Annotated in this window: 35 protein-coding genes and 1 other RNA gene; 17 read left to right on the top strand and 19 right to left on the bottom strand. The window is 40.1% G+C overall.

Annotated features, from left to right (window positions below; all coding sequences use genetic code 11):
- From HYW21_07695 to HYW21_07680, 4 genes are all read right to left on the bottom strand, one after another.
- Positions 1–1715 (bottom strand): S8 family serine peptidase (locus HYW21_07695; protein ID MBI2549205.1); only part of this gene is annotated, 1715 nt, incomplete at its 3' end.
- A gap of 24 nt (positions 1716–1739) precedes the next feature.
- Complete coding sequence (locus tag HYW21_07690; protein MBI2549204.1) at positions 1740–2270, bottom strand: hypothetical protein; 531 nt, start codon at positions 2268–2270, stop codon at positions 1740–1742.
- Positions 2267–2824 (bottom strand): hypothetical protein, encoded by a 558-nt coding sequence (locus tag HYW21_07685; protein MBI2549203.1) that lies wholly within the window; start codon positions 2822–2824, stop codon positions 2267–2269. The genes HYW21_07690 and HYW21_07685 overlap by 4 nt, the downstream gene beginning before the upstream one ends.
- A gap of 107 nt (positions 2825–2931) precedes the next feature.
- On the bottom strand, positions 2932–3387 hold the full coding sequence (locus tag HYW21_07680; GenBank protein ID MBI2549202.1) for an Lrp/AsnC family transcriptional regulator: 456 nt from the start codon (positions 3385–3387) through the stop codon (positions 2932–2934).
- A 157-nt stretch (positions 3388–3544) separates the two neighbouring features.
- On the opposite strand from HYW21_07680, the gene HYW21_07675 reads away from it, so the two are divergent.
- The 4 genes from HYW21_07675 to HYW21_07660 all read left to right on the top strand — a co-directional run bounded on the left by HYW21_07675 (position 3545) and on the right by HYW21_07660 (position 11183).
- Complete coding sequence (locus HYW21_07675) at positions 3545–5044, top strand: FIST C-terminal domain-containing protein (protein ID MBI2549201.1); 1500 nt, start codon at positions 3545–3547, stop codon at positions 5042–5044.
- A 329-nt stretch (positions 5045–5373) separates the two neighbouring features.
- Positions 5374–7956, top strand: coding sequence for a HAMP domain-containing histidine kinase (locus tag HYW21_07670; GenBank protein MBI2549200.1), 2583 nt, complete (start codon positions 5374–5376; stop codon positions 7954–7956).
- Between the two features lie 69 nt (positions 7957–8025).
- Complete coding sequence (locus HYW21_07665; protein MBI2549199.1) at positions 8026–9528, top strand: response regulator; 1503 nt, start codon at positions 8026–8028, stop codon at positions 9526–9528.
- Positions 9529–9569: 41 nt separating this feature from the next.
- Complete coding sequence (locus HYW21_07660) at positions 9570–11183, top strand: FAD-binding oxidoreductase (GenBank protein ID MBI2549198.1); 1614 nt, start codon at positions 9570–9572, stop codon at positions 11181–11183.
- Between the two features lies 1 nt (position 11184).
- On the opposite strand, the gene HYW21_07655 is transcribed toward HYW21_07660, so the two are convergent.
- The 5 genes from HYW21_07655 to HYW21_07635 form a co-directional block, all read right to left on the bottom strand.
- On the bottom strand, positions 11185–11847 hold the full coding sequence (locus HYW21_07655) for a hypothetical protein (protein ID MBI2549197.1): 663 nt from the start codon (positions 11845–11847) through the stop codon (positions 11185–11187).
- 10 nt (positions 11848–11857) lie between these two features.
- Entirely contained in the window at positions 11858–12610 is a 753-nt protein-coding gene (locus HYW21_07650) for an AAA family ATPase (protein MBI2549196.1), read from the bottom strand.
- A 23-nt stretch (positions 12611–12633) separates the two neighbouring features.
- Complete coding sequence (locus HYW21_07645) at positions 12634–13068, bottom strand: hypothetical protein (GenBank protein ID MBI2549195.1); 435 nt, start codon at positions 13066–13068, stop codon at positions 12634–12636.
- Between the two features lie 164 nt (positions 13069–13232).
- Positions 13233–13496: a type II toxin-antitoxin system RelE/ParE family toxin gene (locus HYW21_07640; protein MBI2549194.1), complete on the bottom strand. Its 264-nt coding sequence runs from the start codon at positions 13494–13496 to the stop codon at positions 13233–13235.
- 6 nt (positions 13497–13502) lie between these two features.
- Positions 13503–13670, bottom strand: coding sequence for a hypothetical protein (locus HYW21_07635; GenBank protein MBI2549193.1), 168 nt, complete (start codon positions 13668–13670; stop codon positions 13503–13505).
- 290 nt (positions 13671–13960) lie between these two features.
- Here HYW21_07635 and HYW21_07630 point away from each other — a divergent pair, with 290 nt between their 5' ends.
- Entirely contained in the window at positions 13961–15175 is a 1215-nt protein-coding gene (locus tag HYW21_07630; protein ID MBI2549192.1) for a hypothetical protein, read from the top strand.
- A gap of 51 nt (positions 15176–15226) precedes the next feature.
- On the opposite strand, the gene HYW21_07625 is transcribed toward HYW21_07630, so the two are convergent.
- The 4 genes from HYW21_07625 to rnpB all read right to left on the bottom strand — a co-directional run bounded on the left by HYW21_07625 (position 15227) and on the right by rnpB (position 16902).
- Positions 15227–15766 (bottom strand): hypothetical protein, encoded by a 540-nt coding sequence (locus tag HYW21_07625; protein ID MBI2549191.1) that lies wholly within the window; start codon positions 15764–15766, stop codon positions 15227–15229.
- A 230-nt stretch (positions 15767–15996) separates the two neighbouring features.
- A complete protein-coding gene (locus HYW21_07620; GenBank protein MBI2549190.1) occupies positions 15997–16335 on the bottom strand; it encodes a nascent polypeptide-associated complex protein in 339 nt (112 codons plus the stop codon).
- Positions 16336–16353: 18 nt separating this feature from the next.
- Complete coding sequence (locus HYW21_07615) at positions 16354–16503, bottom strand: preprotein translocase subunit Sec61beta (protein ID MBI2549189.1); 150 nt, start codon at positions 16501–16503, stop codon at positions 16354–16356.
- A gap of 46 nt (positions 16504–16549) precedes the next feature.
- Positions 16550–16902, bottom strand: an RNA gene (rnpB, locus tag HYW21_07610) — RNase P RNA component.
- Positions 16903–17035: 133 nt separating this feature from the next.
- Between rnpB and HYW21_07605 the strand changes: the two genes are divergently transcribed.
- Positions 17036–17272, top strand: a complete 237-nt coding sequence (locus tag HYW21_07605; GenBank protein MBI2549188.1) for an AbrB/MazE/SpoVT family DNA-binding domain-containing protein — start codon at positions 17036–17038, stop codon at positions 17270–17272.
- Positions 17273–17312: 40 nt separating this feature from the next.
- Positions 17313–17783: a PIN domain-containing protein gene (locus tag HYW21_07600; protein ID MBI2549187.1), complete on the top strand. Its 471-nt coding sequence runs from the start codon at positions 17313–17315 to the stop codon at positions 17781–17783.
- On the opposite strand, the gene thpR is transcribed toward HYW21_07600, so the two are convergent.
- Complete coding sequence (thpR, locus tag HYW21_07595) at positions 17770–18330, bottom strand: RNA 2',3'-cyclic phosphodiesterase (GenBank protein ID MBI2549186.1); 561 nt, start codon at positions 18328–18330, stop codon at positions 17770–17772. The two genes, HYW21_07600 and thpR, sit on opposite strands and share 14 nt — an antisense overlap.
- Before the next feature lie 92 nt (positions 18331–18422).
- Here thpR and HYW21_07590 point away from each other — a divergent pair, with 92 nt between their 5' ends.
- Together HYW21_07590 and HYW21_07585 are read left to right on the top strand one after the other, a co-directional pair.
- Positions 18423–18686, top strand: coding sequence for a hypothetical protein (locus HYW21_07590; protein ID MBI2549185.1), 264 nt, complete (start codon positions 18423–18425; stop codon positions 18684–18686).
- Between the two features lie 360 nt (positions 18687–19046).
- Entirely contained in the window at positions 19047–19739 is a 693-nt protein-coding gene (locus tag HYW21_07585; protein MBI2549184.1) for a TIGR02253 family HAD-type hydrolase, read from the top strand.
- Positions 19740–19753: 14 nt separating this feature from the next.
- On the opposite strand, the gene HYW21_07580 is transcribed toward HYW21_07585, so the two are convergent.
- Both HYW21_07580 and HYW21_07575 read right to left on the bottom strand, forming a co-directional pair.
- Positions 19754–20290, bottom strand: coding sequence for a hypothetical protein (locus HYW21_07580; protein MBI2549183.1), 537 nt, complete (start codon positions 20288–20290; stop codon positions 19754–19756).
- Positions 20291–20295: 5 nt separating this feature from the next.
- A complete protein-coding gene (locus tag HYW21_07575; protein MBI2549182.1) occupies positions 20296–21216 on the bottom strand; it encodes an NAD-dependent epimerase/dehydratase family protein in 921 nt (306 codons plus the stop codon).
- A gap of 106 nt (positions 21217–21322) precedes the next feature.
- On the opposite strand from HYW21_07575, the gene HYW21_07570 reads away from it, so the two are divergent.
- The 7 genes from HYW21_07570 (at position 21323) to HYW21_07540 (ending at position 48655) form a co-directional block, all read left to right on the top strand.
- Entirely contained in the window at positions 21323–22882 is a 1560-nt protein-coding gene (locus HYW21_07570) for an ATP-binding protein (GenBank protein ID MBI2549181.1), read from the top strand.
- Positions 22879–24144 (top strand): exonuclease SbcCD subunit D, encoded by a 1266-nt coding sequence (locus HYW21_07565; GenBank protein MBI2549180.1) that lies wholly within the window; start codon positions 22879–22881, stop codon positions 24142–24144. The genes HYW21_07570 and HYW21_07565 overlap by 4 nt, the downstream gene beginning before the upstream one ends.
- 21 nt (positions 24145–24165) lie before the next feature.
- On the top strand, positions 24166–25008 hold the full coding sequence (locus HYW21_07560) for a stage II sporulation protein M (protein MBI2549179.1): 843 nt from the start codon (positions 24166–24168) through the stop codon (positions 25006–25008).
- Between the two features lie 398 nt (positions 25009–25406).
- On the top strand, positions 25407–25586 hold the full coding sequence (locus tag HYW21_07555; protein ID MBI2549178.1) for a hypothetical protein: 180 nt from the start codon (positions 25407–25409) through the stop codon (positions 25584–25586).
- On the top strand, positions 25583–33451 hold the full coding sequence (locus HYW21_07550) for a right-handed parallel beta-helix repeat-containing protein (protein ID MBI2549177.1): 7869 nt from the start codon (positions 25583–25585) through the stop codon (positions 33449–33451). The genes HYW21_07555 and HYW21_07550 overlap by 4 nt, the downstream gene beginning before the upstream one ends.
- A 46-nt stretch (positions 33452–33497) precedes the next feature.
- Positions 33498–40982: a right-handed parallel beta-helix repeat-containing protein gene (locus tag HYW21_07545; protein ID MBI2549176.1), complete on the top strand. Its 7485-nt coding sequence runs from the start codon at positions 33498–33500 to the stop codon at positions 40980–40982.
- 20 nt (positions 40983–41002) lie between these two features.
- The gene (locus HYW21_07540) at positions 41003–48655 is read left to right on the top strand and encodes a right-handed parallel beta-helix repeat-containing protein (GenBank protein MBI2549175.1); all 7653 of its coding nucleotides are present in this window, start codon (positions 41003–41005) and stop codon (positions 48653–48655) included.
- Between the two features lie 168 nt (positions 48656–48823).
- Here HYW21_07540 and HYW21_07535 read toward each other — a convergent pair whose 3' ends face one another.
- From HYW21_07535 to HYW21_07525, 3 genes are all read right to left on the bottom strand, one after another.
- On the bottom strand, positions 48824–49591 hold the full coding sequence (locus tag HYW21_07535) for an MBL fold metallo-hydrolase (GenBank protein ID MBI2549174.1): 768 nt from the start codon (positions 49589–49591) through the stop codon (positions 48824–48826).
- 71 nt (positions 49592–49662) lie between these two features.
- Entirely contained in the window at positions 49663–50223 is a 561-nt protein-coding gene (locus HYW21_07530; GenBank protein MBI2549173.1) for a non-canonical purine NTP pyrophosphatase, read from the bottom strand.
- Positions 50224–50301: 78 nt separating this feature from the next.
- Entirely contained in the window at positions 50302–50988 is a 687-nt protein-coding gene (locus HYW21_07525; protein ID MBI2549172.1) for an HAD family phosphatase, read from the bottom strand.
- Positions 50989–51079: 91 nt separating this feature from the next.
- Here HYW21_07525 and HYW21_07520 point away from each other — a divergent pair, with 91 nt between their 5' ends.
- Positions 51080–52273 (top strand): HlyC/CorC family transporter, encoded by a 1194-nt coding sequence (locus HYW21_07520; protein ID MBI2549171.1) that lies wholly within the window; start codon positions 51080–51082, stop codon positions 52271–52273.
- Positions 52274–52607 lie beyond the last annotated feature (334 nt).

The following is a 52607-nucleotide window of genomic DNA, read 5'->3' as shown; positions in this document are numbered from 1 at the left end:
GAAGGTTGAGCATCAATAAGATACACCGTACCATTCGCTAGGCCAACAACTATTTCTTTTTCTGCATCGTCATCAGTATTGGCAACAATAGGCGGACCATTGGCTGCATCACCAACAAATAATTCTCCGATCTTGTTCTCTCGTAGTATCTTTCCTTCTTTGTCGGTCTCAATCACAAATAACCATCCCTCAGGATGCTCAGGCGTGCCATACACACTAAAGAAAACCGTCTCAAGGTCATCATCACCGTCTATATCTGAAACTACAGAACGAGAAAACAGATCTTCAGTCCCGCCAACACGGAACAGAAAATCCAACTGCTCAACATCTTTCGAGTTTTGCATATCACCCTTCAATAACGTAAAACCAGTTCGCCTGTTGTCGTGCTGGTAGGTGGGCCAGTCAAGCTGGAATGCTGCAAGAATATCTAAACGTGGGAACCAAAGACCACTAGGCGGTCCATTATCCCTACTGTTGCTGGTATCATGGATAATCTTTCCAGATTCTTTCAATCGCTCTCTTATTTCTAAAGGTGATAACGTCCCTCTCGCTGCTTCTTGCAATAATAATATGGCGGCGGCTACATGAGGCGATGCCATAGAAGTACCACATTTTGACTCTCTGAAAAGACTATTCAAACCAGTGCTTTTAATATCACAACCGGGCGCCAAGAGATCAAGGATTTCATGCCGATTAGTATAACAAGAAACATTGTCTGGTTGGATAAATGAATCATGACAATTAGCCCCCTCCCAATCACCAATCAATGGTTTCCTTAAAAAAGTATCATCATACGTTGATCCAACTGAGATTGCTCCCGAACTGCATGCAGGAAACGTAATTCCATTAAGAGATCCATTATTACCTGATGAAGCTACAACGGGGATTCCAAGGTTATATGCTTGTCCTATCAAGAAACCGAGGTATTCATTATCACAATACTGAGATGACCCAAATATACCTACACCATTACTTAAAGTGATTACCTCCTTAGTAGGTGTGGTAATTTTATTCATACACCAACTTACAGCATCCTGAAGATCAGGGAATGTGCAAGTCATATCTTTGTTACATGCTTTAGCTACCAAAAGAGTAGCCTCAGGAGCTATTCCCTTTGTAAACCATCCATCAGCTGCTACTATTCCTGAAATATGTGTTCCATGCCCGTGATCATCTTGAGCAGCCCCTGGACCAAATTGACTAGGTAAACTATTTGGACAGCATCCTTTAATACCATCACCTAAACAAAAACAGGCTTCATCAACTATTTTTCCAGAGAAATGAGAATTATCTACATCAATACCAGTATCAATAATACAAGCAGTGGCACCTCTACCTTTATAGGCTAAGTTATCATTGATATAAGTTGACTTTATTACCTGTCTACTTTCTGCTAAGTGAAGATTTGTTGATCGTATTACATCTACCCTAGAAACACGACCGTCTGCACTTAAAATATTAGCGACGATAGACCGTGGAGAATATCTTTTTTGAATCATATTGAAACCATTATCCATAGATTGTAAGTCCACGATGACCTCATTCTGACTAATATTCTCATTTAAGAGAATCTCCACAAGAACAGAACCAGACTTACTGGTTGCATTAAATACATTATTATGTATCTGTGGTTTAGCGTAGCCTATTTGAACAAATAAAATAAAAAGGATTAATAAAAAGAATACTCTCAAATAAATCGCTTGATATAATTTCATTTGTTCTTTCTCCGATTTATTTCCTTAATGAAAAGCCAAATTACCATAAATATTAGCGACGATAGACCGTGGAGAATATCTTTTTTGAATCATATTGAAACCATTATCCATAGATTGTAAGTCCACGATGACCTCATTCTGACTAATATTCTCATTTAAGAGAATCTCCACAAGAACAGAACCAGACTTGTTGAGTTCTTTCAGTATCGCTTCATTAGTAAGCTCAAATAATTTTGGCATTCCAATTCCCAAAAGATCGTCACGTTTTTTTAATTCTTCAAATCCAACCCTACTAACAATAGCTTGGGCTGCAGTCCTTGAATAAGTAATATAGATTATCTTAAAATGTTCAGACGACAAGTTCAAACTTGCAACAAAATCCTCAGGTGTTATGTTCTTAACAAAGACTATATTAACTTTAATTCGGTCAGTTTGATTAAGCGCCTCTTCCACATCCGGCTCTACAAGTGGAACAGCAGTTACACGATTAATATTCAGTATGGTCAATAGCAATAAGTATATAACAAGCGTTGTAAAATAACATGTAGATTTCATCTCCTCTCACCTCTCTTTACTTCCACCTGAACAATATCATAGGCCTCAAACGGCATGTTACAGAACCGTCGGTGATCACAGAAATTGAAAGTAATGGATGCAATCTGTAGAGAAACATTATCATTCATGGTAAAGAAAGAAGGCTTGCTGGCATTGCTGTATTTTGGATCGTACAATCTCTTGGTGGGCACGCCGTTAATGCGGAAGAAACAAGCCTTGGTGTTACGATCACAGTACAACAAATCAATGACGTATTTTTGATTATTGATAATATAACCGCGCTTGGTATCCAGGCGTGCACCAATCTTCATGCTCGTTTTATCATACAAATCAAACTTTTTGTACGTCACATTCGTGAAGTTCTGACGCACGGTGAAGTACTCCTGGATAGAGGGGGTATGAATGGTTTGGTTGTGAACAGTTGTTGCAAAAGGAAGTTGAGAAGAACCTGGAGAAAACTGCGTTAAAATTGATGGAGCATCCAGAGCTGTCGTGAACAACAGACTACCAAGCAATACGCTTGCCACAATCAATAATAATATGCTTTCTTTCATAGTACAAACCCCCAAAGAGAACAAAAACACAATCTTCTTAATATGCTTTACTGTTCCATGAATGGAAACTTTCCGAATGCAGAGAGGTTTACATCAATTCGCGAGTGTTATTCGGCCGTTAACATCTTTGGGCACAAAAAGCCTTCCCGCTTGAGATCTTCGATAATAAAATAAGACCGTTTATCAATTATCGAGAACTGTTGCTCGACATGTTCGATAAACTCTTCAAGATCTTTCACCTGCTGAAAGATACCTTCAACCATAAAGTCATACCCATTGTTGATGCGATAGACTGCATTAACCGAAGGATGACTCAACAGAAAGATTTTGAGTAGTTCCTTATCTTCACGGCTAACTCGAAGATGGACATGTGCACGAGCATGATAGCCAAGTTTGTTGAAATCAAGTAAAGACGTGTACCGGAGAATGATCGTTTGTTCGTTCGACCGAATCCGATCAAACAAGGTTGAAACCGGAATTCTTGTTCTCCGGCTCATTTTGGTCAGCGGCATTCGTGCATTTTCTCTTAGTTGCGAAATAATCTCAACATCCTTTTGATCCATGCTATCACCCCACAAAATATTTCTTTCTATCGTAAATATTTTCTTTGTTGATATATATTCTCGGTTTAATTCCGATAAACCTTTTGGTTGATCATGCCAACAGCGTAAGGTTTATAAGAAAACAAGGTATTTCTTTCCTGAGGAGTATGTGTATACCATGCTATCCTCATTAGGGCATAACGACAAATCAACCAAGGATCTGATCATCGAGATCTTGAGTAAAGAATGGCCACTTACTTCTAAAAAGATCCATAATAAGATACGAAAAGAGTATGGAAAATCAGTGACGTATCAGGCTGTGTTTAAAGTTATCGATAGACTTACCAAAGAAGGAATCGTTAATAAGGAAAACCAACAGTATGCTTTAAACCTGGCTTGGCTTCACGAGTTAAATGAACGGATGACACAAATTGAAGAGACCTATCTTCAGAAGCAAGAACTTCCGCGTATCGAGGTTGGTTGTGGAAGTTCAGTAGAAAAGGATGCACGTGAAGCTGGTAAAGAAGCTGTGTTGAAAGCAATGCGATCTATTATTTTTTATAGAGAACAAATACAACTTGTTCTTGTCTTTGCTTCGGTAAAATATGAAGAACACTTTGCTGAAATGCTCGAGGGAATAAAAGAGGTAACGAAAACGACAAAGATTGTAGGGGGAACAACGGTTGGTGAGATCTGTGATCAAAGGCTTCATGGTAGTGTCAGTGTCAGTGTGATTGCTGCACCACCAGAACAGTTCAGCGCCGAGATTTTCGTTATTCACCGGCAAGATCTGTTTTCACAAAAAACTGAGCAGATGCTTGAAACAATTACCGAAAATAAACCATCATTTGGAATGATCTTAACCCCTGGTCCAGGCACATCAAATAATATGGAGAATATTGCGCCATCATTTATAGACCATATGCGAGAAAAACTCCCTTTTTTTCTGCTCGGCGGTGTTTGTGGTAGCGATTGGCAATTTCGACAGACATATCAGTTTGTTGGCGTAAATGTGTACAGTAATTGCATAGTTATGATTGTAGTTACAACAAAATTAAAATATTCTCTAGCGACAAAAACAGGATATATGCCCCTAAAAAAAGATAATGTGTATACGCTCAAAGTGGAGGAGGGTACAATAATTAGTGCCGCAAAAAATGATAAAAAGCAAATCTCTCCTATCAAAGGATTCTCTAAAGAGATGAAAATCTCTGAGCAAGAATTTCGAAAAAATGTTCCTCTTTTCATTAAGGAAATGATTAGTGAAAATAGATTAAAGCCATTAGGGGATGTTACTAACCCAACCCAATTAGGATGGATTGTTGATATTACTAAAAATGGTGGACTACGATGTAACCTCGATTTTAAGGATGGTACTCGTGTCCAGATTATGGACACAACTGTCCATCAATTGATTGAAAGTGCTCATGAAGTTATTCATAAGGCCTTAATGCAAACAGAGATACAAAAACCCGTACTTGTCTTACTTTTTCCCTGCGCTATATTTGAAGCTATTCTTTCAAAGAATAAGGAAGATGAAGTAAGAAAAGTCAAAGCCATGAATCATCTCCAGAAAACTCCTGTCTTTGGTATGTATACGAAAGGAGAGATTGGAAGATATGATGGAAAGCTTTCTTTTTGTAATGGTTCAGTCGTTTGTCTTATCTTAGGGGAGTAACCTATAGTCTCCATGATAGAAATCTATTTATAGTGTTTTCATATGAGAAATCGAGAATATCCAAAGGGTATTCTGAAAAAGAAGGTATAAAACGCAAAAAAAGGTGAGTCTATGGCTATTTTAAAAATATTGGGCGTCAAAGATGGCGTCTATAAACTACAGGCAGATGGTAAAGGGGTTTTTGAGTTAAACACCAAAACCAATAGAGTAGCCCCTGCTTTCAGTGGTGGTGAGGAGTTTTAATAGAGGATCTTCAGAGCTTAAATCTCTAAGGGTCTTGTTGTCATTTGAGAGTAACATTTAAATAGACTTCTTCGTTAGTTTTATTTATGTTTCCCTCGCTTGATGAAGTAACACGAAATATTTGGGCAGGACTTGAACAAGATCCAGAAATAAGTGTTCTTTTTACCAATCGCGAGCCGTTCCAATGGGGCTTTCGCGAGAGTTTATACCGATTTATACGAGCGGGTGCTCTTCAAGGAGCAAATCAAACAGCAGGCCGAAAGTTTTCTCAACAAGAACGTGAGGCTATCCACGACCTTGTTGCCCATGCCTATCTTCTAGAGCGGCGAGAAAGACATTTCAGGGGAAGAGATGACCAATCTTCAAACAGGTATCCTGTTACAGGTATACCCTTTCTCGAGAGAGTATTAGAGCGTATAGCCGACGAGGTATCTTCATCACTAGGATTACAAGCGTATAGAGAATATACCGTTCATCGCTTCCTAGAAAGGAGCAAAGACCTTGGTGATATACTTGATGACGCAACAAGGACGCTTGCTTCACACCTTAATATGGGGGTATCCGATAGCTCTTTAGCAGAGGGAACCTTGCAACACCCCGCATCATACTTTATTAGGGCACATCGTGAAATAATGCGTTTTGTGTCAGAAAGGATGGGCCTTAATCTTTACTTTAGAGCATTATCCAATAGCCCTGACGAACCAGTGGAAGAAGGGAATATCGATACCAATGGGCGATTTCTTGTCCCCTTAGCGTCATATTTAGAATGTGTTCCTCCAGAAGTCACCAGCGATGCAAATCTTCTCCAGTTATGGAAACAAGATCTTGCAGCTCAGGCGAGAATATTTCGTCAAAATAAAGCCATAGATTTCTATAGTCATGGCGATCGGTCTAATGTGTCTTACACTGCACCGATTATTACCGGAGATCTATTTGTTGTATTTCCCTCTTTACGCGATGTTGCAGCACAATTGGACAGAGTTGTTGCTGATCGCGAGGAACGAATGCAGGCCATGTTGGATGCTTATACTATTTATTTAATAGATAAGCAGCAAGGAAAGACTGGCAAGAATTTTGCAGGATATGTTACCCGGGTTACTGTTCCGATTACCGATCCCCAAGGACGTAATCTCGCAATGGCAGAGTTTACTGGTTTCCCTGATCATCCTGATAGAGAAATTGACCGAGAGTTTATGGTATTTTTTGATAGTCTTCGCGAAGAAGAGATACTACGACGAAGAAAATTACGAGAAGAAGCACTTGACATTCTCACTCACGAACAAATAGTAGCATTGCTTAGAGATTACCAAGGAACAAGGAACCCAAGAGAAATCCGTGAGTATGGTCTTCAAAAAGTATATGGAGTCCTTACGCCTGAACAAATTGGGTCAATTCTGCACCATCAAGATACAATTGCTGCAGCACGTACGACTTACGAGGATAGAGTACGATGGCAACGTTCACCCTACCGAACCAGCGAAGGAGGGCTTTTTCTTCCAGATGCAGCAGGAGATTATGCAATGGCTTATTTTTGTGAAACACCACACGCAGAGTTTATTGATCAAGTATCAGTTATCATGAGTTTGATGGATAATGTTGCTGGAGTATATCATAATACTAAAGTGTTGAGAGATCATCTAGAAACACAGAGAGCTTTGGAAGCAGCGCGAGTAGATTTAGTAACAGCAGAGGCTGAGGCAGCGAAACTATTAATCGCTGCAGGTGTTGCTCATACGGCTAAGACTCCTCTGACAACTTTGGTTGCGAATTCTTCTATGTTACCTCAGAATCTCCGAGTATTACTAGACTCAGACCAACGAGCAAGGGAAATAGGACTAACCGATGATGATTTTGAACGGTACCGTTGTTATCGTAATAGAAGCATCGATTACGCATTGGGTGAACAAGTTAGATCTCTTGATGAAGTCAGACAAGTAGCTAGTGAATTAAGAGAAGTTATGGCGGGTTGTCATAGTGGAGCAGCAAGATCAAGTTCCGACAAGTACGCCAAAATGGGATTTACATCAATAGAACTAACTGAATACCTTGCTCATTTTCGAAGATACAACTTAAACACCTTATTAGAAATAATGTATACTATTTTTGATACCTTTTCTATGGCAACTGATAACAGAAGAAGTTCTGTCAAACTCAATCAGATTATGGAATCCCTAGCAACTTATTCCTTTAGAGGAACTAACCCGGAACAGGGTGTAAGGCTTGATGATTGTGTCAATCATGCTCTCGTTCTTACTAGGCATTTAAAGGTAGAGAACGTTGATTTAAGACTTGACTTGAAGAAAACACCACCAATGACATGCTACCCTGGAGAATTACAAGAAGCTATTGTCAATCTAATTGTTAACTCAGTACAAGCCTTAGAAGAAAAAGGACCACTTGGAAAAGAGAGTTATATTCATCTTGAAAGCTACGAGAGAGATGGTTATAATTGCTTTAGAATTACAAATAATGGGCCGTCGATACCTGAAGAAAACAGAGGCAACGTTTTCGAGCCATTTTTTACAACAAAGCCAAGAGGGAGAGGTAGTGGATTAGGTTTATACATTTGTAGAGACATAGTTGAACGCCGTCACCATGGCAAAATGGCCGTCTATTCAGACAATAAGGAAACATCTTTTGAAATGAGATTGCCACGAGATTTACGATAAGATTTATATACTTTAAGCTACTATTTAGTAGATAAAATATTATCTGACTAACCAGAGGAGAAAAAAATTATGGAAAAACCATTTATCCTTCTAGCTGATGATGACCCAACGACGGTTAGTGCTATACGAAGGCGCCTTGAGAGCGATGGTTTTTCCGATATTTTTAATTTGGAAGATTTTCAAGGCGGAAACAGTATTTTAGCATACCTAGCCATGCTTGCCCAGAGAAAAGAAATGCCTGCAGTTCTTGTTTTAGACCAAATTATGCCAGACAAAACAGGAGTTCAAGTGATGCAGGAAGTATATGCTATGGTAGAGGCTGGCGCATTCGCCCGTCCTAAAACTATTCTCTTAACAGGACAAGCATCTCAGCCTGACCTTGAACAAGCTATCCAACTTGGGGTAAACGATTTTATCAAAAAGGGTCATGAAGCCGATTTGGTTCCGAAGGTAAGAAAAGCAGCAAAACAATATATCCATGACAATTGGTTAGACCTTGCCTTTGTGTTTAGTATCGTCAATTCAGACCCTCACAAAATGGAAGCTTTTTTTGAAGGAAGGTACCATGTCTGGCAACAGGAAGGATGGATTGATCAGAACAAAACCTGGCTTGATATAGATGGATATGATTTCCATTCTCGGGTATTAGCTGCATTTGAAACAAGAATTGGAGAAAGTAATTATGCAGGTGGCCTGAGAACAACTAACCCTATCCAAACTATACCCGAGGAACAAAGAAGGATTATTGAAATAATTATGAAAAAAAGGGGGTATGCTCTTTCTGATGCAAATGGTAGAGTTGCGAAAGAAGAAGTCCGTTTAGATGTAAAAAGGACATATGATATTGATACACTTGTTAACATGCAATTAACTTTACTACTGGAAGAACTTGGCGTTCCTTTTGCCGATCTTTTGAAGGGTCAAATTGGCCCAAAAGCTGAAATCACCGATGGTAAGGTAGCCGTTTACAATACTACAACGCGTGAAAGGCCCTGTCAATTACCCATTGAACGAGTGCATGATAAAGAAGGAGAATTAACTGCTTATCGGGCTGCTTTATTAGTAGGAGATCCCTCTCGAACTTTTGAAGAAATTGGTAGATTAGGTGTACTTGCTCGATATCGTGGTGGCTACCATGGAAATAATGTCAACGAACGATTACATCAAGAGGCATTAGCTTACTTACTTGTACGAGGAGTAAGTGATGCCTTGATTTGTTGTGATCCAAGACATTGGAAACACTTCTATAGACGTTTAGGTTTTCAACCAGTGCCTGGAGCAAAACAGGAAGAATATTACAAGATAAATGCACCATCAATGGCTTATCGACTTGATTTAGGAGAATTAAGAACGGGAGGAGAGTCTGTAGATCCTCAAAAAAGAGAAAATATTTTAGTTTATGAAACAAAATTAAAACAGCAGAAAGAAAGGGATGGAGATCAACAGATCTCATGCATGTGTCCTCACCTTCAAGATTGCCTGAAAAGCGGGTACCTTTCTCCAGTATCTCAACCATTAGATTACCACTGTCCATTACGAGCTCAACGATTTTTAGAAAACAAAACTGAATAAAGGAGCATGTATACTCTTGGATTTTTTTGGGGGTAGATTCAATGGCTTTAATTGATGCCTTAAGCGAGATAAGCTCTTTTCTTGGCCAAGATTCTGTAGTTACAGAAGCAAGAGTTTTGGAAAGACAAACTTCTAACACCCTTGGTTTAGAGAGAAGAGTTGAGGCAGTAGTAAAGCCAAGAACAACTGCTGACGTCCAAAATATAGTGAGAATTGCAAATAGGTATAGGGTAACATTATATCCATTCAGTCGTGGAAGAAATATAGGATATGGAGAGAAAGCACCACCACGGAATGTTGCATTTTTAGTTGATTTAAGTGGATTGAATGCAATCAGATCATATGATCATACACTAGGGACTGTTGTTATTGAACCGGGTGTGACACAGGGAGATCTATCAGCTTATTTATCAAATCAGGGAGATAAATGGATTACTGATGTTACGGGAGCTGGAACAAAATCAAGTATCGTTGGTAACACCTTAGAAGGAGGATTTGGGCATACCCCCTTAGGAAATAGAAGAAAAAACGTAGCTGGATTGGAGGTAGTTCTTGGTACTGGGGATCTATTTTACCCTGGGAAATTCCCAGGTATCGGACCAGATCTGAATGGAATTTTCGTTCAAAGTAATTTTGGGATAGTAACCGCTGCCTCTTTGAGGTTGTATCGAAGACCTGAATGTTACAATTCATTTAGATTAACCGTTCCTAAAGAAGAAGATTTAGTTGAACTCGTAGAGACATTGAGAGACTTAAGACAACGAAGTATTACTAATAGTCTTGTGCATATAGCAGATCCAATGAGGATGGTAGTTACAACAGGAAGAGTCCCTCCAGGATATGAGACAAGAAGACTAGGACCTTACGAAGCATCTGAAATGTTATCTGCTCAATTTAATGAAAGACTCTACTGGACTGCTGTCGGTGGCCTCTACGGAACATCAGAAGAAGTAAGCATCAAAAGAAGAATACTTGCCGAATCAATAAGAAGAATTGGAGGACATGCAATGTTTTTTAGTGATGAGAGAATTGATTTCATGGAAAGAGTTGGGTCTATTTTTGCAAGGCTTCATGCAAGTAGCATACTTGAACACATGGCCTGCAGATCACCAATACTAGAAGATTATTTAAGGAGTCTTGTAGGTTACTTAAGAACTGCTGAAGGATTACAAAGAACGATGAGAACTTACAGAAGTATTCATAACCTCATGAATGGTGTTCCATCTGACATGCCAGAAGAAAATATTCTTTGGAGAAACGGCAATCATGAAGACAATGGCCTCATCTGGATATCCCCAACATTTCCATCTTTGGGAGAAACTGCAAAAAAAGTGTATGATCTTGGGCAGAAAATTTTTCGAAGATACGATTTTGAAATGCCGTTAACCATAACCTTAGTTGAACCAGATCAATGTGTTGGCATTATTAGTTTGCATTTCAATAAAAATGACCCAGAAGAGAGAGAAAGAGCTTATCAATTATATCATGAAGTACTTGATACTTTTTCTAGAAACGGTATTTTCACGTATCGATCAAGCATTTTAGAAATGGATCCATCTAATTTTCAAAACCCAGAGCGATGGGATACTTTTGAAAGAATTAAAGTCGCACTAGACCCTAACAGAGTCATATCACCCGGAAGGTATGGTATCTAAATCAGCCTAAATTTAGGTATGGTTCAATCTTTGCACCTAGTTCCTTAAAACTAGACAAATTCTCCGGGGTTTGCTCTTTTACGAGTGGATCATTTTTGTCCCAATGTTTAACAGGCTTTGTTACAAACTCACAAAAAGGTTTACCCGAGCCAACACATTTCGTTTCTATAGTTAACGTTGGTTCCTTAATAAGTTCTTCAACAAAAGTTGAAACAATTCCTCTTACAAAATAGTCAACACCTGATTTTCTGTTTCCAAAAAATCGTTTATATTCTTCAGCAATATTGGATTTAACCTTAGCAACAAAATATTTTTTGTTGAAATCAACCATAGTCCACTCAAAAGAGCCTAAACCAATAACATCCCCTTGACCAGTATTAAAAAGTAAAAGCTCTTTTTTATCGTGTAGCGTTTCTGCATATCCAAAATTTTTACTGATAATTTCAAAGGCTTGTTTACCTTGAAATCTGCCAGAGTGGTAAAATAAGCTCATGGTTTTTTTCTCTCCTAATTCTTTTTCCATAAGCCTAACTAAATAAACTGAAACGTAGAGTGGGCTTAAAGTGCCAGGTACACCCCAAAGAAACAATTTTCCATCTCGATGCTGAAATGCTTTAAACCCTAATACCTTCTGAAGTATTTTTGGGGGTGCTTTGAAAGCCATCTTATTCACCTCATGTGATTTTATGAACTACTAATCCATGTTTACTAACCTCTAAAGGGTGAATATCCTCATCGTTCTTTGTTTGTCTCATTTTTCTGACAAGAAGACTTCGTGAATATTCTCCACCCATACTTTCAAAAGTAACAAGAACAACTCCATCACAAAGAAATTCTGAAATGGTATCGCGGGAAAGATACGCACTCTCTTTCGAAGTTTCTGAGATAAGAACTGTTGTTGTATTAGGTAACTTTCTCAAATCATCAATAAAACCATAAATAAATCTTTTGACGACAAGATCACCGATAACTGGTGGAGAAAAAAAAGTAGAATTTTCTACTACCTCCGCTATTGCTAAATCACTAGTTACTGAATAGATCGGTGCATTAATAGATAACGTTGACAGAGAGTCAATAACCATTCTTTCTATCTTCTCTTTTTCGCAAAGTCTAATAACCTCTTGCGCAGTATCTTTCTTGATATCTCGTGCAGGAATGCTTAAAATCTTCAACAATCCTTTTTTCTCTAATGTTTTCAAATCCCACCCGAACTGCTTTGCTTGATTTTGAATATCTATAACGGGCTGTTCAAAACTTACGTACAACCCTTTTTCTTTGTACAATTGTGCTCCGTTGTAAAGGAACTGTAACCCAAAGATGGTTTTACCTGTTCCCGGTGAACCGGTATACAAAATTGAATTTCCTTTGGGAAAACCTCCTTGAATAAGTTCATCAAAACCTTTTATACCTGTTTTAACGCGTGTCATCTTTTCACCTCATCTTAACATCATCATTTTATTTCAAATACACAGTATAAGTTTCCCATTGACTTACACTTTTTTTCAATACAATTTACCTCTCGCTTTAGAAGGTAAGAAAAAAAACCAGCTAAAAGGCCTGCCGTGATGGTACAGACTGTCTTATCACTCTGTTTTTTTATGTTTGCCAATGTTGATTGTACTACACGAACAGTTGCTTTTTCTTTCTTTAAAAGTTCAATTTCTAGGATACCTAAGCCATAGGTATCAAAAACCATTTTGATATGGCCAAGGAGATCTCCATGTCCAGAATCAAGAATTTTGGTATAATATTTGGCGTCTTCAAGCCCTATCTTTTTCGCAAGATCATATACCAATCCTTCATCAATGCTTTGTAACCCCCTCAAAAATTCAGAAGACAACATGACCTGCTCTTTGCCGAGCAGATTGATCTTTCCGTTAACCATGGAAAACTGCCGCACAAAAAGCAGTTTTTTTAAAAATCCTGATAGCATAGTACCGGTCTCTTTTTCTCTTCTACCACTCTGAGTAGTGAATCTTTATAAATATTTCTTAAGAATACTCTTTTTGCCATGATCATTGTATAGAATAGACGAAATTCAAAACCGGCCTAATCATAAACTCGTGGACGTTTATCAATCTTTGATATGAGAATGATCTGCTCTTGCTCTTTGATTTTGTATAATGCGCGATAAGCTCCAATTCGGTATCGAAATATTTTCTCACCCATCTCGTCTCTGCCAATGAATTTCGCATCGCTTGGTATAGGGTTATCCTTTAGTTTTTTAAGCCGCTCTTCTATTCGTAATCGCAAATGATTATCTAATTTATCAATAAATTTCTCTGCTCGGGTAGATACGTCAACATGATACAAGTTAGACTATAACCTCTTCGTTCTCCCCTTTTTGAGGTCTTCTTCTGCCTCTCGTAAAGCTTCCAAGTCATCGCCGGTAAGGATAATATCAGGGTCTATCAGGTGTGTTTTGATGTAATCAAGTTCTTCTTTAATACTATCTAATTTGTTGAGGATAAGTCTTGTTTCTTCCATAATCTCTATGATATACAGGCTGCTTTATATAATTTTCTATCTGGGGCAGATTTTGTATTACTCACAAGGGCAAAAACACGCTCGTTGGCAGAATAATCATCTTCCAAAGGTACAAATATTTTGGTAGTGACTATCAAAAAAATAGAGTTTTTTGACAGTTTACTATCAATGATGAACTATAGCTAACCGCTCAAAGCTCCACAAGAGCATAGTAAAGATCCATAACTATTATATAATGGCAATGCATAAAAGGAGTATTGAGAGGCACTCCTAACTCTTCGGTGAATAACATGGACGAAACAAATAAAGATCCACGAAAGGAAGATCCCCTTTATGAACTAGGGGATCCGCTTGCAACGAATAAACCAAGGAAAAGGAGGCTTGCAGGTATTGTTGCTACTCTTCTTGTTTTGGGAGCAAGCGCTGTGGCTGGATACGGGGGGTTTATCGAATACCGAAAACTTCAGCAAAATGACCGTGATCATCAGGAACATATTACGAGACTTGAGACAGAAGTGGATTCTCTGCGGGCTGTTGTCAATACCTATTTTCCCTCAATTGAGCGTGAACAGCCACCAGATCTTGGTTCACTTGATGATGTAGTGTTAGGAAGAATCTATAGAGGAGATGGAGAGAATACACAACTTACGTGGTCGAAAAATAAAACAGATGCTCGATCAATCCGTGCAGAACCGGGAGAGATTCGTGATGGATTATGGTATGTACCACTGAGCGTCGATAGAGATAGGGGTAGAGTAGTGTTAAGGACATCACAAGAAAACCTTGATGACCTTTACTTCAGGCTTATTCTCCCAGGGAATGATATCGTCTATGTCTTACCTAATCAAGAGCAGCGTATTGTTCTTGAAAAGATCGATAAAGAGAAGAGAGGTAACGGAGAAGTTCCTTTTCAGTATCAACTTGTCCGTTACCATGGCCAAGAAAATGGTGAACTAGATCTCACGGTCCTTGCTTCAGGAAACAATGGGATTTTCGTGGTTGATATCCAAGATAATGCACCCAAACCGGGAGGAGAACGAATAAGTATACCACAATACCATAGGGAAATACCACCAGCACCTGCACTAGCCTCTGTTCCTCTCTCCACGTATTATGAGGATGGCCCCTTACTATCAACAGTAGTGTCTCCAAGTAATCCACTGCAACCGGTCTCATTGGTACCTCACGAACTCTATTCTCCTGAAAGAGAGCAACCTTATCGTATCCCTAAAGGGGATGTACCAACCCAAGGGCATACACTGCAACCCTTACCACAAGACCATTTCATAGCGTATGAACCAGCATTAAAGCCTCGTGAACCAATGTTGTCAGTTGCATCACTTGAAACAAGAATTAGCCCGCCTACTCAGGTCATACCTGCAGTATATACACCACAACAGAGCATATTACACACGCAACCAATTTCTCAATCGTCCCCTAACACCGGTGGGATAACCGCTGCATTTGGACTAGGATATCTTACCCTTCTTTTGTTTTTGTTGTAGATATAACTAGTTTAAATTCCTTAAAGGTATAAGAAACAGAGAAAGAGGAATTTATCCTGCTTTTCGCTTGACTTTTTGCTTACTGAGCTTTTGCTCACTCTCAAGTTCAGCAATCTGAGTTCTTAAATGTTCGATTGTTTTAGTATTGTCTTGGGGGTTGAGAATTTCACCGCATTCAGGGCATTTAAAATTAAAATCACATGCAGCATCAAAGTTTAACCGCACACATGTTTTTGAACAAAGGTAGAAATTGCCCGCATGGGTTTCTTCCTTCTCCAGTCGTTCCTTGAAACGATCGAGCTTTTTTTTCCTGAGCTGCTCGGCAAGTTCTTTAATTCTCCGGGCGTTAAATGTCCAATAGGTAATGTACCATCCTTTTTGACGATCTTTTTTTCGGTTATACCTTACCAGATTATGACTATGAAGCCTATAAAGTACATTTCTAGTTATGTTTATCTCAAGATCGGTCTTTTCAGCGATTTGAAACTCTGAGATATTCTTACGATTTTTTAAGTATTCCACTATAGGAATAACGTCTTCTCCCACCACTTCACTGATGGTATTATACATAAAGTTGTTCGTAATTCTCATGGCCCACGAAATTTATATCCTCCCCTTCATACTTTTAACAGATATATGCAAGCAAATAACAGGAACATCACCACAACTACCGCAATCTGCATATGGTAACTACAGATCTACCAACTCTACCCCCTAAAGTATTTTCAGATAAGCATATATTTAAACTTTTCGATAGCTTTAAAAAGAGTTGCCTCGGAAAAATTATCACTGAGAAAGGATATATAAGCTCTTCAAAGAATTTACCTTTCATTTCTGAGCGCGAGTATGGCTGCAGCAAGATCTCCATGAGCGGTGCGAAGCGCTTCTTTTGCCGTTGCAGCATCAACATCAGCCTGTTCCATAACTGTTTGGATATCCTCTTCCTTTATAGCAACTTCAAGAGACCGTTCCTCTACTTCTCCGATCAACTGATAGGTTATCTGACCCATCATATTTACCTTACTTACTTGTGGATCTAAAAAAACAAGCTCCTTATCTTCGAGCGTCATAACAACTTGTTTTGCGGGGATCTCTACCTGTTGGATGCCCATCTTACGCATCATCTGTTCCATCTTTCGTGCATTCATTCCAGGAAACATATAGACCTCAATAAGCTGTTAGTAAAACAAGTTTCCACCATAGAGATGGAAAATAAGAACAAGAATAATAATAACTAAGGCAAGAATGATAATATGGCCTGGCTGAAACTCGATCTTACTTTTATACTCATCAAAGTAACGTACAAGACCGCCCATACCCGAAGGCATCCGAATTCTGTCATCACGTGTCATGATTCATTCCTAAAGGAAAGACGTAGGGAAGCTGTAAGCCACCTTCTGTAGGACTTCACCATTGCTGATGAACAGCCCTCCTTAACATTAAACTGAGCGTCATACTGACTTGCACCGGCCAGGACTCACCGTTTCATCCATTCCTCATGCGTTGTCAAAAGGTTATCTCAGTGTTGTCGCCAACACCTTCGCATTTTTCATCCCTACATGAGGCGGTCTCGTTTCTGAGTGGTTGCCATCCTTTTCAGGATCTTACTCCCATAAGTGGCCAACGAGCGTCCAGCAAAGCCAAACATCTCGTCGCAACTGATTGCTCAGTTGGGTGGGTGGACTTTCCTAAGTTCCCGAGGGAACCTGTGTTAAGCACTCCCCTACAAGTTGGTGAAAGAAGTCATTATTTATAAAGGTTTTTGAAATCATAAAAATCTGACGTTAGATAATTTCAGAAAAAAAAAAAAGATTCAGAAAATTTAAATAGTCCTATTACATCCCTCTCTCGTGAACGTCCATGACTATCTGCATTAAAGCAATTGGAGAGCGCGGAGAGATCGTTATCCCCAAGAGAATAAGGGAAGAAAAAGGACTGAAGCCAAACGCTAAGATAGAGATAATTACAGGAAAAAATGGTATCCTTCTCGTCCCTGTCGAAAATGATTTCCGAAAACTTCGTGGACTTTTCGGAGAATTAAGCAAAACTGATATTAAAAAAATAGATCTCATCTATCATGAGCTGTTAGCGAGATAGCTTTAACATCAACTTACCGAGATTGACGAGAACAGAGAACATGAAAGAACAGATCTTCATTGATACGAATGCTTTTTTTTATTTTCTTAGTCAAGAAAAGGGGAAAGGAGATGTCGTTATGCGACTGCTCGACGATAATCAATATATTCTTTGTACCAATGTTCTTGTCTTAAATGAACTTAAGTTTAAACTGTTATGGGGAGAGGCTGCACTAAAGCTGAATACAACCAACAAATATACTATCCTGAATCACATTAAAAATGATAAAAAACTCAGACAAGAGGTATATGCTCGTTATCTGCTTTTCTTTGTAAACATTCGAAGCAAGGTGCACATTTACGAAATAGAGGAGCAAGAAGAGGTGTTGAGTTGCGCTCTTTCCGAACAATATGGTTTATTGCCCACTGACGCTTCTATTCTTGCAACAATGCAGCAGTACGGTATTGTCAAAATTCTGACCAGTGATCTGGATTTCAAAAAAATCAAGGAGATTCAGGCTATCGAACCATAACATTCTCGTCTTTATTTTCCCTTGATAAATTCTGATAAACAGGCCCTTTTGGCGTCAACGTACTTTGCATCAGCGAAAATTCATTAGCCGTGAAATGGCGTGGTTTCAGTGGCAAGGAAGAAAGCATTTTGGTGAGTGCATGCCCCTCATGAACTATCTTTACTCTTCCGAGGGTAATGTGCGGATGAAAGCGTAGGTCTTTGCTAAACCCAAGCTTTGCTAATGCGTCATCAATTTGCTTCTGCAGCAGGACAACCGTTTCGTGAGGCATAACCCCGACCCAGATAACTCGCGGATTAGAGAGCTTGGGAAAAGCACCAATATCTGTCAGCTGAAGATCAAAAGGATGATGATGCACCTGAGCAAGCACGTGTTTTATTAACGAGAGTTTTTCTTGAGGAACCTCTCCCAGAAACTTGATGGTAAGATGGATATTTTCTTCTGCCACCCAAGTAATCTTTCCGAGCGATGGAGGAATAGACTGATAAAGCGCAACAAGTTCTTTTCGTATTTCAGGAGGAAGCAACAAAGCAAGGAAAAGGCGCATAAAACGAATACTGAGTCTAGCCTAATAAATGTTACGAGAAAAAGATGATGAGCAAACATTTAAATAAAAGCTATTATATATTATTATATAATATGCCAAAAAGAAATCTCCATAGCCCAACACTTGAGACCGTACTCATGGTTGAGGAAACTATTCAAAAATACAGCCAGGAATGTGGAAAGTATCAACTTTGGAAAAGATTACCAAAGAAAATGATGTACCAAACATTCACGGTAGTTTTGGATTATCTTGAAGAGGCAGGAAAGATCATCATTGACAAAGATGGCTGCATTATATGGGTTTTTAATCCGAAACGAATTAAAAAACTTGTCGAAGAGGAGTTAATGGTACGGTGAAAAAACAGATATAAGTAGCATTTGTTCATAGCGCCACTATTGGCGGTGCGACGGTCAAAACCTCATATATTCGGTTTTGCCCTACGAGCCCAGCTCCGAAGGAGCCAACCCTCGGCTCGTCGCACGCCACGGTGGCGCTGGCGAGACAAAGCAGGTTCGTAGACGAAGTATACGGCTCTGTTTTGGCGAGTAGGATTTTTGAGAGAAACGAAAAAATCCGTCAGCTGCCATCATCGTGGCGTGTACAGTTTATCAAGACTTCCTTTATAAGGAGAAAAGATTTAAGTACTAGAGTGAACCCCTGAAAGTAGACAAATAGTTAAGGAACACCTGACAAGAAAAACAAAGAGGGCAGTTAACATGATCAAAGCAATCCTGTTCGATCTGGACAATACGCTGATTGATTTTATGAAGATGAAACATATTGCGATTTCTGAAGCAATTGATGCAATGATTGATGCTGGCTTAACCATACCTAAAGAGGATGCCCTTGAGATCCTTTACCAACTGTATCATCAAACTCACTTTGAAAATCCACAGATCTTCCAAAGATTTTTGAAAAAAGTAACCGGAGAAATTGATTACAAAAAATTGGCATACGCTATTGTAGCCTATCGACAGGCACGAACAGGCTTTTTGCATCCCTATCCTGGAACAAAGAAGACACTGATTGCGCTCAAAAGTAAAGGCCTTCAATTAGCCATTGTCAGCGACGCACCAAAATTAAAAGCCTGGCTAAGATTAGTTGCTATGAGAATTGACGATTTCTTTGATGTCGTCGTAGCCTTAGAGGATACCGGCAGGACAAAACCAAGCATCTTGCCATTTAAGGCAGCCCTAACCAAACTCAAGGTTAAACCAGAAGAATGCCTTATGGTTGGTGATAGGCCCTCAAGAGATATGGCAGGGGCAAGAAAGCTCGGTATTAAAACGTGTTTTGCACAGTATGGTTCAGATAAACAAGTACGGAATATTAAAACAGATCATGCTATTGCAAGCATCGACGAGCTTATCACGATAGTAGAAAAAGAGAATAGTAAACGTCGCGAATGATCACCATGGTCTTGCTACATTCTTTTGTGTAACATATATTCCATGGAATATTCATTCCCCCCTTTGCTTATATGTGGGGAAACCCTGATGAGTTCTGTAAATGTTCCATCAGTAATTCTTCTTAAATACAATGCTTGTTTATTGCCTAAATTAATTGGTGGATTTCTAGATGCTCCTTGTTGTTCATCCAAAATGTGAACCACTTGGTCTAAATTCAACAGGTCGTGAATAACCGCAATCCCCAAGAAAAGATATCCATTCATTCTATTAATCATTGGAATAACATCGTCAGGTATATTTTCTCCAGGAACTATGGGTACATCGTAATCTTTGATAGGTTCTCCAAAATATTCCACTACAAAACGTTGGTAAAATAGTAACTGTTCTCCTGTAATCGGCGGGACACTGGCCATATACCATCTGTTTCTTGGGAAAAATCTTCTATCTTGAAAACCCCGTACTGACAAACCTGTAGCAAGCGCTGAGAATTCTCTTACAAATGCATTTTTACCTAATGTAGCTATTGCGACTTTTTGATCAAGCTCAATCATACTCTTTAACGCTCCTTGTACCAAGCAATGGTTTGTCTGAGTCCCTCGGTTAATAGCGTTGTAGGTTTCCAGCTTAGCGTTTTCTTTGCTTTGGCGTTATCAAGCGCAATTGTTCTTACTTCAGTGACAATCGGCTGACCATGATTTGGTTGAAGAGGACTTTTAAGGAGCTGCTTAATTTCGTTAAATAGGGTATTGACTGATGTTTCTGTTCCTGTTGCGATATTGAACACACCTGACGGAATAGCAGGTTGAAGTGCACAAAGGCTGGCATGTGCGACGTCCCTTACAAACACAAAATCTCTTGTTTGCTTGCCATCGCCATTAATCCTTGGTTGTTTTCCCTCTAACATTTTTTCAATAAAAATGCTTACTACTCCTGCTTCTCCATAAGGATCTTGCCGCGGGCCATATACATTTCCATAACGAAATATGGCATAAGGTATGCCATAGTGATGATGGTACAACCAAAGGGATTGTTCCATGTAATATTTTGAGACACCATAGGGCCAGACTGGTTGAATAGGATGAGCTTCTGTACACAACAATGTTTCTGGTGTGCCATAGACTGCTGCCGTAGAAGCATAGATGATCTTTTTGACTGAATACTGACGACAACATTCCAACAGAGAAAGTGAACCAAGCACATTAGTCTGTGCGTCATTGAGAGGATCTTTCAATGATCGTGATGCGCTAATCTGTGCTGCCTGATGGTTGACTATTTCTGGTTTTTCTTTGGCAAATATCTTTGCAAGTTCTTGTTGCTGTTGAATATCCAGTTCATAGAATCTTGTATTCGGATGCAGGTTTTCTCGCTTGCCTGTACTTAAATTATCAACCACAACAACCTCATGGCCAGCCTGCACATACTGCTCGACAATATGGCTACCAATAAATCCTGCTCCGCCAGTTACTAACATTTTCATATCGCAGAGAAAAACCCCCTGCTTTATAAAGATTTTCTTAGGACAAGATACGGATATGAATTGAGGACGTAGATTTATATAATTACCATGATTCCCCATTTCCATGATTAAAGGCCAAGTTATTTCTGGGGAATTTGGTAAACTACTCGTACGACAAAAAGCAGATCAGGAAATAGAGCTCGGTGAACTGTGTATTGCTGAAACACCTAAAGGTAAGATTTTACTCCAAGTGTATGATTTGATCTATGGCAGTCAAATTTCGCAGAGCAATCGGGAACTGATCTCAGGATTACAACTGGAGGAAAACACCACACTTGAGTTTATGGAGCCTCATTTGCGGAATTATACCCTTGCAGTTTTGAAACCACTGATTACGGTTACGCAAGATGCACAGATGTGTAAAACCCTTCCTACGTTTTTCTCTCCTATCCGTGAAATTAATGTGAATGATGTTGCGTTCCTCAACAAACCCAAACATCCCTTATTTCTTGGAAAATTACGAAGTGGCTCAAAAATCCTCGATGTTCCTATTTATTTAACCGGAAAAGATGCACTTACGCATCATATTTTAATTCCTGCATCAACAGGAAAGGGAAAATCAAACCTTACTGCTGTTATGCTCTGGGATTGTGTCGATAAGGATTATGCAGGCATCCTGGTGTTAGATCCGCATGATGAATACTTTGGAAGAAACAAGAGAGGGTTAAAGGATCATCCACATCATGAAAAAGTGGTCTATTATTCGCCTCATCCACCGCATGGGGGAAGAACATTAAAGATCAATATTGCTACGATTAAACCACAACATTTCAATGGGGTTATTGAGTGGAGTACGCCACAAAAAGAAGCACTTGGTTCTTATTATAAGGCCTTTGGAAATCGTTGGATTGAGGCTATTATCCTTGAAAAGCCTATTGATGGGTTTAAATTTACTGAGGCAACTATCGGTGTGGTGAAACGTCGCTTACTTACTATTCTCGATGTAGAGTTTGCTGAAAATAAACTCAGCTGTCATGGAACCTTTGATCTTCAGGCAGGATCAACAACTATTGGAGATATTGTTCGAGAACTTGAGCAGGCACGACTGGTTATCATTGATACCTCAAGTTTTGGAGGCTCTGTAGAAATCCTTATCGGGAGCCTTATTGCTACCGAAATCTTGCAGCGTTACAAGCAATATAAACGCACCGGTGAACTCGGGCAAAAGCCGGTTATTTCTGTACTCCTTGAGGAAGCTCCACGGGTATTGGGAAAGGAAGTTCTTGAAAAAGGATCGAATATTTTCGGGACTATTGCGCGTGAAGGAAGGAAATTTCAGGTAGGATTAATTGCCATTACCCAACTCCCCAGTATGATCCCCCGTGAAATTCTCGCCAATATGAATACCAAAATCATTTTGGGTATTGAAATGGCTCCAGAGCGCCAGGCAATTATTGAATCTTCTGCGCAGGACCTTTCGACGGATGCAAGAACCATCGCTTCGTTAGATAAAGGAGAGGCTCTGCTTACCAGCACCTTTAGCAAATTTGCCATTCCTCTCAAAGTTCCTCTCTTTGAAGACTACATACAGGAATATCAGAATGCCTTTATAGCAACGACGTATGGCAAGCAAAAGCAGGAGAAGAGAGACATTCCCTTACAATTTAGTGAGGTCCAGCTGGTATGACCATTATTACCTTTGCACATCTGGCAGATTGCCATATTGGTTCGTGGCGCGATCCAAAATTAAAAGAATGCAGCACCAATGCTTTTCTAAAAGCCATGGACAAGTGCATCGCAGAACAGGTAGACTTTATGGTTATTGCCGGAGATCTTTTTAACACGAGTTTACCTGCTATCGACAGTTTAAAGGCATCAGTCAAGAAACTCAAGGAAGTAAAGGACCGGGGGATTTCTGTCTATGGCATTCCAGGAAGTCATGATTACTCTCCGTCGGGAAAGACCATGCTTGATGTTCTCGAGCAGGCAGGATTGTTTTGCAATGTAGTAAAAGGAAAGGTAACGCCTTCAGGGAAATTACAGTTGTTGTTTACGGTTGACCAAAAAACAGGAATAAAAATAACTGGCTTGTTGGGTAAACGAGGGATGCTTGAGCGAAGCTATTATGAACAACTCGATCATGCTCATCTTGAGGCTGAAACAGGGCTAAAGATTTTTTGTTTTCATACGGCTTTTGAAGAATTAAAGCCAAAAGAACTTCAACACGTAGAGACCTCACCCTTATCGCTCCTTCCTAAAGGATTTCTCTATTATGCAGGGGGTCATGTCCATGTGGTGTTTACTCGAGAAGAAGAAGGCTATGGGAAAATAGCTTATCCAGGGCCATTGTTTCCCAATAGTTTCAAAGAGCTTGAAGATCTCAAACAAGGTGGCTTCTATCTTTGTACGTATGATACTGAAACAAGAGCCCTTGTACAACAATGGGAACCTGTGCAAGTATACAATGTGTATAGTATTATTGTTGATGCCACCATGAAGACTCCACAAGAAATCGAAGATGAAATCATGAGAGACATCACCACAAAAGAGTTTAATAATACTATTGTCACGATAAGAGTTGAAGGAACAGTAAGGAGCGGAAAGCCCTCAGAGATTCGGTTTAAAGATATCTACGCCATGCTGTATGATCGATCAGCCTATTATGTTATGAAGAACACAACTCGACTTCAGGCAAAGGAATTTAGTGAAATCAATGTCCAAACGACAACAACCGAAGAAACTGAACGTGCCTTAATCAAAGAACATCTCGGTCAACAAGCAGTGGGATTAGATCCAACAGCAGAGGAACAACTTACGTTGATGCTCATGAAGGCATTTGATCAAGAGAAGAATGAAGGGGAAACCAATGTTGATTTTGAGCAGCGAATTCTCGGCGAGGGAAGCAAGACTTTCCAGGCACATACAAATACAAACGAAAGCCTTAAATAGAATAGTTTGCTGAAGAAGAGCATGGTATTTGAACAGCTGTATTCTGCTGAATGGCTCGAAAAAAAGGCGACGTTTGCATTTATTATGGGTTTTTCCTACGCAGTCCTTGGTATTTTTTCTGCCATGTTGCTCTTTCCCCAGGATCCTGGATTAGTTGCTGTTGCCTTTACTTCTCTGTTATTGCTTCCTTCATTGAATAAACTTCTCGCAATTGAAGAAAATGTTGAAAGCCGTGAACAAACGTTTAATTTCTGGCTGTTGTTCAGAGATCATAGAGACATCGTCCGTGTGTATTTGTTTCTTTTTATCGGCATACTTTTGGCATTTTCATTCTTTGCAATTATGCTTCCAACACTAGCAGCAAGTAATCTCTTTCAGGAGCAGACAAGAATATTAGGTATATCAACGGGCAATGCCTTTGTCAATGCAGATTTTGGGACGTTTACCGACATACTCTTAAATAACCTCAGAGTACTGCTTTTCTGCTTGATTGCATCGTTAGTGTATGGAGCAGGATCTATTTTTATTATCACCTGGAATGCTTCTGTCTGGGGAACTATCTTTGGGATCGTTGCAAAAGATTCTGCATTAATTATTGGACAAAATCCTTTTGTCTATTTTGCACTCACCATTCTTGCCGTCTTTCCCCATATGATTGCCGAAGCACTAGCCTACTTCTTGGGTGCTATTGCAGGAGGCGTTGTTTCTAAAGCCACTATTCGTGAAACATTTGGTTCATCACACTTCAACCACATTCTCCTTGATGCCCTTATTATTTTTGGGCTTGCGCTTATTGTTGTTGCCATTGGAGCATACATCGAGGTGTATATTACTCATCGTGTCATGAGTCTGTTGGGGGTATAGTCAAAACGTAATTGCGTCCACTCTGGTTGTTCAGGGCATGACTATTTTAGACGGAAGTATTCATAAAAATAAGTATTAAAATATATACCTTTTATATATATTTTTTACCAGCTTTTAATCTTATTTAAAAGCTTATTCTAACGTATATTTTTATTAATAATCCAGGATTAATGAATATTAATAATGATAGTTATAAGAATATAAGCTTTAGTATAAGTATATTATCCATAATTAAAAAAGTTATTTGACTGGTTAAGAGGCTATTCGTGCGTTTGAAGAAGAAGATAGGAAAAAACAACGTCGCTTCCTAAAAAATTGATAAGTAAGTAAATTGATAAGTACAAAAAAGGAAAGATATATAAATCAATTAGTAAATATGGAAGATGTGTAGGTTTGCAATGGATTTCAAACGAAAACTATACAAAAGAGGCTCGAGCTTTGAAACAACCATACCTATGCCCCTCTTATTCTCTATAGATCCGATCAAAAAATATGTTGTGGTTTTCAAATATGATAGAGATCAGAATAAATGGTATCTCGAGATTGAAGAGTTAGAGGAAAAAAAGAAGAAAAAATGAGGCAGGCAACGATTCATAGACAGAAAATGGTGAAGGATCAGGGAAAGAAATTATTGCAGGCATTCATTATTTCATTAGTAATAGTAGTAATGATCACGAGCATGGCTCAGACCGTCGATGCTGCAGAAAGTGGCTCATTATGGGAAAAACTCAGTACATTTTGGAACAAACTCTTTCTTACGCCACAAAACATTCTCGGATGGGCGGAGGAGGTTCTTCAACTACCGCTCGAAGAAGAAGGAGTAGTAGATATTGCATACCCAACTCCGTATTTTAATTCCCTGACGGTCAGTCCTGTTGCTGATAAAGGAGATACCATTTTTTTCAGAGCAAATTATAATGGAACGGGTAATAATGTAGCACTGTTTGTGTCAGAGGATTATCAATTTACCAATTGTGCGCCGGGAGATAGTGCCGGATGTCTCTGTAAAAGTGCGTATGATAACTCAGGATATCTTACGCCAAGCAATATTCAATGTAATCACACGATTTCCATACTTACACCAAAAAAGAATATTACCTGGTATGCCCGGCTCTGTGATAGCGACGGAAAATGTGGTGGGTTCCAACAGAGTTATGATTTCACTGATAGTGAATTGAGCGCGCAAGAAGGTGGGAATTATCAGGATTATTACTGTCGTCCTGAGTACACCAGAGGACCACCACAACCGATCACCAATCCCACGAGTCTCCAGTATCAGGATAGTGATTACGAAATTACCAATGTTGTTAGTGGAAGTAGTGGCTGTAACCTCCAACAATACACGCTCAATGTTTCTTCGTTATCATTACAACAAGGTGCATTGCATAATCAAAGTGTTTCATGGGTAGGGCATAATACCCAGAACTTAGAAGATAAGAGTGCGAATTGGTTACGATTGTATGCACACCGATTTACACCGGGTGATGCATGGATATTCAAAACAGGACAACCTACCGATGGCCGAGAAGTAAACGTTAGTTTTACGCTACCAGAAAACTCCACGAGCTCATATATTGATTATCAGAATGGGATAATAGAGTGGGTTGCTACTGAGTATGATATTCCAATGCCATTAGGGTCATTATATACCGATTATATGAACATAACTCTTTTTTATCATGGATCTGGTATTACGAACATTACTGAAAATATTGATATTTACGGTAGTGAAGAAATAACTTCGCCCTTGTTTGTCCTTAATGGGAACCTAACCGTCAAGAATGGAGGCAGCCTTACTGCTCGGGGAGCGTCGCTTAAATTCAATGCCACGACAAACGGTTCACGGCAACTTCTTGTTGAAAATGGAGGCACGCTTTCCTTACGGGATAGTGCGGGGATTCCAACGCAAATCTCTCGATTAGGATCAGCAAATTACCTCTTCGTGGTTGAAAAAGGTGCAACCTTTGTCATGCAAAATGCTGTAATTAAAAATGCTGGGTATGAAGATGTCGTCCGAAGATGGGGCCCTGAGATTTATGCGGACAATGCAGTTATCCGGGGAAGCAATTTCACTGACAATTATTACGGCTTAACAATCTATGGTGACAACACGGTTGTTGCGAACAACGCGTTCTTTAATAACTTTGGTGGCAATGGATTAAGGATATACGCAAACAATAGCCTCATTGCCAATAATACTGCCTATGGCAACAGCAAGAATGGCATACGAATCGTGGGTACTCAAGACAATATTTTCGTCAATAATAATGCCTCGTTCAATCTATGGGACGGGATTCTAATGGAATCATCACGAAGAAACACCTTTCAACAGACATACTTGAGCAACAATGGTCGTATGGGATTCTCATTGAGTAATACGAATCAAATAAAAGTTATTGACTCTCTTATCAATCTTTCAACAACAAGGGATATTTATGTTGACAGATCTGTGGTTACATTCCTCAATACAAACTTCAGCAGTTGGAATATTATTGCACCTGGGCAAGCAACCATCCAATGGTATTTCGATGTTATCGTGACTGATGGAGCTCTTCCATTAAGCGGAGCAACAGTAACAGGATACCAACAAAGCGGTAATCAAGAATTCAACGGAATTACTGATAACAATGGTAAGGTATCATTCAATGTAACGGACTATATCCTTCAGGAGAGTGGAAAAACCTCTTTCAATGATTACATGGTAAATGTGAGCTTACCCCTGTATGAGTTGTACGGTACAAAAACAACCATTGCTACGAACAAACAGCAGAATGTAATCCTTGACCATATGAACAGAGCGCCAGTATTAGATAGGCTAACGATTACGCCATTAACTCCAGTAACTATAGACAACCTCAGCGCATCTGTTCTGTATACTGATCTCGATGGAGATACGGGCACTGTTACCTACGCCTGGAAGAAAAATGGCATTGGTGAACAGAATATCAATATGAATGGTCTCGTTGGCTGGTGGACCATGGATGAGGGTGCAGGAGATGTTGTTCATGAAAGTATTTTCCAAGGAGATCATGGGAAGATCTCTGGCGCTCAATGGGCAGCTGGAAAATATGGCAATGCCCTGAATTTTGATGGTTTGAATGATAATGTTACCATAAACAAAACACCACGGTTAGCACCAGTACAGCTAACCGTAGCACTATGGACAAATATACCTGTTCTACCCCCTCTTGGTCATGGATTGATTAATGGGCCATATGGGAGTGGATATGTCGATGGGGGATGGCGAATAGTAAGTGACAATGCCACTCCTCTCAGAGTGTATGGTCAGATCAATTTCCAAACAGGTCAACCTCCAGTAACCGTCGGTTATCCTATACCACTTGGTGTGTGGAATTTTATTGTCATGACCTATGATCAACAGAACGTGATCTTATATCTTAACGGTCAAGAGGTTAAAAGGACACCAGAGACCAGGCCCATTAATTATGATTTTGCTGGAAACAGGGATATGAAAATAGGCGCAAGTGGTCCCTACTTCTTGAATGGAACTATGGATAATGTCATGGTCTGGGATCATGCGCTTTCTCCAGCAGAAGTGCTGAATCTCTCTCGGCAATACCCACTCTCAGGTACTACATTCATGGGAAACAACATTGAAACAAGCATTGCTTTTGTTGCTAGTGAATTGACTACGAAGAATGATATCTGGTCATTAGACATTAACGCCAGTGATGGAAGTGAAGGAAGTAATAGGCTTACCCAAACAGTAACCATCCAAAACACGCCACCAATATTAACGGTTCCCGATCAAATCATTGCTGAAGACAGTGGTGGATTAACGCTGGATTTACTACTCTTTACCACCGACCCAGATCAAGAGACCTTGCAATTCCGAGTGACGGATGTTAACCCTGCATCACTAGGTTGCAGCATAAACAGTAATGATCTTGTTGTTAATCCGACGCAAAACTGGAATAGCATCGGTACCTGTACACTTGAGGTTGATGATGGGCAAAGTACAGTAACCGATATCGTGCAGATCCAAGTAACGCCAGTAAATGATGTTCCTGATATTAACAGTACCCCTATTACTATAACTAATGAAGATGAACCGTATACCTACAATGCTACTGCCTATGATCCAGATATTTTCTATGAAGGAGAGGTGTTAAATTGGAGCCTGGTCACTAAGCCAACAGGAATGGTTATTAATCAAAACACGGGAAGGATAGGGTGGCTTCCTACAAACAGTCAAGTAGGACAGCATACCGTTGTTGTACGAGTAACCGATCAACGCTTAGCCTTTGACGAGCAAAACTATATCCTTACGGTACAAAACGTCAATGCTCCACCCACAAAATTGATGGACCTTCCACCAGTGAGCTTCAATGAAGATGGAACAGTAACCGGTGCATTCAATCTCAATGATTACTTCCAGGACCCAGATCTCGATCCACTCTCTTTTGAAGTTTACGGAAATGTGAGCGTAAAGGTGGTCATTCAACAAAACGGATCTGTAGACTTCTCTGCACAGCAAAACTGGTTCGGTCAAGAAACCTTAACTTTCAATGCAAGCGATGGACAAGCATACGCTCTGAATATAGTTATTGTTACTGTCCTCCCAGTTAATGATAATCCATGGATTTCACCGTCTCTTCCAAATCTAACGCAACCAGAAGGCTCTTCATGGATATTGGACTTAACACCCTATGAACATGATGTTGAGGATAACGATCCGGGATTGACGTGGACGGTTACTGACGTCAACACCAGCCTTATAACCATAGCCATAAACACCATCACTGATGAAGCGAGCTTTAGCTTTGTTGATCCTGAAACCTTTGGTTATGATCTCGTAACCTTTGTTCTCCATGATCAAAACAGCGGTTTAGCATCTCAGGAAGTAAATATTACCTTAACCCGTGTTGATGATCCAGCAGTTTGGAATCCACTGCAAAACAAGGCAGTTCTTGAAGACTCCCCTGATGGAACAGTAGTTTATGAAAACATTCGTAATGAATGCACTGATCCCGATGATGAGGAGATTATCACTATTCCTTCCCTACATCCCTATTACAATCTCAGCCTTACTGGTACGAACCTTACCATCAAAGACATGGTTCGAAACTATAATGGAACAGAGCATGTGGTTCTTGATTGCAACACCATACAAGCGTCCTTTACACTCGAAGTCATAAACGTCAATGACCCCCCCGATAAACCTTCGAATCCTATCCCCTTAAATGACAGCAAAGAAAGATCGATAACTCAAACACTCCAATGGATAGGAGGTGATATTGAATTTCAACCGCTTACCTACCGTGTTTACTTTGGCAATCCTCCAGTACTCATAGGAACAACAAGTAATCCCCTCTATAATCCAGGCACCTTAGCCTACACAACACTCTATCTTTGGTACATTAATGCTACTGATGGTATGAATTACACAGTCAGCGATATATGGCAGTTCACTACCCAAGATGAGGGGAATATTCCACCAACCATTGTTCTGCAGTCTCCTCCTGATGGACAATCGTTTAACAGAGGTAATCCTATACCTGTTCTTTGCAGTGCAGAGGATATAACAACGGTGAAGAATGTAACGATCTATGCCAATCTCTCAGGGATATGGACCCCTAACCTTACTACAGAATTCAACACTATCAATCCCTCACTCCAAACTGAATGGAACAATCTTGAGGAAGGAATATATCTCTGGAGCTGTGAAGCGTGTGACGTGGAAGGATTGTGTGCGTTTGCACCCAGGAACTATACATTTACAGTTACCCCTGGGGTAGATACAACACCGCCGCAAGTTATCAATCTTGAGCCTCTTGATGGCACAACAGTTCAAGGAATGAATACCGTCTTTGCGTATCAACCGTTTGATGAGAGTGGCCTTGCACAGTGCAGTCTTTATATTGATGGCCAGTTAAATACAACGGTCTTGTCTCCACTTAACAATACGCTCCAAACAGTAACCCTTAACTTAAGTGATGACATGATTTATCGATGGTTTGTTGAGTGCTATGATAACGCACCAACACAAAACAAAGTACAAACTACAGAAAGAAGCGTAACCGTTGACGCAACCTTCAGCGACACAAATCCGCCGATAGTAACGCTTGTAGCTCCAGAATCAGGTACACAAAGCAAAGGACAGAATGTTATCTTTAACTTCACGGTCAATGATGAGACTACAATACGTGACTGTAGCCTCTTACTTAATGGTATCCCTAACCAGACATCCTCTGCAATTACCAGAGACGTTGTACAATGGTTTACTCAAGAAAAATTGGATGAAGGGCTTTATGACTGGAGCATTTCTTGTACTGATAATTCCTTTAATCAAAACACCGGAACAAGCGAACAACGGTCATTAACAATTAGCAATAATGTAGGAATCAATTTACTTTATCCAACCAATAATGCAGTGTTGACCTACAAAACAAGTTCAGTATGGATTATCATTAATACAACTGAAAATGCAACCTGTACCTATGATTTCAATAATGAGAACTTTAATTTTGTTGACGGGCTTGCCTTTACGTATTCAGATGGCATAACCCATAGTTTCAACAGAACCGGATTGCAACCGAGCACGACCTATATCCAGTACTATAAATGTAATGACTCTTTTGGAAATATCAACACGCAAAGCGTTACGCATGGATTCATGGTTGCAGATCCAAATCAATTACCGGTAATCAGCGACTATTATCCGTTGCAGGGAACCATAGTGCTCGATGAATCAAATCAAACCCTCTGGCAGCTCTTCAATATTACGGTTATTGACAATGATGGACCTCTTGCAGAGTATCAATGGTATTTGAATGAGCAGTTGGTAAGCACAACAACTATGTACAATCTTACCACGAACTGGTCGAGTGCAGGAACTCATGGTTTGCGGGCAGTTTTCAACGACAGCCTTGATATGGTTGAGCAACAATGGACAGTTATCATTAATGACGTAGACAATGATACTGATCTGGATAGCATTCCTGACGGTCTTGATGACGATGATGACAATGACGGAATCCTTGACACAGAGGATCCGTTAACCGGAAATGCAAGCACCATACATACGAATTTTGATAATTTGATCATCTCAGTAAATGGAGATGCGAACCTTCATCAGGCATTTAGCGGAGAACTCATCACTGAATTTTTCAATGGCATAGATAAATATGTGACATTCATGTGGAACTACACCCCTGAAAATAAACTTGAGCTTCAGAAGGTTTACCTCTACAAAGAAGAGACAGACGATATTGCCGGATATATGACTTTAGCAGGCATTAATCTTCCGGTTGGACAAACCAAAAATATGAGTGTTAAGAATGTTAATACATCATTGGATAAGATCTGCATCAGGGATAAACATCTGTATGATATTAGCGGGATGAGCAGAGCATGTGAACTCGACGGAGAGCACTTTGTGGTCTGTAATAGCACTGAGCAGTATGGCTACAACTGTACGCTTACCAATGGCTTTTATCAGATCAGCGGATTATTCTTTACTGGTATCAGAGAACAGATGAACTGTACTGGAGATTGGTCATCCTGGTCAGATTGGACGTCATGTTCTGATGGAAAACATACACGAACAAGGAACGATCAAAGTGGATGTTATATCGAGCAAACAGAGGAAGGATCCTGTGGGGATAGTAACAACGATAATAATGGAGGAGGCGGTGGTGGTGGTGGAGGGGGCGGTGGAGGAAGTCCTCTAAAAAAAACTAATTGTACAGAATCATGGACCTGTTACTGGAGTAACTGTAAGGAGAGTAAACAACAAAAAGTCTGTGAAGATATCAACAAATGTAACACAACGAAGAGCAGACCCCAACCTGAAACAACCGTTTGTGGAGAAAGCTGTTCAGATGGTATCCTCAATCAAGATGAAGAAGCCATTGATTGTGGAGGTCTCTGTGATGCATGTGAATTATTCATTCCTCCTTACAATATTCCAACAGGAGAAATCATCGGTGAAGAAATCCTGAACATCACCGGAGAAACAAAAGAGAACATTACTGAGGTCGTTGCTGTTGAGCGTCAAAGAACCTATACCTGGTTGATTGCAGTTATTGCTGGCATTGTACTCGTGGGTGGTGTAAGCCTCTACATGCATGAACGCAAACATTCTCCACATCTCAAGGCAGAGGTCAAAGAAGTCAAACCAAAGCCAAACAAATACGCGGAAATGCTTGATGATTATATCGTAAAGGCTATTGCCAAGGATATTCCAAAAGAAGAAGTAGTGAAAGTGTTACTCGCACAGGGATGGCCACAGGATCTTGTTGAACGATCCTACACCAAACAGAAAGCACACCAAGAAATGGTAGAGTACGTTAAAACATCACTGCAGAAAGGCTTTACCAAAGAACTGCTTGTTGATGTACTCAAAAAGAAAGGCTGGTCACCAGAGGAAATAGAGCAGGAAATTCAAAACAGTAGAAAAAATGAGATACAGAAAGGGTAATACAAAGATTTATAGGTAATCTACTTCCTGAAAAGAGGCAAAAGCTATGGAAAAACGTGAAAAAGGGGACCATAAAAACCAGGTAAAGTTTGGGAAGGGTACAAGGAGAATCCATCGATATTTTAGTGTATATCCCTTTGCAATTCTTGCGGGACTTATGGTACTCATGTTTGTTCTTTGGGAACCAGCTTTTGTTACCCAAACTTCTTTCGGACAAGGTATAGGTCCAGTGTTACAAACCCTTGAGAACAGCATTACAAAAATTATGAACAGTATTCAGACCAGAGAGAACCTATTAGGAAAAGCTGGAGTTACATTAACGGGTGATGATACTCCCTATCTCCTGAGCATTCAGGGAAATACCTGGGTTAATCGTGGCGAATATGTTCAATTCCAAGGAACCTATACGCCTGTCATTAACGATGTTGCCTTGTTCATCGATGACGATCCGGCATTTGAAAATTGTGTACCTAGTGACGTCAGCAGTTGTCTTTGTACAAGTTCTTATGGAAATACCGGACAGGCTACGTGTCAAGCCCGTCTAGATGTGACCAATCCAAACAAAGACCTCAAATGGTACGCAAAGGTCTGCACTGCTGATGGGAACTGTGGTGGGTTTACCAAAACCTATGACTTTAATGATCCTGAATTTAGTGCAATCGAAGGAGAGACAGACTGTAGTAGTCCTGACCCAACCTCTACGCGACAAATAAGTGATGTAACAAACTTAACGCAACTGGATTATACGTACGAAGTAACTCACGAAGTTAATGTCAATAGTGGTTGTAATGTCCAACAGTATTTTTTGAATATTTCTTCACTGATCTCTTCATTAGGAGATGTATATTTATCTACTTTTTATAACCAAAGTTTTACATGGATTGGAAAAAACACCATCAATATAGAATCTCCTTCGGAGAATTGGATAAATGTTTCTGTTCTCCGTCCTATACCTGGACCATATTGGAACCTTAAATACGGGGCTGTCACCGACGGCTCTGATATAAGCATAATTGCAGATTCAACCATCACCGGGTTCTTTAAGTACATTGATCAAAACAACATCATTACGTGGAGTGTCATGGAATATGAAGAAGGAATACCAGCGGGTCAAGGCGGGTCATTACATACCGATTACCTCAACCTTACTGTTTTTTATTATGGCTTTAATGCGACAAATATATCTGACAATATGGTTATACGAGATAACTATCTCCTAGAAAATCAAAATCTGATCATTTCAGGAAATGTTACTATTGAGAATGGTGGTATATTAACGCTGAAGAATACAACATTGCAGTTAAATGTTTCCGACATCAATTGGGGGATTTTTGTCAAGAATGGTGGATCTCTTGTTATTCTTGACAGCGATGACGATTCTACAACAACAGCAGATGCTTCTCGGATTAGCAACCTCCAAACGAATGGATTTATCTTTTCTGCTGAACCTGGATCTTCATTAACTATCAAAAATTCTGAGATAAACCCTGTCCATACCCTTCATGTGTTGACAGACAGAACAGTCATCAACGGCAATAATCTCGGGAGTGTTGGTCTTGGAATTATGGTTAATGGAGGCGATTTCAACAATATTTCAAAGAACAATATTAACAATAGAGCATTTTCACCTGAAGATATTACTCTTTTGAACAGTAATGATAATTATATCGCTGAGAATACGCTCACCAGTCCAAGCAATGTTGGCATAATTGTCAACAACTCACAACGGAATCAGATTCTTGAGAATACGATCCAAAATCACCAATCAGCAGGTATTATAGGTGTTGAAGGCTCTAGCCAGAATCTCATAAAGGGTAATAGAATAGAAAGTAATGTTCTTGGAAGTTATGGCATTTTCATGAGAGACAGTACCATGAATGTACTTAGTAATAATCATTTAGAAAGTTCATTGCCGGTTTATAATGGTAATATTGGTATCTATCTCAACACTAGTAACGAAAATATCATTACTGAATCAACCATTAAAAATTATGATGTAGGAATCTTTATGGGATATGCAAATAAAACTCTGTTACAAAACATAAGTGTCTTTGGAGATAACACCATTGTGGGGATTCTCTATACCCATGCTAGCGACAATACTGCTGTTAATTCCTCATTTGTTGGTCAGACAAATGATGTCAATAATGAAGAAGATGCGCAGAACACACATCTTAATAGCACGCTCGGTAATAACCGTTTGGAGTTTGACGCTTCAGCAACATGGTTGCTCCAGAACTGGACACTCCAGCTAGAGATAGTCAATCTCAGTGGCATTCCTGTCTCGGGTGCAATGATTGTAGGAAACGATACGACTTCCACGACAAGATTCAGCGGAGTAAGCGACATGACGGGAAGGTTTACAACCATTGTTACTGACCGACTATTCACACGGTCCGTGACAACTCATTATAATAATTATACCATACAAATTACCCATCCTGAATATAACGATACACGTATTATCCTCAACATATCATCCCCAACATATAGGAAGGTATATCTCACACAGAAGGTTATTGACCCCTGCAGTTCTCCAAAGGTGGATTGGATGATTGCCAGTGAAGTAGTATGTACCAATAGAGAGATCATTATGAACGGAGATCTTATCATTCTTCCTGCAGGAAACCTTAGCTTACAATCATCAACCGTACGGATGAATGGAACTGTTGATGGGCAATACAATCTTTGGGTTCAATCAAACGGGGCCCTTTATCTTAAAGGAAATGCGACAATACCAACCATCATTGGCAAAACAAATACGGGTACCAAATATGGCTTTGTCGTTGATCCCAATGCAGTTTTTTACATGAAGAATGCAACGGTTGAATCTGCTGGTTACCGAGATGTGTCTGGAGAACGAGGACTGGAGATATCCTCGGAAAACGCAATAATTCTTAACAGTAATTTCAGAAACAACTTCATTGGGCTAACGCTCTATGGTGATGGAATAACCGTGAATGAATCAAATTTTGCGCACAATCAACAAGGGATGTACCTTCAAGGAAGTGATCAGAGTATCTTGTCTATGAATAATTTCCAAAATACCACAGGAGATTACACTATAAGGATCGATGCGTCACAAGGAGACCAACTCAGGAGATTAACCATTAATCAAAGTAATGGTGACGGCATTCAATTCGTAAACACAAACAATTCACAGATGAGAATGGTTGCTATTCTGGACAGTAAAAACAATGGCTTTGTGATGAACCAAAGCGATAACAATAGCATATTTGTGCGTATAGAAAAAGCACAGAAAAATGGTATGACTCTTTTTGATGCGCACCATAACATCTTTAATACGAGTAAGATTAACCGTAGTGCAGAAACAGGTGTTCTCTTCGCTGGAAGCTCTACTAATAATACCTTCATGGGAAGCATAATTAATGCTTCTGGTATCGTTGATATACAAAGTCAGGCACAAGGAACGAATTACCTTCGTGGAACAAATTTTAGTTCAACTGATGTTGACACGGGAAAATTAGCAGTACAATGGTATCTTACGATTAATGTAACCGATGGATCACAAACCTTGAATCGTGTTCGGGTTGAAGCATATCAAGCAAATGGTTCTCTTGAATATAGTGAGGAATCGGGAAGTATTGCACGATTATTCCAGGGCGCGGTAACATCCTATCTGGAAGAGCCTACAGGTACGATCGACTTTAATCCCTACACCATTGTTGCATATCGCTATGGCTATGACCCTGCTTCAGTCCAAGTCTCTGTTACTCAAAACACCTCGATTACCATTCCACTTACCAGAAATGACGTTGGACCGATTATTACTATTGTTGAACCAGAACAAAATGCAATGCTTCTTTCAGGAACATCAGAAACAACAGTGAACATAACGACAAATGTTGGGTCAGACTGTAAATACAGCTTTACTAATCCTGACTTTAATTTTGATACTGAAGGAACAGCGTTTTTTAGCGTCGATTATCAGAACCATAGCTTCACCAGAACAGGATTAGTGGACAACGCTAATTATACTCAGTACTACAAGTGTAAGGACCAAATCATGGGAGATGTCAATAAACAGTCGCTCCAACATAATTTCAGCGTTGATCATGAAAGGACTCCTCCTGGACCGGTCAGCAACCTGCAAAGCCCAGCACAGGGCTATACCTGGATTACCTGGAGCTGGACAAATCCTTCAGATCCTGACTTTGATCATGCCAATGTCTATCTTGACGGGACATTCAAAGAAACATTACCTTCTCCAACAAGTACAACAAACCAAACAGGATTACATCTAGAAACAAACTACACCATTAAGGTTGAAACCGTTGATCTGCTTGGGAATGTCAATACCCAAGAAGTAAACCATACTGCACAAACCTTGGTACTACCACAGGAAGAAGCGCCCTGTGAAGTTCCCCCTGTTGGAGACTGGGATTTAACGCAAAAAAAAGTTTGGTGTAATGATACTATCCTTACGGTAAATGGAAATGTAATCATCGGTGTTTTAGGGAATCTTACGCTCCAAAATACCACATTGTTCATCAATGGTCCTGGTGATGGTGAAGCACCGGCAAACTATCGTATTCATGTACAAGAAGGAGGAGCCTTAACACTACGAGGAAGAACAAGCGAGGATAGAACACGAATAGCTAGCGTAGATCCAGCAAATGGTTATGGCTTTGTCGTTGATTCTGGTGCCATGTTTACGATGGAGTACAGCAATGTAGAAAATGCTGGCTTCAGTGATAATCCAGGAGAACGAGGTCTGGAGCTTTATGGAGACACAACTCCTTTGCGTAATAATATCTTCAGAAATAACAGATACGGATTGATCATCAGCACAGAAAATGTCGTACTAGAAGATAGCAATTTCATTGACAATAAGCATGGTATATTACTCGAAGGTGCTGAGAATAGCCGTCTTGCGAATCTTTTTGTGAATAACAATGCTGAAGGAAATGGTATCACCTTAAAAAATAGCAATAATGTGCTCATCAATAACTCAATCATTGACCAAAGTAGCAAGAAGGGCATTGCCTTCATGAATGCAAATGGTAATCTTGTACAAGAAAGCACTATTGTTAATTCAGGGGAAGAAGATGTCTCTAATGACGGTGGAAGTAATACGCTTAGAGACACCTTATTTCTCACGAAACAGATTACTGCTGGCCAATTGGCAGTACAGTGGTATCTCACGGTTCTGGTAAATGATACCTACCAAGCGGTTGAAAATGCACACGTTACTTTAGCAGACAATACAGGTACGGTACTCTTTGATGGCCAAACTGATATTAGTGGAAAAATACCTGAACAGATCATAACAGAGTACATAGCCTTCCCTACCGGAATCACTTCCTTTATGGATCTCACAATAAATGCGAGCAAAACAGGATACCAAGACTATACAAAAGCGTATAGCATCACTTCAAGTCAGGAGATTGGCATCTCATTACATGATATCGTAGCTCCAGTTATTACTCTTGTAAGTCCTGTGAATAACACAAGAACTGCGTATTATCCTTCGTGGAGAATTATCAATATCACAACAAACGAGATTGCAACCTGCTATTACCACGCTAGCAACCCGAGCTTCAATCTCCAAGAAGGTACTCCTTTTAGTTCAACTCTGAATACAACGCATTGGTTTAACAAAACAGACTTACGAACAGCAGAAAACCATACCTTGTACTACAAGTGTCAAGATCTTTTCGGAAACGTTAACCAAGATGCAACATCCCATCGTATTATCTTTAATCAGTATCCAGAGATTATGAAATATGCTCCACAACAACCTCTGGTGGAACTGAACGAATCAAATACCTCAGTGATGCAAGAATTTAACATCACCGTCAGAGACAACGAGAGCGATCCGCTTGCCTTTGTTTGGTACCTTAATGAGACAATGGTCAGTACAACAAATAGATACATACTTATCACAAACTGGTCGAGTTCAGGAAACTACAGCCTACGAGCAACCGTGAATGACGGCTTTGACACCACTGAACAACAATGGAATGTGGCTATTTTTGAGATTGATGATGACTTTGACGGCGATAATATTCCTAACAAAAACGACACTGATGATGACAATGATGGTATTAATGATACGGATGATACTATTACCGGGAATGCAAGCTGGGTACAGACGAACTTTTACGATCTCCAACTCTTGGTCAATGGCACGGATAATCTCTCAAGGAACTACACGGGTGGTGATTACCTCACTGAGTTCATTGACCGTGGCGATGGTAAACAGTATGTTGCCTTTATGTGGCACTTCAGTCCTGCAAAGAAGCTCGAGCTCAATAAGGTATATCTCTACCGTGCGTTACAGGGATATGATCATGGCTATATAACCATTGCGGGAATTGAGCTTCCACAGGGAGTTACCAAAAATATGACTGTTCCTCGACTCAATACATCGCTCAACAGAATATGTATTAAGGATGCCCAGGTCTATGATCCTAAGGAGATAACCAAAGCCTGTCAGGCCACGAATGAATATTTCGTGTTCTGTAATGCAACCGTCCAGCATGGCTATGGTTGTACACTCTTAACCGATGAATACCGTGTTACCGGGTTAAGATTTACAGGAATTAACGAGCAGATGAACTGTACACCCAGCTGGAATTATGGATCATGGAGCAGTTGTAGCGGAGGAGTTCAAAGCAGGAATAACACCGATGTCTTTGGGTGTTACAGCAGCTGGATACAAACACAAACGTGTGATAATGGTGAAGGAGAAGGCGAGGGAGGAGGTGGCGGTGGTGGAGGAGGTGGGGGCGGAGGAGGCTCAAGGAATAATCAAAGTTGTACCGAAAACTGGAGATGTGATGCATGGAGTAATGAAACCTATGATTGCGGTACTCGATTCTGCTGGGACAACCGTAGCTGTGGAACAACAAAGTACAAACCAAGCACCACAAAGGTATGTATTGCTGAGGACAGCTGTACCGATGGCATCCAAAATAATGCTGAAGAGGGAATAGACTGTGGTGGGAGTTGTCCTCCCTGTGTGGCTGCTCCTATTGAAGTAATCTTCACCAATGGAACACCACCAGCAATAAATCAAACACGAGAAGAAACACCGGAAACCTATCTCGAGGAAAAAGAGACATCAGGCAACCTAACGTTCATTGTTGCAGCATTGGTTATTGTGCTTGCTCTTCTCGGTTATCTAGGCTATCGCTATGGCCCAGGCTTAATGAAGAAGATACAGAACAAAATGCATAAGACGAATCCAGAAACAATGAAACCATATATTTTGGAATCGTTAACCAAGCAGATACCACGAGCAGAAGTTATTACTTCCCTTATGCGACAGGGATGGCCACAGGATCTTGTGCAAAAAACCTATGATGATATGAAAGCACAATTTGATATGGACACCTATATTAAGCATGCCTTGGCTAAGGGAGCGCCAGCCATGCAGATAAAAACAGCATTAATTGCCAAGGGATGGACATCGTCTGACGTGGACAAGGCATTCTCACGGATACTGGTCAAGAAACCCCAGCAGACACTGCAAAAATCCTGGAAACTGCCTTTTGTGAAAAGATAATGGAAGAGAAACAGTGAAACGTGGCAGACAGAAAGGAAAGACTGGAGAGAGAAAAAAACAAACATCATTACCTAACTAAGTATTCTTTGCTTGTTCTTAGTGCGCTGCTTGTCTTAATGTTGGTTCTCTGGCAGCCTGCGGTATTTACCACGGATGGTGGAGAGGTGTTTGTTGAATCTGTTCATGATGTTGTAGGTGTCGCCCAAGAGTTTCTTAATTTGCTGCTCATTAACTCTGAAAATCTCCGTGGGCTTGCAGGGGAGGGTGGACCAGTGATAACTTCTGTAACTTGTGCTTACCCTGCTGAAGGTGATTGGGTAGTTAATGACGAACAAACATGTATTGACGTGGGAATAACGTTGAATGGTAACCTGACCATTGAAGAAGGAGGAAAGCTTACCTTAACATGGGTACGCCTGCGTGTAAATGCCAGCAGTGACGGTGAGTATGGCATTCGGGTAAAAAATGGTGGAAGTTTGACCATTAATGGCAGTGAAGAAAATCCTTCAATAATAGACAACAACGGAAATGCCCACTACACCTTTGTCGTAGAAGAGGGGTCTTTTTTTGTCATGAAACTGTCTGAAATGCATCATGCGGGGTATCAGGCTACTGAAGAGAAGTGGGGTCTTGACATCTATGCTGATAACACTGAAGTTATTGGTAATAATTTATCCAACAATTATTATGGAGTCGTTTTTCATTCGAGTAATAATATTGTAAAGGACAATGATGTAATCTCAAGCAGCGGTGGAAACGGGATACGGCTCACTGATGGCGCTTCCTCCAATCTCGTTGAGAACAACACGATTATGGGGAGTTTTGGTCATGGCATTCGGTTAATCGGTGCAATAAATAATAGTCTTCGTAACAATAGAATAAAGGACAATGGTCAAAATGGCGTTCTTGTCCATTCAGGTTCAATGAATAATGTACTTGTTGGAAATGTAATAGACAGTAATTCATGGAAGGGCCTTGAGCTAGGAAGTCCTAATAATACGATTGTTTCAACAGTGGTGAGTAACTCATACGAAGAGATTAAACAAACCGAGGGGCCCAACAAGCTCGTTAATGTAACATTCTCAACAGCAGTCGTGAGCGGAGGAGAACTTCTCGTTCAGTGGTTTCTTGAGGTAAATGTTACTGATGGGCAGGAGACCATGCCGAATGTTCTTGTCGAAGGGTATCAAGAAAACGGCTCTCTTGAATTCTTTGAAGAAAGTGGTGTAGAACCAAGAATCTTTCAGTTTAATGTAACCGACCGAGTCATCAATCAGCAGGGAAGACAAGAATACAATAATTATACTCTCCAAGCAAAAGAAACTGGTTCGCAAGCATCGCTTTACGCCATGGAAATAGTCAATATCAGCAACAACACGTACATCGAACTTAGCTTGGCTGAAGCGCCACTCATTGATATTGTCTATCCTGAACAAGATACCGTGCTTTCAAACGGAACCACAGAGACATGGATAAACATAACCACAGACAAAGTTGCAGCGTGTAGGTATTCTTTTACCGATCAAAACTTTGATTTTGATAGAGGAACTGTCTTTGATAAGACAAATAATCTGAAACATTCGTTATTAAGGAGTGGATTACAAGACAATAATAACTATGTCCAGTATTACAAGTGTAAGGATCTAGCGGCAGGTGGAATCACCCCTCTTGGAATTGAGCATCGTTTCAGCATAGATCATGAAAGGACACCACCAGCAACAGTCACGAATCTCCAGAGTACAGCACAAGGAGCTACATGGATTACCTGGAACTGGACAAATCCAACTGATGAAGACTTTAATCAGACAAAAATATACGTTAATGGTATTTATAAATACGACCTTGGGAAGGAAATAGAGAGTGTAAATGTAACGGGGTTGGAATATTATACACTCTACACTCTAAGAGTAGAAACCGTTGATCTCTTTGGAAATGTCAATGATACCAATGTTACTGATACAAATCAAACAAGAAAACCAGAAGTAACCGAGGGCATCTGTGATTCACCACAAAATGGAGAGTGGAGAATAACAACAACAACGATTACCTGTAAGGATAGAGAGATTACACTCAACGGCAACCTCATTATTGACTCTTTTGGAAATCTTACGCTCAAGAATATCACATTAAAGATGAATGTAAGTTCATTTCATGGGCAGTATCGGATTGAAGTAATGCAAAATGCCGCATTATATGTATTTGGTAAAGAGGGATCTCCATCGGTCATAACGCATGGTGATAAGGAGTTCTACTATGATTTCAGAGTGAAGGAAGGATCTACATTTGAAATGACAGACACAATAGTTTCCTATGTAGGTGACCCTATTTATGGGGGATGGGGATCCGATGGAATACTCATTTCCACAACAGTAACCAACTTTAAGAACAATGTGATACAGAACAATGATTATGGCCTGTATATAGATTCAGATAATAATCAGATCGAAAATATTACTATTTTAAACAGTTTAGAGTATGGTCTATATTTGTATAAGAGTCACAATAACAATCTCACAGGACTAAATATCTACAATGCAAGCAAGCAGTATGGATTATATGCCTATTACTCTGACAATAATACCATTGTAGATTCAAAGATACAACTAACCAACAAATCTGGTTTATACTTTACCTCCTCAAAAAAAAATAAAGTTATTTCGAGCAATGTAAACTCTTCCTTAAGTAGTTATGATATTGATCTCCGGTATTCAAATAGCACAATCATAGACACCACCTATTCAAAGATTTATTCTGCTTCCTCAAATCTCTCAGTACAATGGTATGCCAACATAGTGGTAAAGGATTCAGATCAAGAGCCTATTGCAGATGCAGTAGTCTCTTTTAGTGACAAATTAGGAAGATTAATTTACCAGGGAACAACAAATCAGTCAGGAAAAATACCACGACAGCTGGTAACAGAGTTTGAGGAGGTGACGGGAAGAGGAAGGACTTATTATACACCCCATAGTATAAATGCAAGCAAAGAAGGGTATGGAAATACATCAAGAAGTTATCATATCAATAGTTCTAAGCAGATTATTGTGTACTTACCCACAACAGAAGATCTAGAACCACCAGCAACAGTCACGAATCTCCACAGCCCAGTACAGGGCTATACCTGGATTACCTGGAACTGGACAAATCCAATCGATGAAGACTTTGATCAGACGATTATCTCTCTTGATGGAACCTGGAAACAGAATCTTTCTAGAGATATAAATGGAACAGAGATACAAGGATTAAAGCCAAACGCTCCCTATACCCTGAGCATAAAAACAATGGATCTCTATGGGAGTATCAATGAAACTTCGGTCTATGACACGAATAAAACGCTTCCTCCGCTGGTTGGTGAATGTGGAGTACCTATGGGGTTTAGCTGGTATGTTCGGAATGGAGAAACTATACTCTGTGAAGATGCAACTATTACCCTTAATGGCAACCTGACCGTTGAAGCAGGCGGCAATCTCACCTTACGTAACACCACCATTCGAATGAACGCTACGTATAATGGTGAATATAGCATAAGGGTAGAAACAAATGGTACACTCATCATTGAAGGAGAGGATGGATATCCCTCTCGAATTATGAAAGAAGATCAGAGTAACTATTATTATATTGTTGTAGAAGAAGGATCATTCTTTGAAATGGAAGGGAGCAAGATTTCAGATGCAGGATATACTTCTGGTAGTAAATCTGGTTTAGCTATCTACACGACCGTATCACGATTCAAGAACAATGTGCTGACAAACAATTTCTACGGATTCGATCTTCAATCGAGTAATAATCAGATGAGAAACCTTACTATCAGAGATAGTCGTTACTATGGAACTTTGATAGAGTCGCGTAATAATACGTTCCTACAGATGTATGTTGAGAATTCCAGTTATGCTGGTATCTTTTTGGATTATGCATGGAACAACTCAATTAGAGAATCGAGCTCCATAGGGAGTAGACTTGGAAGAGGATTATATATGTTTGGCTCTGACGATAATCATATTGAAGATTCTAATTTCAGTGGAAACTCCCAAAGTGGAATGCTTATACAGAGTTCAGATAATAATCTTATCACAAGATCCACTTTCAGTAATAATAAGGAGTCTGGGATAGAAACTACTGCATCATCAATTAAAGAGAACACCTTTCTGAACAATGATCTGTACAACAACACAAAGTATAACCTTAAAAATAACCAAGCAAACGATGTTCAGGCAGAGTACAATTGGTGGGGAACAAGAGATCCAGCAGAGATTGCTGCCTCTATCTATGACGCTGAAGACAATTCGTCAAAAGGAAAAGTCTCTTTCGACCCATTCTTACGATCTAGCTTTCACACCATAAATATATCATCCATTGAATGCCAGCATGACGGCTTCTGGGGCTTATGTGAGCGTCTGGAATTTGGCCAAAAAATAACATCAGTCAGGGCAAAATGTACCTCTACAGAGGGAACGGTTGTAAATGTTTCATTTACCTTACGAAATCTTAATGATAACAAAACATTCTTTGATGCAACGACCACCGTAGTTGAGGGAGGATATTGGACGTATAATCATGATGATGTAGTGATTGAAGATTCAGGCGAGTGGAATCTTGATGTTGCATGTGCTGATGATAATGACAATAAAGGCAAGTATGAATCCTTTTGGTCTCTTCCGTTTGGTCACCTAGAACCTTATTTAATCAGTATGAATAACCCTACACCTGCTGCCCAGAACGAAACATTCATGTTTTCTGCAGGAGTGAAATGTATCGGTGGTGAATGTGGGAATGTTACAGCAACACTTGATCCCTTTCGTGGAGTGGAGGGTGAATTTGAAGAAGAGGATAGGGATTATCAAGGTTATGGGATGATGGATGATGGTCGTTATGGAGTGATGTTCATTTTAATCCTTTCCTTGCCCCTCATAGGCGTACTCCTGATAATGATCGGGTACCGTAGAGAGAAGAACAGAGTGAAAACGAGTGTAGGGTTGCTTTTGATAGGTTCCCTTGTTCTCATTGCAGGCTGCATACAATTTGAGGAGGTCAGACAACCGACTACGGCGGCCATGAATCAGATCATTCACTCTTATGTCGATGTTTATATTAACGACCAATGGGAAGATAGAGGCGAATTCGGGATTAAAGTTCCCTTACAATGGACTGTTCTCAATGCAAATTATACCGGAGACTTTCAAGGAACCATGGTCTATGATCCAGCACTCGTGAAAGAAGTAGATACAGCATATCCACCTGAAGAGGGATATTACTGGTGGGCTGGAAAAAGTAATCCAGAATCTCCGAGTGGTGATGAAAGAGTGGAATTGAACGTAGAGATCCGCGTAGGAAATATCTCAGGTGATTATTTCATTGACTATGTAGTAGGAACCTCTGAAGACTCTTGGGAAGACTACTGGAACGACGAACCAATCACTGTTACTAATGAACAAGCAAAGGGGATTATTCCCATGAACCGTGGAGCGCCTTTCTACACAACTGATCAGAATCCACTACTCCCTGAAAATCAAGCATGCCTTCAAGGCATGAAAGACGGAGATACCTGCGAACAAAGATGGGTTGTCAATGCTACCGGAGAAATAGGCACCAAGTGGAGATTCTTTGTGACCTATGATGCCCTTGATTATGATGAAGTGGGATCCATAGATAGTGAGAGCATTAGTGTTAACATTGTTGACCCAAGACTACAGGACTCAGAACCTCCGGTTATAACTCTACTTTCTCCTGGAGACCGTTTTATTGAACTGCTGCACAATACAATCTCCTTTGAATATCAAGTGCATGATGAGGGATCAACCATAGATCATTGCACTTTACAGATTAACAACACGAATACCTCTAGCTATGCTGTTGAAGAAGATGTTAGCCAAACCATCACGGCAACAGTAGTCAATGGTGTCCACACCTGGAAAATAGAATGCCGTGATCTTGTGGGGAATAAAGGTATCTCAGAAACAAGAATACTTAATGTTTCAGTTAAAAATAATCCACCGACTATTGTTTGGTATTTCCCTCAAAAAACGACGGTAGACCTTAACGAATCAAATGGAAGCATTAGTCAGATATTTACAATAAGTGTGGAAGATTATGAAGGCGAGGAAGTCTTTGTTACCTGGTATCTGGATGATAATTTACTACAGTCATCATCACATCAGGCCACCATTACTTCCCAGTACACACTCATAACGAATTGGTCAAGTGCAGGGGATCATGTCCTCAACGTAACAGTTGACGATGGCGATGATAGCCATACAGTCAGCCAAACATGGACGGTCATTATCAACGAAATTGATGATGACGCTGATGGTGACACCATCCCTGACCGGGGAGATCTCGATGATGATAATGACGGTATTAATGACACAAATGACCCATTGACCGGTGATGCAGGCTTTGTTCATACTAATTTTGAAGATTTGGTTATTTATGTAAATGGATCAGACAATCTCACTAAAAACGTTAGTGGAAACTTTTTAACAGAGTTCTATGACAATACTACTAGGTACACTGCTTTTATGTGGAACTACACCACCGAAAAAAAATTAGAACTGCAGAACGTTTCACTTTTCAGAGAGGGAACTGAGGACACCAATGGGTATATTCTCCTCTCAGGAATTGAACTTCCGTCAGGAATCACGAAAAACATGACCCTTAGACAAATAAACACCAGCTTGAATAGGATTTGTGTTCATGACGAGCCGGTTAATGATGTTAGTCAGATCAGCAGGGCTTGTGAGCTTCCAAATGAGTACTTTGTGATCTGTGATGGCACCGCGCAGCATAGCTACAGCTGCAGTGTAGAGGGGGGTTATTACAAAGTCACCGGTCTCCTGCACTCAGGTATACGAGAACAGATTAACTGTACGGCCAATTGGACAGCTTGGGGTGAATGGTCTGATTGTGTAGACGGGCAAAAAACAAGAAAAAAATTCGATCTCAGTAACTGCTACCTTGATCAAAGAGAGGTAGAATCCTGTGGAAACAATAATGAAGGTGGTGGTGGTGGCGGTGGTGGAGGAGGTGGTGGTGGAGGCGCCCCTCTAAAACAAGCCAACTGTACAGAATCATGGAGCTGCACAACTTGGTCAAATAACGAACAGGATTGCGGCACGAGAACCTGTGGGGACGTGAACAACTGCAACACAACAGAACAAAAACCGCCTGTGGAAAAAACCTGCCCGGATTCAACGTGTACAGATGGCATCCAAAATGGTGATGAAGAAGGCATTGACTGCGGGGGTTCGTGCCCTGTGTGCCAGCCAGGACAAGCAGGGGTGAATCAGTCAGTGGATTTAGGAGAAATAACAATTAATCAGAGCTTAGATGGAAACATTACACAGATTGAGGATCTCGAAAGAGGAGGTGCACTCTGGAGTATCATTGTAGTAATCATAATCCTGTTGGGGATAGGAGGGATTGGCATAAAGTATGCTGTCAGAAAGTATAATGAGACAAGACAGAAAGAAATAAAGGGAGTTAATGAGGGGAAGCCACCTCTTGTGATGAACACAAACCCGAGGGAAAATAACGAGTATAGTAACCAAAAGAATGTCTTATCACCAGCGATTCCTTTGCAACAGCCTAACAAACTAGACCTACAGAAAAACGAAGTATCAGCGATCACAGAACTCAAGAGATTGTATGACGACGCACCTCCTCCACCTCCTCGAGCGTAAAGTTACCAATGCTAGCTCTTAAAAAAACTTTCCCAAAAGTAGCATTACCAAGGATATGTGCTGTGATAAAGATGGAACCTTTTATTGTGACAATAAAGCAGAGCTCTCCTACTGCCCAAAACCACCAAAATAAGTTTTTTGGATTAAGAGTTCAAGAGAATCCGCGATTTAGAGTTCCAGAAGTGTGGTTGGTTTTTCTCTATGCGTCATGGTAAGCATTATCTTGAGATCGTTTCGCTTTGCCAAAGCAGATTGAAAGGTTGTGAGAACCAGTTCTGGAGTGTTATTGACAAGACTTAAATGTGCCAAGAAAATGTGCCTCAAGGTTGGTGTTGCGTGTTGGAGCACAAGATTAGCCGATGTTGCATTCGAGAGATGTCCATACTCACCTAAAATCCGTTGTTTCAGATGATAAGGGTAAGGACCAGTGAGGAGCATTTCCTCATCATGGTTTGCTTCTAAAACTAGTCCATGAGCCTTGGCAATCAGATCCTTAATCTGCCCATCGGCATTTCCTAAATCGGTAATGATCCCAAGAATCTTATCCTGCTGCTGGACCATAAAGCAACAAGGATCAGAAGCATCGTGGAGAATTTCTAAAGGCGTTATCTGAAGATCACCAATCGAAAATTGATCTTTATGAAAAAAGCTGCAGTGATCAATAACCCCTAAGGAACAAGGTAATGCACGATGTGTTTTTTTTCTGACAAAAACAGATGCACCCGAACGAGAGAGTACAGGAAGGCCGCGTACATGATCGATGTGTTCATGAGAAACAACAATGGCATCAATTGAGGCGAGGGACTTTCCTAGGAGAGAAAGCCGCTGCTTAACCTGACGTGCAGAGATCCCTGCATCAAAAAGTACGCTTGTTTTCCCTGTTGAGACATAGGTACAGTTTCCGCTACTACCACTGGCTAGAACTGCTATTTCCATGAATCCCTCTTTTTGAAATACTAAAATAATTTTGGTTATGTTCCTTATCGTCGTTTTTATTCGTTATCTTTTCAATTCTCTACCTTCATTAAATGATCACGAAGCTGTTCAAAGGATCGCTTTCTGAAGAGATTAACATCGTTTTCTTTCCGTAATTCTCCATAGGTTTCGGTTTTTCCTTTGGGAATAAAAATAGGATCTTGTCCCCATCCTTTTTTTCCACGAATTTCTAAAGCGACTTTTCCTTCTTCAATACCTAAAAAGGAAACAGGTTTTCCTCCCGGAATACAATAGCCAATGGCCGATTGATAAGAACAAAGACGCTCATCGCCATCCCTAAATTCCATGAGTTTCAAGATGCCTTCATTGCCAATGCGCTGAAAAACATACTTGGTACATGTACCTGGAAAACCATTGAAGGCATGTATAAAAAACCCAGAATCCTCAACAACAACCGGAATGTGTAGTGTTTCAGCAAGCTGCTTTGCTGCAAGAACAACAATTTCACAGGGATCATCAGATCGAAGCTCTGGATATTCTACCTTGATATGGGTTAAGTGAATTTCCGGCTCAAGAATACGCTTTGCTTCTTGTACTTTATGGTCATTACTCGTCACAAAGTTGATGTGCATTTGGCAGAGTGAAAGTAAGAAGTTTATTATAGTTTCGATTTCAATGATTCCAATTCGAAACGTTACGTTGGTAATAACTCAGTAGACAAACGATACTATCTTCCGAAGATCTTTTTCTTCGATAATCACCTCAGCAATACGCTTTAGCTCCTCAGATTGACAATTAAACGCAATGCTTCTTCCTGCTAACTGGGCAATATGGAGATCATTGTAGTTATCCCCGACAAAGATCGTTTGGGTAAGAGGGATATGCTCTTTTTCTGCAATCATTTTCAGGCCAGTTGCTTTATGTTCCATATCAAAGGGTGTGGTAACAATACGGTCAATCTTTCCCGTAGCATCAAAATAAACATGATTAATGAGGACGACATCAAAGATTTCCTCATAGTCGGGAAGTAAATGTTCCAGCACAATCTGTAAGCTTCCTGAAATAACCGCAAGCTTAAAACCTTGTTGTTTGAGGTAGGCTAAGGTTTCCCTTGCCCCCTGCATAAGACGAAGAGGGGCAAATGCTTTAATCATCTCCTGGCGAGTCACGTTACGCTCTTTAAACAACTCTAAATCATGCTGAGCCCATGCATCGTACGTAATTTTTTTTGCATAAAAGCGATCCATGGCATCTTTCCTTCGATGATGGTCAGTTTGAAAACAGTCATGGAGCGTCTGCCAGATATAGGTTGTTTTATCAACAATAGTACCATCAAGATCAAAACAGATGAGTTTATACGTCTTATTTTGTGGTCTATTTCGGTGCACAACGCCCATACTCTCAAGAAAAGGGCATACCTTTAAATACTTGTTCCCCCTCTGTTTATGGTAGAATTTTAAAATGGAATCTTTCGTAAGCAAGGCTTTCATGATCCTTCTGCTTGTTGCCTTGTCTGCATTCTTCTCGGCATCCGAGACTGCACTTATCTCCTTAAGTAAATTTCGGGTGAGATTTCTTTATGAGAACAAGAAGCAGGGCATCCTCTATGTGAGGAAATTAAAAGAGTTTCCGCATCGCATGTTTATCACCATTCTTATTGGTAATAATATAACTGCCATTACCGCATCAGCATTGGCAACATCCTTAGCTTATGATCTCTTAGGTCACATTGAGGTAGGTCTTGTTGCGGGTATCATGACTATTTTGATTCTTGTTTTTGGAGATATCACCCCGAAAACATTAGCCCATCGTTATAATGAGTCCATTGCCTTACGAGTAGCTCCGATTATTTGGCATCTCAGTATCCTTTTTACGCCCGTCATTACGTTATGGGAAGTTATTGAGAAACTAGTAGCTACTGAAGGAAAAAAACCATTTATTACTGAAGAAGAGTTAAAAACAATCATCAAAGAAGGAGGTAAAGAAGGTACTATTAAAGAGGCGGAAATGATCCATCGTATCTTTGCCTTGGATGACATTAGTGTCAAAGAGGTGATGATCCCTAAAAGTGAAATTATTGCCGTGGACGAGAATGAGCGGCTTCTGCAAGTGGTTAAGCTGTTTACTGAAACCGGGCATGCACAATTTCCCGTGTATAGCCAAGAGATAGACACCATAAAAGGAATTGTCTTTGTGAAAGATGTACTCACGGAAAAAGATCATAATCTGCCGGTGACAAGAATCATGAGAAAGCCTTATGTTGTTGCTGAAACAGAAAAACTTGACCAGCTTCTGAAACAATTTCAAAAACGTAAGAGAAACATAGCTTTTGTGAACAATGATCAGGGCAATATTGTAGGGATCATTACGAATAAAGATATTATTCAGGAAATCGTTGGTGAAATGATCGATGAGACTGAACACAAAGAACCAGATATACATAAGATTGGATCCCGAACCTGGCGCATTTTAGGAAAAGCAGAGATCCAAACTATCAATCAAGCGTTGAGCCTTGCACTTCAGGGAGAGGAGCATACCACCTTTGGGGCATATGTTCAGGCAAAGCTCGGAAGAATACCAAAAACCGGTGAAGATATCGATATAGATGGCCTATCGGTAAAGATCCTCAGCGTTGATGATCTTCATATAACCCGAATCGTCGTAAGAAAAAAGAGCGTATGAGGATCTCAAACAGGGATTTAAGAAGCTCCATCCAAAAATTCGCTACCGCTGCTAGCAGCTTCAAAATTCTTGACCGGTGATGTGAAAGGGCTATGTTCCCGTAGGGAGCCACCCCTCATAACGCCCGTGATCATGTATGGAATTGAATTTTGACTTGGGGTTGCTAGCCCTTTTTCTGGATGGAGCTGATTTGAGTGAATAATTCGGTAATTAGTTGTCGCTTCTGCAGTATATAGGTTATTTTTAAACTTTATAAATGAGACACCCCTTCACATAGTTTTTCAGTTTGTCAACTAATATTCAAATTGTGAGGTATTCTATCGTCAACAAAAGC

It is taken from the genome of Candidatus Woesearchaeota archaeon (assembly GCA_016187565.1).
GTDB lineage: Archaea > Nanobdellota > Nanobdellia > Woesearchaeales > JACPJR01 > JACPJR01.
This window is presented reverse-complemented; position numbering and strand designations above follow the sequence as displayed.

What these genes read in the sequence shown, in the direction of transcription:
- HYW21_07530 (MBI2549173.1), bottom strand. Translation starts at nt 50,223, where the DNA reads ATGCACATCAACTTTGTGACGAGTAATGACCATAAAGTACAAGAAGCA.
- HYW21_07670 (MBI2549200.1), top strand. Translation starts at nt 5,374, where the DNA reads ATGTTTCCCTCGCTTGATGAAGTAACACGAAATATTTGGGCAGGACTT.
- HYW21_07665 (MBI2549199.1), top strand. Translation starts at nt 8,026, where the DNA reads ATGGAAAAACCATTTATCCTTCTAGCTGATGATGACCCAACGACGGTT.
- thpR (MBI2549186.1), bottom strand. Translation starts at nt 18,330, where the DNA reads ATGCGCCTTTTCCTTGCTTTGTTGCTTCCTCCTGAAATACGAAAAGAA.
- HYW21_07680 (MBI2549202.1), bottom strand. Translation starts at nt 3,387, where the DNA reads ATGGATCAAAAGGATGTTGAGATTATTTCGCAACTAAGAGAAAATGCA.
- HYW21_07630 (MBI2549192.1), top strand. Translation starts at nt 13,961, where the DNA reads ATGGACGAAACAAATAAAGATCCACGAAAGGAAGATCCCCTTTATGAA.
- HYW21_07685 (MBI2549203.1), bottom strand. Translation starts at nt 2,824, where the DNA reads ATGAAAGAAAGCATATTATTATTGATTGTGGCAAGCGTATTGCTTGGT.
- HYW21_07655 (MBI2549197.1), bottom strand. Translation starts at nt 11,847, where the DNA reads ATGGCTTTCAAAGCACCCCCAAAAATACTTCAGAAGGTATTAGGGTTT.
- HYW21_07555 (MBI2549178.1), top strand. Translation starts at nt 25,407, where the DNA reads ATGGATTTCAAACGAAAACTATACAAAAGAGGCTCGAGCTTTGAAACA.
- HYW21_07550 (MBI2549177.1), top strand. Translation starts at nt 25,583, where the DNA reads ATGAGGCAGGCAACGATTCATAGACAGAAAATGGTGAAGGATCAGGGA.
- HYW21_07645 (MBI2549195.1), bottom strand. Translation starts at nt 13,068, where the DNA reads ATGGTTAACGGAAAGATCAATCTGCTCGGCAAAGAGCAGGTCATGTTG.
- HYW21_07675 (MBI2549201.1), top strand. Translation starts at nt 3,545, where the DNA reads ATGCTATCCTCATTAGGGCATAACGACAAATCAACCAAGGATCTGATC.
- HYW21_07545 (MBI2549176.1), top strand. Translation starts at nt 33,498, where the DNA reads ATGGAAAAACGTGAAAAAGGGGACCATAAAAACCAGGTAAAGTTTGGG.
- HYW21_07525 (MBI2549172.1), bottom strand. Translation starts at nt 50,988, where the DNA reads ATGGGCGTTGTGCACCGAAATAGACCACAAAATAAGACGTATAAACTC.
- HYW21_07600 (MBI2549187.1), top strand. Translation starts at nt 17,313, where the DNA reads ATGAAAGAACAGATCTTCATTGATACGAATGCTTTTTTTTATTTTCTT.
- HYW21_07605 (MBI2549188.1), top strand. Translation starts at nt 17,036, where the DNA reads ATGACTATCTGCATTAAAGCAATTGGAGAGCGCGGAGAGATCGTTATC.
- HYW21_07585 (MBI2549184.1), top strand. Translation starts at nt 19,047, where the DNA reads ATGATCAAAGCAATCCTGTTCGATCTGGACAATACGCTGATTGATTTT.
- HYW21_07590 (MBI2549185.1), top strand. Translation starts at nt 18,423, where the DNA reads ATGCCAAAAAGAAATCTCCATAGCCCAACACTTGAGACCGTACTCATG.
- HYW21_07520 (MBI2549171.1), top strand. Translation starts at nt 51,080, where the DNA reads ATGATCCTTCTGCTTGTTGCCTTGTCTGCATTCTTCTCGGCATCCGAG.
- HYW21_07635 (MBI2549193.1), bottom strand. Translation starts at nt 13,670, where the DNA reads ATGGAAGAAACAAGACTTATCCTCAACAAATTAGATAGTATTAAAGAA.
- HYW21_07565 (MBI2549180.1), top strand. Translation starts at nt 22,879, where the DNA reads ATGACCATTATTACCTTTGCACATCTGGCAGATTGCCATATTGGTTCG.
- HYW21_07690 (MBI2549204.1), bottom strand. Translation starts at nt 2,270, where the DNA reads ATGAAATCTACATGTTATTTTACAACGCTTGTTATATACTTATTGCTA.
- HYW21_07625 (MBI2549191.1), bottom strand. Translation starts at nt 15,766, where the DNA reads ATGAGAATTACGAACAACTTTATGTATAATACCATCAGTGAAGTGGTG.
- HYW21_07560 (MBI2549179.1), top strand. Translation starts at nt 24,166, where the DNA reads ATGGTATTTGAACAGCTGTATTCTGCTGAATGGCTCGAAAAAAAGGCG.
- HYW21_07650 (MBI2549196.1), bottom strand. Translation starts at nt 12,610, where the DNA reads ATGACACGCGTTAAAACAGGTATAAAAGGTTTTGATGAACTTATTCAA.
- HYW21_07535 (MBI2549174.1), bottom strand. Translation starts at nt 49,591, where the DNA reads ATGGAAATAGCAGTTCTAGCCAGTGGTAGTAGCGGAAACTGTACCTAT.
- HYW21_07660 (MBI2549198.1), top strand. Translation starts at nt 9,570, where the DNA reads ATGGCTTTAATTGATGCCTTAAGCGAGATAAGCTCTTTTCTTGGCCAA.
- HYW21_07580 (MBI2549183.1), bottom strand. Translation starts at nt 20,290, where the DNA reads ATGATTGAGCTTGATCAAAAAGTCGCAATAGCTACATTAGGTAAAAAT.
- HYW21_07575 (MBI2549182.1), bottom strand. Translation starts at nt 21,216, where the DNA reads ATGAAAATGTTAGTAACTGGCGGAGCAGGATTTATTGGTAGCCATATT.
- HYW21_07615 (MBI2549189.1), bottom strand. Translation starts at nt 16,503, where the DNA reads ATGCCTTCGGGTATGGGCGGTCTTGTACGTTACTTTGATGAGTATAAA.
- HYW21_07620 (MBI2549190.1), bottom strand. Translation starts at nt 16,335, where the DNA reads ATGTTTCCTGGAATGAATGCACGAAAGATGGAACAGATGATGCGTAAG.